Below are 56,360 nucleotides of genomic sequence, written 5' to 3'. Positions count from 1 at the left end.
CACGCGAGGGAGCTCTTTGGCGATCCGTTCCATTTCGTCCGTGTCGGTGTCGGCCGCGATGGATACGCGCTCGGCGATTTTGCCGTTGACCTGCACGACGATCTCGACCTCCTGATCCACCGTCCAGGCTTCTTCATAAGAAGGCCATGCCACATACGTGACGGACTCGGAATGGCCCAGCTTCTCCCACAGCTCCTCGGCGATGTGCGGAGCGAGCGGCGAGAGCAGCTGCACGAAGTTCTCCATGGAACGGCGCGGCAGCGTGTCGGCCTTGTAGGCTTCGTTGACCCAGATCATCAGCTGGCTGATCGCCGTGTTGAAGCGCAGGTTGTCGAAGTCGTCCGTTACCTTCTTGATGGAGCGGTGCCACACCCGATTCATCGCGTCGCTTCCCTCGGCATCCGAAATCTTCGGATTCAGCTCGCCGTTCTCGCCGACGAACAAGCGCCAGACGCGGCTCAGGAAGCGGTGCATGCCCTCGACGCCGCTCGTGTTCCATGGCTTCGTCGCTTCCAGCGGCCCCATGAACATTTCATACAAACGCAGAGTGTCGGCGCCGTATTCGCCCACGATGTCGTCGGGATTGATGACGTTGCCGCGGGATTTGCTCATCTTCTCGTTGTTCGTGCCGAGAATCATGCCTTGGTTGACCAGCTTGTGGAAAGGCTCCTTCGTATCCACGACGCCGAGATCGTAGAGCACCTTATGCCAGAAGCGCGCATACAGCAGATGAAGCACCGCATGCTCCGCGCCGCCGATATACAGGTCGACCGGCAGCCATTCCTTCTGCTTCTCGGCGGAGCACAGCTCCTGATCGTTCTTCGGATCGATGAAGCGCAGGTAGTACCAGCAGCTTCCCGCCCATTGCGGCATCGTGTTCGTTTCGCGGCGCGCCGGCAGTCCCGTCTCCGGATCGGTCGTGTTGACCCAGTCCGCAACGTTGGCGAGCGGAGATTCTCCCGTGCCGGAAGGCTTGATCGCATCGACATCCGGCAGCAGCACCGGAAGCTGGTCCTCCGGAACCGGCTTCATCGAGCCGTCCTCCAGATGGAGAATCGGAATCGGCTCGCCCCAATAGCGCTGGCGGCTGAACAGCCAGTCGCGCAGGCGGTAGGTCGTTTTGCCGCGTCCTTTGCCCGTCTCTTCCAGACGGCTGATCATGGCCGCGATGCCCTCGCTGTTGGACAGGCCGTTCAGGAAGTCCGAGTTCACATGCGGTCCGTCGCCTGTATACGCTTCTTCCTCGACGCTGCCGCCTTGGACGACCTCGATGATCGGCAGGCCGAACTGCTTGGCGAATTCCCAGTCGCGCTGGTCATGGCCCGGCACGGCCATGATCGCTCCCGTGCCGTAGCCGGCCAGGACATAATCCGCGATCCAGACCGGAACCTTGGCTCCGCTGACCGGATTGATCGCATAAGCTCCCGTGAAGACGCCGGATTTGTCCTTGGCCAGATCGGTGCGCTCGAGATCGCTCTTGCGGGAAGCCGCCTCGCGGTAGTCCGCGACAGCCGCCTTCCGATCCTCGGAAGTGATGGAGTCTACCAGCTCATGCTCCGGAGCCAGCACGCAGTAGGTCGCGCCGAACAGCGTATCCGGACGGGTCGTGAACACCTGGATCTCCGCCGCAGAGCCGTCGACCGCAAACGCCACCTCCGCGCCTACGGACTTGCCGATCCAATTGCGCTGCATGTCCTTGATGCTCTCCGACCAGTCCAGCTCCTCGAGATCCTCGAGCAGGCGCTCGGCATACTCGGTGATTCTCAGCACCCACTGGCGCATCGGCTTGCGGATGACGGGATGGTTGCCGCGCTCGCTGAGGCCGTTGATGACTTCCTCGTTCGCCAGCACCGTGCCCAGCGCCGGACACCAGTTGACCGGCACCTCGGCCACATAAGCGAGGCCTTTCTTGTACAGCTGGATGAAAATCCACTGCGTCCATTTGTAGTAGTCGGGATCGGTCGTGCTGATCTCGCGGTCCCAGTCGTACGAGAAGCCGAGCGACTTGATCTGGCGGCGGAAGTTGTTGATGTTCTTCACCGTGATCTCGCGGGGATGCTCGCCGGTATCGAGAGCATGCTGCTCCGCCGGCAGGCCGAAGGCGTCCCAGCCCATCGGGTGCAGCACGTTGAAGCCCTTCATCCGCTTGTAGCGGGAGACGATGTCGGTCGCCGTGTACCCTTCCGGATGGCCTACATGCAGACCGGCTCCGGATGGATAAGGGAACATGTCGAGCGCGTAGAATTTCGGCTTGCCGTAGTCCTCCGTCGTGCGGAACGTCTTATGCTCATCCCAATGCTGCTGCCATTTCGGCTCCAGCTTCTGGGGGTTGTAGCCTTGCCCTTCCATTCTTTCCTGACTCATGGCCTATGCCTCCTGTTCATTGTCGCGGGGGCGCAAACGCAAAAAACCTCCCGTCCCAGCGATTAATCGCTAGGGACGAGAGGTTTGAATTCCCGTGGTACCACCCTAGTTGGCGCCCGGCATGCTTTGCCGCGGACACCCACTCATGAAGTCCTTAACGCGGACCATGCGGCAAGGCTGCTCCGAATCCGGAATTGACCTTGCGGCTCCGAGGCGAGATTCGGCACGCTGCGGGTCCGGCTTGCACCAACTGATGCCGGCTCTCTAAGTCCACGCGATGCGGCTTACTGCTCCTCTTCAACGCCAATATGGCTAATTTAAGTCCGATTATAGTGGATTGCAGACAGGGAGTCAAGAAGCCGTCGACGGCTGTCGAATCCTGCGGCGCATCATGGCGCTCGCTCATGAGTTCTTCATTTGTTCCTCTTCCAGCCTTCCTATATAATATAAAATGCTGTGCAAGTCCATTCTACATCGACAGGAGAGATTCCATTGGAATTGAAAAATAAAACGGCTCTCATCACCGGCGCCGGCAAAGGCATCGGTCGAGCTTCCGCGATCGCTCTGGCTAAGGAAGGCGTCCATCTGGGCCTGATATCGCGCACCGAGTCCGAGCTGGCATCGCTGGCAAAGGAGCTGACCTCCCAGTACGGCATCAGCGTCCACTACGCCGTCGCCGACATCTCCGACGCGGCCGAGGCGGCCGATGCCGCCAAGGGCCTCGCCAAAGAGCTGGGCAGCGTCGACGTCCTGATCAACAACGCCGGAGTCGCCACCTTCGGCACGGTAGCCGAAATGGATCCGGCCGAATGGGAGCGGATCGTCCGCATCAATCTGTTCGGAACCTATTACGTCACCCATGCCGTGCTTCCTTCCATGCTGGAGCGCAAAAGCGGCGCCATTCTCAACATCGCCTCCACGGCGGGCGAGCGCGGCTTCGCGACCGGCTCCGCCTACAACGCCTCCAAGTTCGCCGTCATGGGCTTCACCGAGGCGCTCATGCAGGAGGTCCGCAAGTCGAACATCCGCGTCACGGCGCTGACGCCAAGCACGGTCAATACACCGCTCGCTTCCGCAAACGGCCTGCTCAAGGGCAACGACAGCGATAACAACATCCTGCAGCCGGAGGATGTCGCCGAGCTGATCGTCGCCACGCTCAAGCTTCCGGACCGCGTGTTCATCAAGACCGCAGGCATTTGGACGACCAATCCTTGATTGCTTGATTGCTTTAAGATTAGCCGGCATTCCCTGGGAATGCCGGCTTTTTGGACCTTTCAGAAGCGGCAGGCTTCAGAAATGCAAATGGAGCTTCCGAATCCGGAGTTCTCGATTCTCGTTCGCAAACCATTGCTCCAGTTCTTCATAATCCCCGATATCTGCGGCTGCCGTTTCAATCCAAATGCGGTCCGTCCCGTCCCAACCATAGTCCATGACCGGCCATGCAGGGGACGAAAGGAGCTGCCTCTGATCGCCTTCGTCGCCGTAAGAAAGCATCGTCATCGTTCGATAATCGATGGGAAGGATCAGATGGCGTACGACACGATTTCCCTCGGGATAGGCAAGACGAAGCAGGATGCGTCCTCGATCAACGCGGCTGTCTACGTAGAGCCCTCTCGGCAGCTCGATGCTGGAAGTGCCGGAGTCCCCGCTTCGGACGAGCAGCAGGGAGCAGGATTTATTGCCGCAGCCGTACTTCACCACTCCCAGCCGGTCGGTCTCTCCCGTCTCGATCTCGGAGAAGGCCGTTCGTTCAAGCTCCTCTTCTGCGGCGCCTTCGCCCTCCAGATAAGCCCGCAGCGGCGGCAGCTCATCCAATGGGAGCTCGATCCCGCTTCCCTGATCGGAGCGGATGACCTCCGTCCTGCCCGGCATGCTGTCGGCTTCGCGCCCGAAAACGCTCCAGCTCCAAACAAGCAGAACAGCCAAACCAAGCAAAAGGAGAAGGTTTCTTCTCCTCTTCATCGACATCTTCATCCGCATCTTCATCTGCTTGATCAGCCGCCTTCTTCATTATCGATCGCGTTCTCCTGTATCAATCTATTAGCCGAGAAACAAGTCCACGCAGAACGAAGCTAGCCGCCGATCCAGAATCTCCGGACGACATTCCCGTTCTCCTCGGTATGCGGAGCATCCTCGATTCCGCCGTTGTTCAAAATCGTCCGCGCGGAAGCCTCGTTGGAGCGGTCGCAGACGACCAGCACCTTGGCGATGCCGAGCTCGGCCGTCTTCTCCAGCGCCAGCTCCAGCAGCTTCGTCGCATAGCCCTTGCGACGCGCGGAAGGCCGGATGCCGTAGCCGATATGACCGCCGCTGGAGAGGAGAAACGGCGTCAGGCTATGACGGATATTGACGGCTCCGAGTACGCGTTCCGTCTCATCGACGAGCCAGAAGGTCGAATCCGGCACCCAGCCCTCCGGAAGTCCGATGCCGGCGCTGTTTTTTTCCAGCCATTCCACCATTCCGGCGAAATCCGCCGGTTCCTTTGCGATGACCCAGGGAACCATGTCTTCTCCGCTCTCGACCCATTCCTCGTAGAAGTCCTTATATTCTTTTTCCAGCCGCAAATCCGGAACCGTCAGCCTAACATTCCCCATCGTTCTTCCCCCTCTATTGTCTGCATATCGCCCCAATGCGGACAGCTCCCTTTTAAAAGGAATTTCCCGATCGGCAACGAATCTCTCTAATTCGGGAAAGTATACCATGCCGCGCCTTCAACGAAAATAGAGGGGTCTATCACGCTCATTGGAAAATCAGTCCTGCTGCATCCCGTCGTCGAAATCAGTTTGGGAGCTTCGGTACCGACGGCTCGCCGATCCGCGGGTAAGCGCCACCCTTTCATCAGGGGCTGGGAATGCCGTTTGCTCCGGCCGAGGTCAAGGAACGGACGACGAAGCACGCCATAACAACGGAAAATGCGGCTTTAGCAGGGACGGCATCCCGTGGAATGAGGTTTGCAAAAACGGCAATCGGCTGCTCATGAGCAGTCTCGATCAGAAATTCAACGAAAGGGGTTGAAGATCATGGAGCAGAACCGCAGCCTCTCATAGAGGGCGGATACCCAGGCCGCCTGAGAATAAACCAAAGGTGGTTATGCAAATGAATCCGAAATCCATCGTCATAAAAGAGCGTCAGCCTTCGGTAGAGGAGTTCGTCTCCCTCTGGCAAGCCGTGGGGTGGGGACATGCAGATGCCGAAATGGCCCGGAATTCCATTCCCCAATCTCGTTATGCCGTCGTAGCCGAGCTGGACGGCGAGGCCGTCGGAATGGGCCGGATCGTCGGCGACGGCGTCATGTATTTCTATATCCAGGATGTCGCCGTCCACCCGGAGCATCAAAGCCGCGGAATCGGAAAAAGAATCGTGGAAGAGCTGCTCGGCTACGTTCGACGGAGCAAGCTGGACAGCGGCATTGCTTTTACGGGACTGTTCGCTGCGGAAGGCAAGGAAGCATTCTATGAATCGTTTGGATTCAAGAACCATGCTCCCGGCATGACGGGGATGTTCCATGTATTTGAAGTCAAATAGGTTTTCAAGAGGATGGGTTTTCACCGCTGATCCAAAGAAGAGGTAAGGTTCCCCGAAAAAGAGGGGCTTTACAGCCTTCTCTATCTGAAAATAAATACTACTAACATGTAGATTACATCCTTCTATCTTATTCCATCTACATCTACTATAATGAAAAAAATGGTAAAAGGAGGTGACGAAGTTGAAGAAAATGTTTCTCATGCTTGGTTTGACAGCATTGCTGGCCCTTCCATTCGCTTCTCTAGCTTCTGCTGCTGCAGCTCCTCAATACTGCTATACGTCCCCTATTACATGTTTGGAGAAGTATTATTAAACTTCCAGTTAGGCTGTCAAAAAGGCTGCTCTCTCGACGCATGTCGAGTGAGCAGCCTTTTTGAAATCTATTTCACCGCCGCAAAAAACAGCCGCTCCGAATCCGGCCCCGGCTCTCTCAGCTTGAAGTCTCCATACCGGTCCACCCGGCTGAAGCCGGCGGCCTTCAAAGCCCGGACGATCCAGTCGGGATCGTAGGCTCGCTGCAGATGGGTTTCCTCGAAGCGGATGAAGCGCCCGTCGCGGTCTCCCGCATCCTTGGCGAATATCGTCAGATGATGGCGGATCTCGATGCGGTCTTCCTCCAGCTCGGACGTCCAGATGTAGCCGACATCCCGCTCATCGAGGAAGAAAGGCTGCTCCTCCGCGTATCTCCGAAGCGTAGACGGCGCATGGACGTCGAACAGGAAGACGCCGCCGTCCTTCAGCCCCCGGAAGGTCGCCTTGAAGGCCGCTTCGATATCTTCTTCCTCCGTCAGGTAATTCAGGCAGTCGCAGAAGCTGATCGCGGCGTCCACCGGATCCGGCAGCTCCCAGTCCCGCATATCCTGCTGCAGCCAGCGGACGGAACCGGCATTGGAACGGATCGCCTGCTGGGGCGTCTCGTCCCATTTGCTGCGGGCGATGGACAGCATGTCCGCGGAGAGGTCGATTCCATAGACGCGGAAGCCTGACTTGGCGAGCGGAATCGACAGGCTGCCGGTGCCGCAGCCGAGGTCGGCGATGCTTTCCGGCACGCCGTACCGCTCCCAGCACTCTCTCATGAACCGGATCCAGTCCGGATATGGCATATCTTCCATCAGCCGGTCGTAGACGCCGGCGAATTGGCGGTAAGCCCTCATGGCAAAACCTCCTAAGCAAACACATTTGCAACGGCAGACGCTTCCTTAAGTGCGCATCAGTCGTATCAAGCCTTCAAGCCTTGCAGGCGCAGCCCGGTGAATGGCGGGGCATCGCCTGCCCTCGGCTCATCGACCCGCCGTCGAGCCGGAACGAACCGCATGGCCGCATCGACGAGCCCAGCCTCTTGATCCAACCAGCAAATTTCAACCTGCAGACGAGGCTGCCGTCTCCGAGCGAAACCTATTCGGCTCCGCCGTTTTCCTCTGCCGGAGCTTTGGCTTCCGCCGCGGCGCCGCTCTCGGCTTCCGTGATCAGCTTCGTCCAGTTGCCTTCCTGACGGACGAGCCCTTCGCGCATCAGCTTGCCGACGGCGCGCTTGAACGCCCCCTTGCTGATGCCGAACTTGTTCTTGATGATCTCCGGAGGAGTCTCGTCGGAGTACGGCATCGCCTGCCCCGGACGCTCTTTGATGAACGCAAGGATGCGGTCCGCGTCCTCGAGACGTCCTACCTGCTTGAGCTGGCCCATCGACAGGTTGGCGCGGCCGTCCTCGCGGACGAAGGTTACCCGGGCCCGGACACGCTGTCCAAGGCGCAGCGGCTCCGGACGCTCCGATGCCGGAATCATGCCGTACGCTCCAAATCCGATGACGTCGCCGTCCAGGACGACGAAGGAGCCCATCTGCAGCGTGCGGCTGACCCAGCCTTCCTTCCATTCGTTGCGCCAGGTCGCCGGTACCGGGAATACATGCTTCGCCAGATCATCCTCGCGCGCGAGCTTGCCGAGCAGGCGGCCGCTCTTGTCATGCGACAGCGTCACGTAGACCTCATCGCCCGGCAGCGGACGGAGGTCGACGAGCTCCGGCAGCTCCGAGAGCGGCAGCAGCAGCTGCCGTCCGAGACCGATCTCGAGGAAGCAGCCGAGACGCGGATGAATGTCCGCGACAGCCAGCCGCTTCAGCTCTCCGAGCCGGATCAGCGGCTTTTTCATCGTGGCGGACAGTCGGTCGTCGGTATCGTGGAACAGGAACACTTCCAGCTCCTGCCCTTCCTTCGGCTTATGTCCATTCGTCTCGCTGTAGTGCAGCAGCACTTCCGTATCCTCTTCGTCTCCAAGGCTTAGAAAAAAGCCGAAGGGCGACACTTCGCGCGCCACCCTCAGCTTCAATATTTGTCCGGCGTAGGGAGTCATGCGAACTCCACGACCTTGGCGTCGGACCACAGCCGCTCCAGGCTGTAATAGTCGCGCTCGTCGCGGTGGAAGACATGCACGACGACGTCTCCGAGGTCGATCAGCACCCAGCGCGCGGTATCCATGCCTTCAAGGCCGCGCATCGTCACGCCGCCCTCCTGGGCGCGCTTGCGGATCTCCGTGGCGATCGCTTGCACTTGCGTATCGGAATTGCCGTGGCAGATGACGAAATAATCGGCGACGAGAGAAATATCCTTGAGGTTGAGCGCGACGACGTTGCCCGCTTTTTTATCTTCGGCCGCCTCGACGGCGGCCTGCAGCAGTTGTTCGGAATTCAGGGCCATTCAGTTGCCTCCTAATGTGTAATCGTTATGGGTTGCGAATCAAATCGTTCCGTGCAGCGAGCGTCAGGGGATAGATTACTTTTCCCTTCTCCAGCAAAAATCGTATCGTCGAATCGAAACCGGCTCTGAGCGCGGCGTCGAGGTCGGTCTCGGCAAGCTCCCGGATGCCGTCCACGCCGGGGAAGTCCCGTCCCGGCTCCATGTAATCCGCGAGGCATACCACTTTGTCCAGCAGCGTCATGCCGGCCCTGCCGGACGTATGGTAACGGACGGAGTCGAGCACCTCGATATCCGTGACGCCGTAGTCCCGGCGGGATATATAGGCCCCTGCGGGCGCATGCCACAGCTCCTTGTCGTAAGACAGGATGCCGAGGTCGGCGCCCTCCTCCCGGATCGCTTCTTCCATCCGGTCCACCGGCCAGTATTTGGCCAGATCGTGGAGGATGGCGGCCAGCTCCGCCTTGTCCGGATCCGCTCCGAACCGCTTGGCGAGCACGATGGCCGTCGAGATGACGCCCTGCACATGCTGCCAGCGGCGCTCCGGCATGCCGGAGCGAATCGATTCGATCATCTGCTGCTTATCCATCATGGCGGTACAGTCCCTTCTCCAGAAGGTAATCAAGCGCCGGCTCCGGAACGAGGTACCGGACCGACAAGCCCGCACCGAGCCGAGCCCGGATCGCCGTCGAGGAGATCGCCAGCCGCGGCATCGAAGCCAGCAGCAGACGCTCTCCGAGCTTGTCCGGAAGTCTGCCGGCCGCGGCGGTGGCGGAAGCCGCCGGATCGCCGTCGTCGGACGGCCGGTCGACGCCGATGAAGCGGATCCTCTCCGCAAGCTCGCCGATCCGGTGCCATTTCGGCAAATCTCCGATTCGGTCCGTTCCGATGATGAGATGGAATTCCGTCTCCGGCATCTCTTCCTGCAGCTGCAGGACGGTATCGAACGTGTAGCTGACTCCGCCGCGCTTCAGCTCGATATCCAGCGCCCGGAAGCGTGGATGGGCTTGTACGGCGAGCCGGACCATGCTCCAGCGGTCTTCCGGAGAAGCCCCCGGAGCGCGGTCCTTGAGCGGAGGCCCGGCATTGGGGATGAACAGCATCTCGTCCAGCCCGCAAGCCTCCATCGCCCGCTCCGCGGCAATCATATGCCCGATATGAATGGGATCGAACGTGCCTCCCATGATGCCTGCCTTGCGCATTCGATCCCCTCCTCCCCATGGCCGGCATGCTTCGGTATTGCGGAAGCGTGCAGCCTAGCGGGGAAGCACGATCGTCTTGTAGTCCTTGGATTCCTTGTACAGCACGATCGTCTTACCGATCACCTGCACGAGCTCCGAGCCGGAGCCTTGCGCCAGCTGGGCGCCGACTTCGCGCGCATCCTCGTCGCAGTTGTTGAGGAGATTGACCTTGAGCAGCTCGCGCTTCTCGATCGCTTCCTCGACATGCTTGACCAGCTGCTCGTTGAAGCCGCCTTTGCCGATTTGGAAAATCGGGGTCAGATGATGCGCCATCGCGCGCAGATGGCGTTTTTGTTTGCCTGTCAACATAAAATCACATACCTCTCTATGGTGCGGACTTCTCCTGCATCGCCTGCAGGACGGCTTCCCTCATCGCTCCGGTCGGAGCCGGTATGCCGGTCCAGTATTCAAAGGCGTAAGCGCCTTGGTAGATAAACATGCCGAGTCCTCCATGCGTCCGGAGGCCGAGGCTGCGGGCTTGGGCCAGCCATGCGGTTTCGAGCGGATTGTAGATCAGGTCGCTTGCGACCGCGTCCGGCCGCAGCAGCGATACGTCGACAGGGCATGCGTCTACATTAGGATGCATCCCGATCGAGGTCGTATTCACGACGAGATCCGCTGAGCGGAGAACATCCTCCGCCTCGCCGCCGGACTGCTGGAGCGCCCGCACCTGTCCAAGGGAGGCAAAAGCTCCCGCCAGCTCTCTGGCGCGCTCCTCGGTCCGGTTCAGCACCGCGACCTCCGCCGGCTCTTCCTTCAGCAGCGCGTACAGCACGCCGCGGGCGGCCCCGCCGGCACCGATGACCGCGATGCGCTTGCCTCGCAGATCGGGCATGGCCTCTTCCTTGAGGGAACGGACATATCCGATTCCGTCCGTGTTGTAGCCGGTCAGGACGCCGCCTTCGTTCACGACGGTGTTCACCGCTCCGATCAGGCGGGCTCCCTCATCGACATGGTCCAGATGGCTCATGACGTCCAGCTTGTGCGGAATGGTCACGTTGACGCCGCGGATGCCCATCGCCCTGACTCCGGCCCAAAAATCGCCTAGCCGGTCAGCCGCGACATGGAAGGCGGCATAAGCGCCGTTCACTCCGGCCTCGCGGAAGGCGCGGTTCATCATGACCGGCGATTTGGAATGCCGGATCGGGTCGCCGATGACGCCGTACAGCGTCGTATGGCTGTCGATTTCCACTCCGGCCATTCCATTCGACTTTGCCATCATGCCGTCAGCACTCCCGTCTCTGTCAGATTAAAGCCTCGCGGACGAGAACCTTGACTCCCTTGGGCGCATACACTTCGATCTGCGCGCCGCTGGTGCCGTTAACGCGGATCCAGCCCAGGCCCGAGACGAACACGTCGGACTCGCTCCCTTTTGGAATGCGCAGGGAATGGCGCGTCCAGGCCGGCATCGTCTCGAGCTCTTCCCGCGAAGGCGGGGCAAGCAGCTCGCCCTTGTGCTGGGCATAGAGATCGTCGGCGCGCTCCAACTTCGTCCGGTGCACCTTCATCGCATTGGCCGTGTACAGCGTGAAGCTGAGGTTGGCTCCGGCCGCATAATCGAACCGGATCAGGCTTCCGAAGAACAGCGTCTGCCCGGCATCGAGCTGGTAGACGAGCGGCTTGATCGGCTTGTCCGGCAGCAAGGCTCCCAGAACGCCGCGCGGCACGAGCTCCGTCAGGCGCGAGCGGTACACGATGCCCGGCGTATCGACGATGGCTTTGCCGTCGTCGAGCGGGATGCGGATCTCGTCGAGCGTCGTTCCGGGGAACCGCGATACGGTCAATTCCCGGTCCAGATCGCTGTAGTCGGAAATGAGCCTGTTGATGAGCGTCGACTTGCCGACGTTGGTGGCGCCGACGACGTAGACGTCGCGGCGGCCGCGCAGCTCCTCGACCGCTTCTACGACCCGCTCGAAGCCCATTCCCTTCTTGGCGCTGCACAGGACGATATCGACCGTGCGCAGCCCTTGCGCCTTGGCCTGCCGCTGCACCCAGTTGCGGATGCGGTTGTAGTTCGTCCCCTTCGGAAGCAGGTCGATCTTGTTGACGACGAGCAGCACGGGATTGTTGCCCACGAAGCGCTGCAAGCCGGAGATCAGGCTTCCTTCGAAGTCGAACAGGTCGACGATATGCACGACGAGGCTGTCGGTAGACGCGATGCCGCCGAGCAGCCTCAGGAATTCGTCATGGTCCATGGACACCGATACGGCGTCGTTGTAGTTGCGGATGCGGAAGCACCGCTGGCAGATGACGGCTTCGCCGCCCTTTGCCGATGCCGGGACGTAGCCCGGCTTGTCCTTGCTGTCGGACTGAAGCGCGGCTCCGCAGCCTGCGCATCCTTGCTTGTCCAGTAGTTTTTCACTCACTTGCTTGTTTCCTCCTCCTGCCACAGGCCCTTGCGGCGCAGCCGGGAGAGGGCAATCCGTTCCAGCAGCCGGTTGATCCGGGTGCCGAAGCCTTCATCCGCCGGCGAGATGGGAGCTACGAGTATCGTATACAGCCCCATCCGCTTGCCTCCCAATACATCGGTCATCATCTGGTCGCCGACGACCACCGTCTGTTCCGCCTCCAGGCCAAGCACCGCCAGCGCCTTGCGGAACGCTTGGGTGGACGGCTTGCGGGCCGCATGGATGAACGGAATCGCCAGCGGTTCTGCGAATCGGGATACCCGGGTCTCGTGGTTGTTGGATACGACTACGACTTGGAAGCCGAGTTCCCTGACCCTGTCGAGCCAGGCGATCAGTTCCGGGGTCGCCAGTGCGATCCGGGCGCCGACGAGCGTGTTGTCGAGATCGGTGATAATGCCTCGAACACCCTTCTCCTTCAGCAGATCAAGATCGATTTCATATATAGATTTCACGCGCATGTGCGGCACCAGCCGTTCAAACATCGCTTAGTCTCCCTTGCTTAGAGCCTGCTATCTTACGAAACTATACCATATTACAGGATAACGGCGCAAAAAGGAACCGCCCTGTCAACAGGAGCGGTTCCTTTCCCGAAATTTGCCGGCTGGGCCCGGATCAGCCCGGCTTGCCGAACCTGCCGAGCACGCCTTTGACTTTGCCGGCGAAGGCCTCGGCGTCGCCGTATGAAACGGGCTGTCCGCTGTATTTCACTTTCTCGAAATCAGCCAGGATAGCCTGAAGCTCCTGCTGCAGATACTTGCGCTGCTTGGACCACCGCAGCACCGCCTCCCTCAGCGTCTCGTGATCCTCCTTGACCAGGCCGCCCCGTCTCGCGGAGCGGATCATCCGGCCGGTATCCCACGATATCCGCTCCTCGGCAGACAGCGAGCGGATGCGCAGGCGGCGCCAGGAATCGGCCAGGAAATGCCGGTTCACGAATGTCGCTGCAGCCGCGGCTGCCGCCAGGAAGATGCCCCCGATGACGTAGACGTAGGACGGAACGTCGAAGCCGGATGTCTCGGCAGCCTCCGTGTCCGTAGCCGGAGCCGCGCTTGGCGCCGGCGTCGGGGTGGCTGCCGCTGCCGCATCGTCGGCTGCCGCCGGATACGGATAAGCGAAGCCTGCCGTCGGCTCGAACGGAATCCAGCCGTAGCCCTGGAAGTAGATTTCGACCCAGGAGTGGGCATCGGAGTTCCGCACTGTATAGGTGTCGCTCTCCATCCATTCCTCGGGGCCGCCTCGCATGCCGCCCGGCGTCGGAACGCGGTTCGAGCCGGAGGCATAGCCTTTCACCCAGCGGGCGGGCAGATCGACGGAGCGGGCAAGCACGACCATCGCAGACGAGTAATAGTCGCAGTAGCCTTCCTGGATTTCAAAGAGGAAGGAATCGACGAAATCGGCGCTGACCTTTTTGCTCGTATCCGGTTCGTTGGTGTACGTATAGTTGACCTTCAGGTACGTTTCAATCGCCGCAGCCTTGCCGAAGTCCGTCGTCTCGGCAGCCGTCAGATCGCGCCCAAGCTGAGCGACCCGAGACGGAATATCCGTCGGGAGCTGCGTATACATCTGCTGATCGGCGCTGTTGTCCATGAAGGCCTTTGCATTCTTCACGCCATCGTCCAAGAGCGTCTGCTCGGAGACGATGGAATAGGTTTTGGGGTACGTCTTCTGCCCGTTCTCGTACCGGAGCTCCATGGAGGAGGGCCCCCAGCCCCCAGACCCGGAAATGCTCCCGGAGTCGTTGACTGACTTCAGCGATTTGATGGCGGAGGCTCCGAACAGGACCGGGAACATGTCCTTGCGGGCCATTTTGAACTCTTGACTGATCTCCACCGTATCGGCGGCGGAGCGATCCCACGCCAGCGAAAGCTCGCTGCCCACAGCCAACGGCATGAGCTGCTCGTTCTTCTCGAGCTCGCTGTCTTCCCAGCCCTTGCCCGTATAATACGATTTCGTCTCGCCTCTCCAATAGCTCTTGCGGTCCGACTTGACCGTCATGACCGGGGAATAGTCGTAGTTGAAGCCGCCGCCAAGCTTGCCGTCCTCGCGGCTGTAGCCCGACTTGCTGCTCTGCTTGCTGGAGTTCGCCGGCGCAATGCCCTTGTCCCCTACGAAAGACTGGACTTGCTCGCCCTGGGCTTCCTTCCATACCGTGTACGGATCCTTGATGATCGGCGGAATCTCGGGAACGAACAAGCCCGTCGCCATGACGAGGGAAAGCACCAGCACGATCGGCAGGAGAAGCTGCGCCGGGTAGCTCTTCAGCCTCGTCCAGCTTGCGGGATGGTCCCGCTGGAAGCGGGCGAAGTGCTCGGCGATCAGCCAGACCAGTCCGGCGAAAATGACGACGGCCGTGTTGTCCCATAGATAGATCGGCGTGAAGGAATCCGTCACGGCCAGCACGAGCAGGCACACCGAAGTGAAGCCGACAATGCGGATCCGGATACGCGTCCAGGCCGAGAAGAGGATATAAATCATCCACACGGCGAGCGCGATCTCCAGAAACGGATGAAGGGCGGCAGCATTATCCGCCAGATAGGACAAGCGGTCATCCATGAGAATCGGATCGTATGGCGTCCACTCGATGGGAGCGGCGGCATAGAGGATGACGCCGATGGACGCAAGCTGAAGCAGGATCCGGTATATTCTCCGAAGAGGCAGCAGCTCGGCCAGGGCTGACACGCCCAGGACGAGGTAAGCGACACGGAACGTTTCGGGCCACCAGATCTTCTCCAGCACCGATAGGCTGCTCGCGATCATGACGGCTGTCAGAAGGCCGCTCAGCATGACGAACCAGCGGGCGGAGGGGGCGTTCATTCCCTGGACAAGCCCCAGGTAGCGGCGGGCTTTCCTGCCTTCAGGCATCGTTGGCGACCTCCCTTCCGTCAAGCGCGTCCGGAAGCTCTTCCAGGCTCGAGATCACATAGACGGGGCCGCCGTAATCGTGGAATGAGGGGCTGTCCGTTCCCGAGGAACGGTCCTCGATCTTGATGCAGCAAGGATTCATGCCCCGCCGGGACAGCCTGGACATCGCCCGGCGCACTTCATCCGCACCGGCGTCCGTCACGAGCACGGCCAGCGAGCCGCGTTCAAGCACGGCCTCCGCCTCCGGCAAAGCGGCATCGATTCCTTCCGCTCCATCGTTGTCCGCCGCGGTGAGCAGATCCATCGCCCGATGAAGCTGATCGCCGCCGCTGCCGGAACGGAGAATGCCCGGAATCCGGGATGAAATCCAGAGCCCCATCGACGTATTGCGCCGAAGTCCGTGCTGGAACAGGGACGCCGCCGTCGACACGGCGACCTCGAACCGGGCTTCGGCGCCCGGAGCCTGGCGGCGGCAGGCATCCAGGAGCACGATCGTACGCGGAAGCGCCTCGCGCTCGAATTCCTTGGATTTCCACTGTCCGGTCTTGGCGGTCGCCCCCCAATGGACGCGGGAGAGGCGGTCGCCCGGCAGAAACTCCCGGATGCCGTTGATCTGGGTCGTCTCGCGCGAAGCCCGGGGAGCCGAGGCATGCGAATAATGGCCTTTCGCCCCTCTGCGCACCCGCTCCCAGCCGCGAAGCTCGATCGTCCTCGGCCTCACGGCAAAAGCGTCCGCCGATTCGAAATGGCCGGTGTGCTCGAAAAAGCCGAACAAATCCCGCGTCGAGCATTCGGTCGGCAAAAACCGGTAGACGCCTCTTTCCAGCGGCGGCGTCCTGTAGGAAGCCTGTCCGCTCCGCTTCACATTCGGCACGAAGCTGATCTCGAACGGAATCTCTTCGCTGCCGTTGCGCTGCAGCCGTTCCCGGACAAGCACGTAGGGAACGGGATAATAGCCGGGCATCTTCATGCTCAGGCTTACTTCCTGAGAGCTCCCCGCGCTCAGAACCGCCTGGGCCGCCGGCGACAGGTCTCCGGAAGCCCTGATCAGGCGTTTCCCCGATATGCCGCGGATACCGCTCCAATAACCAAGAGAAATATAGACGATGAGCCCGTTCAGGATGCAAAAGATCATGACGGCGGTTTTGCCGCCTTGAAAAAGCATGTACAACAGGCTGGAGACGTAAATCAACGCCAGCAGCCGCCACCTGAAGGCGGACTGGCGCCTCCTTGCAGGGATCGAGCCCATCGATCAGCGCTCCAGCCGGACCGGCACCTTGGTCCGGCCGATGACGTCCTCGATGACCGTCTCGGCGCGGGTGCCGCCAAGCCTCGCAGCCGGCTTCAGCAGGAGCCGGTGCGACAGCACGTGGACGGCGAGCTGCTTGACGTCGTCCGGAATGACGTATTCCCGCTTCTCGATCAGCGCGCGGGCTTTGGCGGCGCGCATCAATGCTACCGCCGCGCGCGGGCTGGCTCCCAGCTGCACGCCTTCATGCTCGCGGGTGCTGCGGACGAGCCGGACCAGGTATTCTCCGACCGCCTCGTCCACATGGACCTTCTCCGCCAGCTCCTGGAGCTTGACGATGTCGCCGATCTCGGCGACCCGGCCGAGCAGGTCGGAAGGATGGCCGCTTTCCTGCTTGAGCACCATGCGCCTCTCCTCGGCTTCCCCGGGATAGCCGAGCGACAGCCGCATCATGAAGCGGTCCATCTGGGCTTCGGGTAGCAGATACGTTCCCTCGAACTCGATGGGATTCTGGGTTGCGATGAGAATGAACGGGCTCGGCAGCGAATACGTCTCCCCGTCCACCGTGATGCTTCTCTCCTCCATCGCCTCGAGGAGGGCGGACTGGGTCTTCGTCGTCGCCCTGTTGATTTCGTCCGCAAGGACGAGATGGGACATGATCGGACCGGGACGGAAGATGAACTGCTCCTCCCGGGGATGATAGATGGTCAGGCCGGTAATATCGGTAGGCAGCAGATCCGGATTGCACTGGATCCGCCTGAAGTCGCCCCCGATGGAGCGGGCCAGAGCCTTGACGAGCTGGGTCTTGCCTGTGCCGGGAACATCTTCGAGCAGAAGATGGCCTCCTGCCAGCAGGGCGATCAGCACGAGCTCGATTTCGCGCTCCTTGCCGAGGATGCAGGATTCCAAATTGCGTCGAATGTCCGTGCACAGCTGTAGATCGGATGCGTAGACTTCCATGTCCATGACTCCTTCCGAAGACGGCTTCCCCTGCGATAGCGGTATCCTATTAGTTTACAAGAACCGACTAATTCTAACAATAACATCCGTTTCCAAAAAAAATTGGAGAATCCCACAGAGGGATTCTCCAATGCATACGATAGTTAGGGACAAAATGTTTCGCTCATCCCTTCGGACGGACGACGAGAGCCGCCAGGAAAGAGAAGATGATCGCCGCGCTTATGCCTGCGCTGGTGACCTTGAATATTCCGGATATGACCCCGATCCATCCCGTATCGTGCAGCTCGGTCAGCGCGCCGTGGACGAGCGAGTTGCCGAAGCTCGTGATCGGAACCGTGACGCCCGCGCCGGCGAACTTGATCATCGGCTCGTACCAGCCTAAGCCGTCCACGACGGCTCCGATGACGACCAGCGTCGCCATCGTATGCGCCGGCGTCAGCTTGCCGACGTCGAACATCAGCTGCCCGATGACGCAGATCGCCCCGCCGATCAGAAACGCCCATAAATAGATCATGCGTACACCCCGCTTTGTTCAATGGACACCGCATGCGCGATGCATGGAATCGTCTCCCCCTGCTGGAACGACAGCGGCGAAAGGAGCGCTCCAGTCGCCACGACGAGAATCCGCTTCAGTTCCCCCGACTGGACTCGCTTCAGCAGATGGCCGTAGGTGACGACGGCCGAGCATGCGCAGCCGCTGCCCCCGGCCTGAACCTTCTGCTTGTCGACGTCGTAGATCATCAAGCCGCAGTCCTTGAACTGGGTCTGCTCCATCGGGACTCCGTTGCGCTTCAGCAGGTCGGCCGCGATGCCGTGGCCGACCGTCGCCAGATCCCCGGTGACGATCAGGTCGTAATCGCCCGGCGAGCGGCCGGTGTCCGTCAGATGCATCTGGATGGTGTCGACCGCAGCCGGGGCCATGGCCGCGCCCATATTGAAGGGATCGGTGATGCCGAGATCGACGATGCGGCCGATCGTCGCGCATTCCACGACCGGTCCGATGCCTGCGGGCGCGACGACGGCCGCTCCTGCGCCGGTAATCGTGTACTGCGCCGTCGGCGGCTTCTGCGACCCGTATTCGGTCGGGTACCGGAACTGCTTCTCCGCCGTGCAGTTGTGGCTGCAGGTTCCGGCCAGCACGGATTTGCCCGCGCCCGAGTTGACGATCAGCGACGCGATCGCCAGCGACTCCATGGACGTGGAGCAGGCTCCGAAGACGCCCAGGTAGGGCACGCCCAGCGTCCGCGCGGCGAAGGTGTTGCTGATGATCTGGTTCATCAAGTCCCCTCCGACGAAAAACTCCAGCTGCTCCTTCGTCATGGAGGCATTTTTCAGCGCGAGATCCGAAGCCTGCTCCAGCAGCAGCCGCTCCGCCTTCTCCCAGCTCTTCTGCTGCATGTCCAGTTCAGGGTGGATCAGGTCGAAATCAGCGGCAAGCGGCCCTTCTCCCTCGTCAGGGCCGACGACAGTAGCCGTCCCGACAATGACCGGACGGTTTTCGAACCACCAGGTCTGCTTTCCTCTTTGCATCTTAAGGCTGCCCCCCAGTACCCAGGATGAGATGCGCGAGCCCGACGAAGAAAGCCGCTACGGTGCCGAATACGATGACAGAGCCTGCCAGCTTGAACATATTCGCCCCGACGCCGAGAACGAGCCCCTCGCTGCGGTGCTCCAGGGCGGCCGAGCACATGGAGTTGGCGAAGCCGGTGACCGGCACCGCCGTGCCCGCTCCCGCCCACTGGGCGATCTTGTCATAGACGCCCAGGCAGGTCAGAATGACCGAGATCAGAATCAAGACGGCGACCGTCGGATTCGCGGCCTTGTCCACCGGCATTTTGAAGGCATGCATGAAAAATTCCTGGATGCCTTGGCCGATCAGGCAGATGAAGCCGCCGACCAGAAAGGCGCGTACGCAGTTGCTTAAAACAGAGCGGGACGGCTCCCTCGTCTTGGCGAACGCCTGATACTCCTTCGGCGACATCGTCATTTTCTTGAAGCCTTCGCGCCGAGCGCTTTTGCTTGACATCGATGTTCCCCCTTGCTGGCCGCTATCGCAGCGCCGTCCGGCGGCGCAGCATCGCAAGCCATGAATTGGAGGTTATTATTCGCCTTTCCCTCGTCTCTTATCCAGCTTTTCGCTCCGCCATCGATTGCCAGCCGCCAGCTTCCGTCCGCGGGACATCTTAATTAGAAGGCAGAAGGTTTGGCCGGGGCGCTTCACTGGCGAAAGCGGCTGAAGGAAGCATCATTTATATTTACTTTAGTCGTGAAGTAGGATAATATACGTTATTGGTACCCTAAAAAGCTCACACACAATGTCAACCGAGGGGCCTGGAAAGAAGGAACTTATTCATGAGCCACATTCCCAAGCCTGCTTCCGGCCGAAGCAGGCTTCTGACTGCCTCGGCGATCGCAGGAATTCTGCTGATCGCCGCCAATATGCGCGCAGCCATAACTTCCGTCGGGCCCGTGATCGACCAGATCCGCGCCAGCTACGGCCTGAGCAGCGAAATGTCCGGCCTGCTCACCTCGCTCCCCCTGATCGCCTTTGCGGTCATGTCCCTGCTTGCTCCGCGCATCGCGGACCGCTTCGGCGCAGAGCGCTCCCTGCTTTACGGGCTGCTTTTCCTGATTGCGGGCATGCTGCTGCGGACATTGCCCGCCGCAGCCGGACTGTTCGCCGGCACCGCCCTGCTGGGCCTTGCGATCGCGCTCAGCAACGTCCTGCTGCCGAGCATCATCAAACGCGATTTCCCGACGCGGATCGGACTGTTGACCGGATCGTATTCGGTGACGATGAGCGTATTCGCCGCCATCGCCTCCGGCGTATCCGTCCCGCTCGCTTCCGTGCCCGGCTGGGGATGGAAAGGAGCGCTGCTCATATGGGCGCTGCTGGCCGCGGTCGCGCTCGCCGTATGGATTCCATTTACTCGAAAGTCGGCTCCGGCTGCCGCCTCCTATCAAGCGGGGTCGTCTCCGAGCATGTTCCGATCCTCGCTCGCCTGGAGAATCACGTTCTTCATGGGCATCCAGTCCATGACGTTCTATGTGACAATCGCATGGCTGCCGGCGGTATTCCATGAGAACGGGATGAGCGCCTCCGCCGCGGGCTGGATGCTCTCGCTGATGCAGTTCGTCAGCCTGCCGACTTCCTTCTTCATGCCGGTATGGGCGAGCCGCATGCGCTCCCAGGTGCCGCTCGTGCTCGTGTCCGGCGCTCTCTCGCTGAGCGGCTACTCCGGACTCCTGTTCGGCAGCACAGGCATGACCTGGCTCTGGATCACGCTGCTTGGCCTCAGTCAGGGAGCGACCATTTCGCTGGCCCTCACCTTCTTCGGCCTCCGCACTCGGAACGCCGGGGAAGCGGCGAAATTGTCCGGCATGGCGCAGTCGCTCGGCTACCTGCTGGCGGCGCTCGGGCCGATCGTGTTCGGCTCCATCCATGATCTGTCCGGCTCCTGGAAGCCGGTGCTCGCCATCCTGCTCGGCCTCTCCTGCATCGTCATCGTGCTTGGCCTCGGAGCCGCGCGCAATCGTTACGTATCCGCCGCGGAGGAGACTCTTCTCCCGGACCGTTCCGGCCAATTGAGCAACAACTGATCTCATTCGATTCCCGGCCCGCCTAAATGGCGGGTTTTAATTTGGCTTTTTTTGGCATGATTAGGATTTTCTAAGAAAATATCCGCCTTCCATCAAGCGATGCTAGAATAGCCTTACATCGCCAGAAGGAGGAACATCATGAATCTTTTCCTGCATCTTCGCAAAACCGTCGCCGGCGCCGCCGCGCTGTCCCTTATCCTTGCCGCGGGTACTGCGGCAGCGGCCAAGCCCGTCCATGCCGCGCAGGCCAGCAGTACATATGCCGCCGCAGCAGCGTCCGCATCGACCGCTTCAGCTAAGGCCGACCGCATCGTCGCCTTTGCGGAATCCCTGAAAGGAAAGGTGAAGTACAGCTACGGAACGAACAACCCGTCGAAGCTCATCTTCGACTGCTCCTCGTTCACCAAATATGTCTTCGCTTCCCAAGGCGTCTCGCTCAAATGGGGATCGACCGCGCAGAGCAAGCAAGGCACCAAGGTAAGCAAAGCCAATCTCCGCAAGGGCGATCTCATGTTCTTCACCGTCGGCTCCTCCAAATCGATCGGACATGTCGGCATCTACATGGGCAACGGAAAGTTCATCCACAACACGATCGGCTCCAAGGTGAACGGCATCGTCATCAGCAGCTTCGACAGCGGCTACCAGAAACGGTTCGTATCGGCGGCGCGGGTGCTCTGAGCGCCAGCCGTCATAAAAAAAGGCCCTCGCGCAATTGCGCGAGGGCCTTTCAGCTTTGCTTTGGATCAGAACGCCGGAACGATGGCTCCCGCGTATTTGTCTTCAATGAATTTCTTCACGTCGTCGCTGTTCAGAACCTTGATCAGCTTCTGGATGCCTTCGGAATCCTTGTTGTCCGGACGGGCGGCGACGATGTTGGCGTAAGGGGATTCCTTGCCTTCGATGAACAGAGCGTCCTTCGTCGGGTTCAGCTTGGCGTCGAGAGCATAGTTCGTGTTGATGATCGCGAGGTCGACCTGGTTCAGGACGCGCGGCAGCGTGGCCGCTTCAAGCTCCTTGAATTTCAGGTTTTTCGGGTTCGTCGCGATATCCTTCACCGTCGCGCTGATTCCGGCGCCGTCCTTGAGCGTGATCAGGCCGTTGTCTGCCAGCAGCTTGAGGGCGCGGCCGCCGTTGGTGGCGTCGTTCGGAATCGCGATTGTCGCTCCGTCCTTCAGCTCGTCCTTCGACTTGAGGCTGTCGGAGTAAGCTCCGATCGGCTCGACATGCACCGTGCCGACGCTGACGAGGTCATAACCGCGTTCTTTGTTGAACTCGTCCAGGTAAGGGACATGCTGGAAGAAGTTGGCGTCCAGCTTTTTCTCGTACAGCTGCACGTTCGGCTGAACGTAATCCGTGAACTCGACGACTTCAAGGCTGACGCCTTCTTTGGCCAGGGCATCCTTGATATGGTTCAAAATCTCGGCATGGGGAACCGGCGAAGCGCCGACCTTCAGCGTAATCGGTTCGGAAGCGCCTGCGCCGGCATTGGATGCGGCGTTTTCTGCAGCCGCGCCGCCGGCGTTGTTGCCGTTTTTGGCTCCGCAAGCCGCAAGGGCAAGCACAAGCAGCGACAAGGTAAGCACAGTAAGCCATTTTTTCATGAGTATGACCCTCCAATAAATGTAGTGTAATTTCTCTGTCTTATCTCCGGCTGATTCGGCGGACAAGCCGGTCTCCAAGAACCTGGAGCAGCTGAACCAGCACGATGAGGATGACGACCGTCACGATCATGATGTCGGTCTGGAAGCGCATATAGCCGTAACGGATCGCCAGGTCTCCCAGCCCTCCTGCTCCGATGGTGCCCATCATCGCGGTGTACGATACGAGCGTGACCGCCGTGACCGTTATCGCGGCGAGCAGTCCCGGCCGTGATTCCCGCAGCAGCACGCGGCGGACGATGTCCCATTTGGAAGCTCCCATCGCTTGCGCGGCCTCGATGACGCCTTTGTCGACTTCCCGCAAGGCCGTTTCGACCAGTCGGGCAAAAAACGGAGCCGCTCCGATGACGAGAGGCGGAATCGCTCCCTTCACGCCGATGGTCGTATTGACGATTGCTTCCGTGAACGGCATGACCGCAATCATCAGGATGATGAACGGCACCGACCTCAGGATGTTCACGACGAACGACAGGACGGAATACAGAGCCGGCATGTAGAGCAGCTGGCGGCTGGACGTCAAGTACAGCAGAACGCCGAGCGCGAGGCCGAGAATGACGGTGAAGATCATGGAGAACACCATCATCGTCAGCGTATCCTGCGTCGCCTGCCAGATTTCGTCCCAATTGATATTCTCCCAAGTCATTCCGGCAGCACCTCCACATCGAGTCCGCTTGCGCGGAGCGATTCGATGACCGCGTCCGCCTCGCCGGGACCTCCGCCGCTCAGTTCGACAAGAAGCTGTCCGTACGGGGTATGCTTCATGCGGGAGACGGTTCCCTGGAGAATGGCGCACTGCACGGGACTGCCCTTCAGCGCTTCGAAGAGCACCGGCTGGTAGGTTTCTTCCCCGACGAAATGGAGCCGGATGAGCCGCGAATTGTCGCGGGTCCGCAGCGGCGCGCCGTCCGACAGATCCGACATCTCGTCGACGAATTGCCTCGTGACCGGATGGGACGGCTTCAGGAACACGTCGAGCACGTTGCCGAATTCGACGATCGTACCGGCGTCCATGACCGCGACGCGGTCGCAGATGGAGCGGATGACTCCCATCTCATGCGTGATGAGCACGATCGTCAGCCCCAGCTTCTCGTTGATGTCCATCAGCAGCGAGAGAATGCTGTTCGTCGTCTGCGGATCGAGCGCGGAAGTGGCCTCGTCGCAGAGCAGCACCTCGGGATCGGCCGCGAGCGCCCTCGCGATGCCGACACGCTGCTTCTGGCCGCCCGACAGCTGGGACGGGAACTTGTCCCCATGCGCCTGCAGGCCGACCAGCGTCAGCAGCTCGTCCACGCGGCGGGCGATGGCCGGCTTCTTTTGGCCTGCCAGCTTGAGCGGGAACGCGATATTGTCGCGGACCGTCACGCTGGAGAGCAGATTGAAATGCTGAAAGATCATGCCGATCTTGCGGCGCTCCCGCTGCAAGCCACGTTCTCCCAGATCGGTCAGGAGCACTTCCCCGACCTTCACCGTGCCGCGCGTCGGACGCTCCAGCAGATTCATGCAGCGGATCAGCGTGCTTTTGCCGGCCCCGGAATGGCCGATAATGCCGTATATCTCGCCTTTGCGGACATCGAGCGTAATGTCGCGGATCGCGTCTACTTCTCCGCCGCCAGCGCTGCGGTATGTTTTCGTCACATCCTGCAAGTGAATCAGGTTTATCCCTCCCGGAACAACACCGCCTATCAATTCCAATAAAACCAAGTAGTTTAAGTGGTATTATATAGGCGGGCGTCGGATTTGTCTATAGTCGATGAAAGCTCGTTCTGGCATGCGGAAGCGGCGCGGTTTTCATACCCCGTTCCCAAAGTCTTTATTCTATTATTCCGACATAATCATGTCAAATACAGAAGTTTCCTGAGGGAAGCGGAAAAGCTGCATAGCCGGGATGTGTCCGTTCCCGGAAAAGAAGGGATCGTCTGCCGTTCAGCCTGCCTATCCCCGCAGCCGGAGCATGCAGTCTGCTTTTTCAAGCTGACGGCCTCTTGCCAATCGGATTCGTTTTATGATTTATAATAGATGAGTTTCAAAAGCAAGGGGAAACGGCGAGGGCTGCTTCAAGGCGTCCGCTCCGTCATCTCCCCGGAATCAAGCGAGGACAAGCCTTGATCTATTTCGTCAAATTCGCCTACAGCCTGCTCCTTCCTCCCGGCTTGTTCCTGCTGCTGCTCGGGGCCGCCGTCTGGAGAACGTGGATCCGGGACCGCAAATGGACATGGCTCCCGCTGCTGCTCCTTGCCGCGCTGTACGGGATGAGCTCGGGGCTGGCCAGCGACGCTCTCGTGCGGAGCATCGAAAGCCGCTATCCCCAGCCTTCTCCGGCTGAAGCGGGCAGGCAAGCCGACGTCATCGTCGTGCTCGGCGGCGGAGCGACGCCGGATACGCCCGATCTCGGAGGACTCGGCAACCTGTCCGGTTCGGGAGAAGCAAGGCTGCTGGCGGCAGTCCGGCTGCATCTGGGGACGGGGCTGCCGATTCTGTTCAGCGGAGGCCGGGTGTTCCCGGACAGCGGCAATGAAGCGGACATTGCGGGCAGGCAGCTGCGCCAGCTGGGAATTCCGGCCGAGAGCATCTTTCTCGAGAACCGTTCTCTCAATACCGGGCAGAATGCCGCTTACAGCAAGCTGCTGATGGAGGCAGAAGGGTTCAGCCGTCCCGTGCTGGTCACTTCCGCCTTCCATATGAGACGCTCAGTGGAGACGTTCCGGCAAGCCGGGCTCGCTCCCCTTCCCTATCCAGTCGACTACGGAGCTCCCGCCGATGCCGTCTTCTATTGGAGCAAGCTGCTCCCCTCCGGCAGCGCCATGGCGGCCAGCTCCGCTGCTCTCAAGGAATACCTGGGCATGCTGGCCCTTTGGCTGAAGGGCTGGGCTTGAGAACCCCACGCGTAAAACAACGGTAAAATGCAAAAAACGGTCCTCCCGTCGCCGGGAGAGGACCGTTTTTTTGCATGGCCGTATTAGTCGAAATACACCGTCTTGCCCGTACGGGCGGACTCATAGATCGCTTCGAGAATCTCCGTCACGACAAGCGCCTGCTCCGGCTTCACGACCGGTTCCGTATCGTTGAGAACGGAATCGATCCAGGCGGAGCATTCCACGTCGATATCGCGCTGCGACGTGCCGCTGTAGAAGGCGACACCGCCTGCGTTCAGATCGATTTCCTTGACGTACAGGCGGCTGCTGTCCTCGCCGTTGATCCGGAGGCCGCCCTTCATGTCGGCTCCGCCTTCCGTCCCGCTGAGCGAGCATTTCGCTTCGTCGATGTCCAGCGTGTTGAGCGCCCAGCTCGCTTCGAGCACGATCGTCGCGCCGTTCTCCATCTTGATGAAGCCCATTGCGGAGTCTTCCACGGTGAACTTGGCCGGGTCCCATGGTCCCCATGCATTGGCCGCGTTCTCCTTGGAGCCGAGCTTGTGGAAGACCGAGCCCGTCACCGACACCGGCTTGTAGTTGTCCATCATCCACAGCGTCAAGTCCAGCGCATGGGTGCCGATATCGATAAGCGGTCCCCCGCCTTGCTTTTCCTCATCCAAAAAGACGCCCCAGGTCGGAACGGCGCGGCGGCGGATCGCATGCGCCTTGGCGTAATAGATCTCGCCCAGCTCTCCGGCCTCGCACACCTTCTTGAGATGCTGGCTGTCCGGACGGAAGCGGTTGTTGTACCCGATCGTCAGCTTCTTGCCGGAGCGGCGCGCCGCCTCCAGCATCGCTCTGGCTTCCTCCGCGGTCTTGGCCATCGGCTTCTCGCACATGACATGCTTGCCGGCATCCAGCGCGGCGACCGAGATCGGCGAATGCGAATCGTTCGGCGTCAGCACATGCACGATATCCAGGCTGCCGTCCTTCAGCAGCTCCTGATAGTCGGTATATACGGCTGCGCCTTCAATGCCGTACTGATCCGCGGCCTGGCGCGCCTTCTCCTCGACGATATCGCAAAATGCCGCAAGTTCCACGTTTCCGTTCTGGCTCAATGCCGGCAGATGCTTGCCGTTCGCGATGCCGCCGCAGCCGATGATGCCCACACGCAGTTTGCTCATTGTCCAACCTCCGCAACTTGTAATTGAAAGCCCTTACCCATCTTTAATGTAACACAGAGCCTGGATGGAAAAGAGTAGCGAATGAGGACATTCTTTATGCAAAATGGCGACATCGCTTCCGTCCCCTGCCGCTTGAAACAAAAAAGGAAGGAAACGAGCGCTTGCCGCTCGAATCCTTCCCGGTTGAAGCTAGCCTATCTCTTCAAATCAAACGACATCGTAGCCCTGCTCTTCGATGACTTCCTTGATCGCCTGTACGGACAGCTTGGAATCGTCGAATTCCACCGTTACCTTGCCGGATGCAAGGTCGACCTTCGCGGCGCCGCCCGCATTCCGGACCGCTCCTTCGACGGAGCTGACGCAATGCCCGCAGGACATTCCCTTCACTTGAAGAACTTCTGTCGCCATCTATTCCACATCTCCTTCAGGCTCTGCCGGAGCCGGGATTTGAATGCTCTTTCCCTCCCAATATACCCCCAGGGGGTATGTATGTCAAGACGGATTGCTTATTCATGCCCAATTTCCAAGCCAAGCCTCTCCCTTATTAGGGACCTGCGCCTGCAGAACCAGCCGCCCACTCGGCAGTCAGGATCATCCTTGGGCACAGCTCGCCCCGTCCCATTCCTGCATCTCTTCCTCCGACAGCACCCGAATTCCGTGGCGGCGCAGCAAAGCGGCCGTGACGCCGCTGCCGGGAATTTTCATGCCGTTGAAATGGCCGTCATAAATGGCGGAGCTTCCGCAGGACGGACTGTTCTCCTTCAAAATGACGGTATCGGCGCCGACCGCCCTCGCCTGCTCCAGCGTCTTGTACGCTCCCGCCAGATAGAGGGCCGTGACATCGAGTCCGGCTCGGTCTACGACGCGCGCAGCGCCGTCCAGAACATCTTCTCCGCTGCCTCCCTGAATCTCCGCCGGCTCGCGGGGAGTCGAGAAGCCTCCCATAAGCTCCGGACAGACAGCGGCAGCGCGCCCGTCACGGAGCAGCGCCCCGATCTTTTCGCTCAGGCAGTGCGTTCCGTTATACCTGACCTCATGCCCGGCCAGACAGGAGCTGACCAAAATCATTCGCCTCGCCTCATTTCTTCCTGCCCTTCTTTCTTTCATTATAATACGGCGCGATGAACAGCTCCATCCCTTCCTCCTCCGGAAAACGGAATGTGTACGAAGCAGGCGATCTCGATTAAAATGAACGATAGCCATGCGCAAGTCGCGGCGGAGCGGATGGAATGATTCTGAAAACTGCGCAGCGGCTGCAGGCTCGAATTCCGGTTTCAGCCGTTGTCGTTCGGATAATCGATCCAAATCATATCATGACTGGAGTATATGCGATGAGAGATTTCGATGCCATGTGGGATTATCAGCAGCCGGATCAGACGGAGCAGCGGTTCCGTGCCCGATACGGGGAAATCAAGGATTCCGAGAGCTGCGGCTACCGGGCCGAACTGCTGACGCAGATTGCCCGCTCGCTGGGCTTGCAGCAGAAATTCGAGGAAGCCGAGGCTGTCCTGGACGAGGCGCAGGCGCTGCTTGCGGACTCCCCTCCTTCGGCCGTAATCCGCTGCCTGCTGGAGCGGGGACGGGTCTACAACTCCTCCTCCCGCCAGCCGGAATCGCTGCCTTGTTTTGTCGCGGCCTGGGAGCTCGGCCTGGAGTCGGGAGAGGACGATTATGCCGTCGACGCCGCTCATATGCTCGGAATCGCGGAGCCGGCCGCGGACAAGCGGGCCGAATGGAACGACAAGGCGCTCCGGCTGGCCGAGAGCAGTCCGGCTGCGAGCCGCTGGCTTGGATCGCTGTACAACAACGTCGGCTGGGCCAAGGTCGAGACCGGCGAGCTGGAAGAGGCTCTGGAGCTGTTCAGAAAGGCTTTGTCCTTCCGCCTGGAGCAGGGGAGCCCCAAGCCGATTGCGATTGCGAGATGGTGCGAGGCCAAGGTGCTCCGCCTGCTCGGCCGGGCCGACGAAGCTTATCCGATTCAGCTGGATCTGCTGAAGCATAGGGATGCCGCCGATCCGGACGGGTACGTCTACGAGGAGCTTGGCGAATGCCTGCTTGCGCTTGGACGCTCGCATGAAGCCGCCGAATGCTTCGGCGAGGCGCATTCGCTCCTTTCCCGGGACCGCTGGTTTTCCGAGCCCGAGCGGCTCGAGAGGTTAAAGCGGCTCTCCCTCGCCAAGCCATAAAAAAACCAGGAGGCAGGCGCATCCGAAAATGCGTCTGCCTCCTGGTTTTCTTTTTCGTCCGGCAAGCGGCTCAAGCTCATTCTTGTGCCTGGTGCCTGCCGGGACTCCGATGCTGTCCTACTTGGCCAAATCCTCGATCGAGGAAATGTCCATATAAGAAGGAACGACGAGGCCAAGCTTCGTTCCCTTCAAATTCGCCCCGAGATCCTCGTACTTGTCCTTGTACTGCTCCGCATAGTCCTTGTGCGTAATCGGCAGCCAAGCCGCGACGATCGCGTCCGCGTCGCCGTTCGCCACTCCCGCCCACATCGGACCGGCTTCCACCTGCAGCAGCTCCGTCTTGTAGCCGAGGCGGTTCTCCAGCACCCATGCCACCACGTTCGTGCTGGCGATCTCGGAATCCCAGGCTACGTAAGCGAGCTTGAACGGCTTGCCGGACACCTTCTCGATGCCGTCCACCCAGCCGTCGATCAAGCCGGCATTGTCCTTCGCCCAATCGGCGGCGGCGGCAGCGGGATCGGCGCCTTCCTGAATGGCCACCATCACTTTGGCCATGTCGGCATCCGTCCATTCGAAGCGGTCGAGGAATTCATAAGCCGACGGCGCATCCTGCTTCAGTCCGCCGCGGACGATCGTATGGATTTCCTCGTCTTCCCCGAACGATTTTTTGGGATCGTCCAGATATTTCAGATCATACTTCGCGAACATCCAGTGAGGCGTCCAGCCGGTGACGATGATCGGCTCCTTCTTTTTGATCGCCTTGTCGAGCGCTACGGTCATCGCCGCTCCGGAGCCTTCGACCAGCGTCCAGTCCGACAGGCCGTAGTCCTCGACAGCACGGTTGGCGGCAGCCATCAGGCCGGCGCCGGGATCGATGCCGATGATTTTATGGCCGACAGCCTTGCCGACAGACTCCCCGCTTCCCCCGGAAGCCGTTCCATTGTCATTGCTGTTCGAAGAACAGCCTCCAAGCGCGATGGCTCCTGCAAGTCCGAGTACCCCAACCATTTTCCAAGAATTCCGAATCAAAATCTATCCTCTCCTGTCCGCATGTTTTTTTCCTTTGACGAGATGCTGCGTCAGCCGATCCAGGAAGATCGCCAGTATGACGATGGCCAGGCCGGCTTCGAAGCCTTTGCCCGTCTTGATTTGGCTGACGGCGCGGTATACATCCGCTCCGATGCCCTGCGCCCCGATCAGGGAAGCGATGACGACCATGGACAGGGCGAGCATGAGCGTCTGGTTGATGCCTGCCATGATCGATGGCACCGCGAGCGGCAGCTGCACCTTGAACAGCTTCTGGGAAGGGGTGGAGCCGAAGGAATCGGCCGCCTCCACCAGGTCGGCCGGCACCTGGCGTATGCCGAGATTCGTCAGGCGGATCGTCGGCGGCACCGCAAAAATGACCGAGGCGATGACGCCGGGCACAACGCCCAGATTGAAAAACGTCACGGCCGGGATCAGGTAGACGAACGCCGGCATCGTCTGCATGAAATCAAGGATGGGCGTCACGATGCTCTGCGTGCGGTTGTTGCGGGCGCAGGCGATTCCGATCGGCACGCCGAGCACGATGCTGACGATCGCCGATGTCAGCACGAGCGCCAGCGTATCCATCGTATGGTCCCAATAACCGAGATTGTCGATCAGGAACAAGCCGACGAACGTGAACAGCGCCATCGGCCAGCGCATGATCCACCAGGCCAGCGCCGCAAACAGAACGATCAGCACGATCGCAGGCGGAAGATGGAGCAGATAAGAGAAAAAGTCCACGACGCCTTCGATTGCGGCCGAAATCGGATCGAACAGGAAATTCAAGTTCTCCTCGATGGAATCGACCATACGGTCCACCCATTTATCAAGCGGTAGTTTCGGCAGCATCCACGCTCACCTCCCGATTCGCGACATGTCCGGCAAGCGCTCCGAGCACGGCTCCGCGCACGATGACGCCGACGATGCGTCCCGCCTCGTTCACGACGGCGACCGGATACTTGCTGGTGCCGCATATATCGAACAGCTCGTGGAGCAGCATCTCCGGAGCGACGACCGGAGTATCCCGGATGACGATCTCCTCCAGCGGCTGTCCGCGCTTCACCGCCTCCGACGCGTCGTCGGCGGTGAGGACGCCGATCAGCTTGCGGCTGCGGTCCGTCACGAACAGATTGGAGATGCCGCTCTCGCGCATCAGCTGCAGGGCGACCCTGGCGCCGCGGTCGAGACCGATCGTCTCGGGACGCCGCATCACATGGGAGGCGGTCAGCACCTTGGACAAATCCACGTCCTCGACGAACCGCTCCACATATTCATTGGCAGGATTGACCATGATTTCTTCCGGCGTGCCGATCTGCACGATCGCTCCGTCCTTCATGAGCGCGATGCGGTCTCCGATCCGCAGCGCCTCATCCAAATCATGCGTAATGAACACGATCGTTTTTTTCATTTTCTCCTGCAGCTCCAGCAGCTCGTCCTGCATATCCTTGCGGATGAGCGGATCGAGCGCGCTGAACGCTTCGTCCATGAGCAGGATCTCAGGGTCGTTCGCCAGCGCCCTTGCCAGTCCGACCCGCTGCTGCATGCCGCCGCTCAGCTGCTCGGGATAACTGTCCGCCCTTTCTTCCAGTCCGACGAGCCGCAAGGCTTCCCTTGCTTTCGGTTCTCTTTCCTTTTTGGGCACCTTCTGGACCTCAAGCCCGTATTCCACGTTCTCAAGCAGCGTCCGATGCGGGAACAGCGCGAATTTCTGGAAGACCATGCTGATCTTTTTCTGGCGCACCTTCCTCAGCTGCTCCGCATTCAGGCGGGTAATATCCTGTCCCGCGATGCGGATGGCGCCTCCTGTCGGCTCGATAAGCCTATTCAGCAGACGCACGAGAGTCGATTTCCCGCTGCCGGACAATCCCATGATGACAAAGATTTCTCCCGGCTCGACGGCAAACTGAACCCGGTTGACCCCAACCGTATGCCTCGTTTCTTTAAAGATCCTGTCCTTGCTCCACCCTTCCTTCAGAAGCGGCAGAATTCGTTTTGGATCCTCGCCGAATATTTTCGTCACATCCGTGACTTCAATGATCGACAAGCGCTTCACCTCCTCATGGCCTCGCTTGCGGCCAACGCTCACTCGAACTAGTCTATCGAACAATTTATGACACCGTCAACCGTTTTATCCGTATAATAAGTACGTACGGTTTTTTCTGTATATAATTTATATGCCAAATGCTCCCGTATCCTCTCATATACTCGTTCATTAAGCGCTTTACATTGCCGGGATTGTTTCTTACAATTACTTTGTCAGCCGAGAAGGCGATGAAGGAGCGGACATGATGACCAATGATTTCGCCGGCTTGGAGGCCGCGCAGGAGCAGGCAATCCAGAAGGCGCGCAAGCGCGTGATCGAGTCCATCGGCAAGAACATGGACCTGTACGGCATTACGCAATCTACAGGACTGCTGTATGGGCTGATGTTTTTCCAGGACAAGCCGATGAATCTCGACGAGATGGGCCAAGCGATGGAAATGAGCAAAACGAGCATGAGCACCGGCATCCGCACGCTGGTTGATTTGAATATGGTGAACAAGGTATGGGAAAAGGGTTCGCGGAAGGACTTGTATGAAGTCGAGCGGGACTGGCACCAGACGTTCGCCGATTTTTTTGTCCTGAAGTGGAGAAAGGCCGTGGAGCTCAACCTGATGGCGCTTCGCCGCTCCAAGGCGGAGCTGGACAAGCTGGCCGAGAGCGGCGGCTCGGAAGCCCTGCACGCCCTGATCGGCGGCGATCTGGAGAAGATCCGCCAGGCGATCGACTATTATTTGTGGCTGGACCGGGTCATCGATCTCATGGAATCCGGCGAGATCTTCAAGCATGTGCCGAAGGAAGAGCCTTCAAGCTGAAACCCAAAAAGAAGCCTTCCCCGGCGGGAAGGCTTCTTTTTGGTTGTGCTGCTGAACTGCAGCCGACTGGACAAAAAAAGAGAGACAGGCGGCTCATGCCGCCTGTCTCTCTTCATCCTTCTGGAGCCGTCCGTCATTCCCCGGCGTCGTCGGCCGTTTCTTCCTCTTCGCTCACCATCTTGCTGTAATCCTCGCCCGTTGCGACGCGGCGCGCCGTAACGTAGCGCTTGGCATAATAGGCATCGTCCAGATCCGTATACCGGACGCCCTTGCTCGAGGAGTGGGCGAACTTGCCGTCTCCGACATAGATGCCGGCATGCGAGATGCCGCGGCCGCTGGTGTTGAAGAAGACGAGATCCCCCGGACGAAGATCATCCTTGTCCACCTTCGTGCCGGCCTTGGCCTGGGACTGGGAGGAGCGTGGCAGCTTCACGTCGAACTGGCCGAAAATATAGCGGACGAATCCCGAGCAGTCGAATCCTGCCGTAGTCGTGCCCCCATACTTGTAGGGAGTGCCGAGAACCTTGCCGATGGATGACTTCAATTCGGTGCTCGCGAATACGCTGGATGATACGAACACGGCAATAAGAATGAAAGCGGTAATGGACATGATGACTTTCTTCACTGATGGTTCTCCCTCCGGTGCCTACGAAGTTAGCTGATGGGTTCGGTAGAAGGTTCCCTAGAATTCTCTCTTGCAGAATTCATTCACCCCGAGTGGTTCCCCCGTTTTTCTTAGCGAAAATTCGGCATTTATTTGTTTCAAGCCTGTTTGCTATTGGTTAATATTCGTAGTTTTTTGTCGAACTCCTCCCTTTGGATTATTAGAAGTCTTTCATAATTCGACTCTTCCCGATCCGGAGGGCCATTCGACCTTGTTTTTATCGAGATAGAGATGTAATCCGACCCTATCCCGCCATGTAAATTCCTCTCTCCTTATCCTCTTAAGGTACTCTATTCCTATTCGCTAGAAATTTCTCCCTGTTTTCATCCAATTTTCCCCTTTTATCGATAAACACTTTCATTGATAATGAAAGTGCTTTCAATAGATTCGAAAAAAGGAGGCCGGATATCCCCTCTCATTCTTGCTTCGCCCCTATCATCCTATCCTTCAGGAGGTATCGTTCATGTTCAAATCGAACCGCCGCATCGCCGCTTCCGCGCTGAGAGTCTTGATGCTTGCCGTGCTGCTCGCCTTTTCGCTCCTTCCGCAAGGCGCCGCCGTCCAGAAAGCCAGCGCTGCGGATGCATGCAGCGGAGTCGCTGCCTGGAGCTCGTCATCCGTCTATACCGTCGGGCAGAAGGCGGTCTACTCCGGCACGCTCTATGAAGCCAAATGGTGGACGCAAGGCGAGCGTCCGGATCTCGCCGGAGAATGGGGAGCCTGGAAAGCGCTCTCCGTCTGCTCGGCATCCCCTACGCCGACTCCGACGGTAACCCCTGCTCCTTCGGCTACGCCTAAGCCTAGCGCCACTCCGACACCGACGCCGGCGCCGACCAAAACGCCGACGCCGACGGCCACTCCTGTCCCTGCCGGAAAAATCATCGGCGCGTATGTAGCCGACTGGCATTTCCCCGTCATCAGCACCGTGCCGGCCGAAAAGCTGACGCATGTGTTCTACGCCTTCGCCGACGCGACCTCTACCGGTGTCAGCGGAGGGGATACCGGCAAGCTGGCGCAGCTCGTCTCGCTGAAATCCAAAAATCCGAATCTCAAGGTTCTCGTCTCCGTCGGAGGCTGGGGCCGCTCCGCGAGCTTCCCGGCAGCAGCGGCTACGGAAGCTAGCCGCACGGCGTTCGCCAACAGCGCCGTATCCTATATCCGGGCCAATAAGCTGGACGGCATCGATATCGATTGGGAATATCCGGGCTCCGGCGACCGCGCGAACTATACTTTGTTCATCCAGAAGCTCCGTTCGGTTCTGGATTCGGCCAGCTCCGCCGATGGGCGCTCCGCCAACAAATACCAGCTCACAGCCGCCGTCGGCGCTTCCGATTACGGTCTCGGCAACATCGATATCGCCGCGGTCATCCCTTCCTTCGATTTCCTCAACGTCATGACATACGACCTGCAGAACGGCGCGAATACCCATCATACCGCTCTCTACAACTCCCCGATGGCCAGCTACAGCGTCGATTCCGCCATCAAGCTGCTGAAGGGCAAGGGCGCTCCGGCAGCGAAGCTCGTCGCCGGAGGCGCCTTCTACTCCCATGGCTCCGGCGATTACACCTATGATGAGCTCAAGGCGAGCTATATCAACAAGAACGGCTGGACCCGCCAGTGGGATTCCACCGCAAGAGCCCCGTACTTGACGAATTCCAGCGGCGGCTTCCTCAGCTACGACGATGCGGAATCGCTGACGGGAAAAGTAAATTACGTGAAATCCGGCGGTCTCGGCGGCATCATGTTCTGGGAGTACGGCCAGAACATGAACGGAGAGCTGCTGGAGGCCATCTATCAAGCGATGAAATGATCGGCGGAATGCAGAACGAAAGAGAGCCCATGATGCCTGGCCGGCATCATGGGCTCTTTTTCGGCTTGAAAGCGGCTCGTTAAAGAAGAGATTGAAACGATTGCCGGATGACGTCGCCGCGGCTGATGATGCCCGCAAGGACGCCGCCCCGGTGGACCGGCAGCTTTTTGATCTGCTTCTTGCCAAGGATGGCGGCGATCTGCTCGATGTCGTCCTCCACGGAAGCGGTAACCACTTTTTTCTTGGCGATCGCCATGACGTTCAAAGGAAGCAGCCGCTTCAGCCTCTCCTCATATTCATCGTTGTCGCCATTCACGACGGCCGTGAAATAAAAGGCATCGACAATGATGTCTTCATGCTTGCCGATATATCGCATGATGTCGCCGTCGCTGACATATCCGACGATCTCGTTGCGCTCGTTGACGACAGGCAGGCCGCTGATGCGGTATGCAAGAAATCTCTCGATGACATCCCTCACCGTATCGGTTTCCTTGACTTTATAAACCTTGGAGATCATAAAATCCTTGGCTTTCATCCTCATAACCCCTCGATACCGATTTGCGGATGCCTCAAACAAGTTGTATGATGAAAGTATATACTTGTATTATACAACTACTGGACATCCTGTCAATGGTTATCCCTGCCGCCGACTGCTCATCCAGCTGTTGGATGCGCTGCCCCACCCATGCCGAATGATAATGAGGAATTGCCATGAACGAACTTCCTTTCGAGCATATCGAGCTCGAGCTCTCCATCCTCGCCAGGCTTGTCGCCTCCGCCACGACCTACAAGGAGGAAGGAATGCTGGATCGCTCCGCTTATTTGCTTCTTCAGCAAATTTCATCGAGGAGGTCGGCCGGCGTCAAGGCGCTCGCAGATGATTTTCGTCTGGATATATCCACCGTAAGCCGTCAATCCGCCGCCCTGGAGCAGAAGGGCTTGGTGTGCCGGATTCCCAATCCCCAGGACGGCCGTTCCTACTCCCTGGAGCTGACGGAGACCGGCGCGCTCGCACTGGAGGCGAACCGGAAGGTAAGAGCCGGTTATATCGCCGAGCTGCTGACGGAATGGTCCGATGAGGAGCGGGAACAATTCGGCGCGCTCCTGGAGAAGTTCAACCGGGCCGTCCTGCACGAGACTCAAGCAGCGAAACGACCTTGATCCTCCACGGGATCAAGGCTGCTTTCATTTCCGGGGGGGGGTTAATGCCTGCCTGCAGAATAAAAATGGACACATTTCCGGCATGAATATCCTCTTCTTTCCTCTTGCCTTTTGTATCGTTATATTCTAATATTGCGATATTAAGACGGGATGGGAGAATCAGCATGATGGACATGAACACGAACGTAAAAGCCTACGAGCAGGCGGCCGAGCTGCTCAAGGCGCTCGCCCACCCGATCCGCCTCTGCATCGTCAGAGGACTGATCGGCAAGGGCTCCTGCAATGTGTCGTATATGCAGGAATGCCTCGGGCTGCCGCAATCGACCGTTTCCCAGCATCTGCAGAAGCTTCGCGCCGCCGGCATCGTCGTGACGAGCCGCAGCGGCCTCGAGGTCCATTATTCGGTGCCGGATGCCAAAGTCCAGGCGCTTGTCCATATGATTACCGGGGAGGAAGAAGCTTGATGGCTAGAAAAATACTGATTGTCGGCGGAGTCGCAGGAGGCGCTTCGGCAGCCGCGCGGCTGCGCAGGCTCGACGAGGACGCCCACATCGTCATGTTTGAACGGGATGCCTACATTTCATTCGCCAACTGCGGCCTCCCTTATTATATCGGGAATTCCATCAAGGACCGCTCCAAGCTGCTCGTCCAGACGCCGGAAGCGATGACCCGGCGCTTCGGGCTCGATATCCGCACCGAGAGCGAAGTGATCGGCCTCAATGCGGACGCCAAGACCGTCACCGTAAGATCGGCTTCGAACGGGCTCTATGAGGAAAGCTTCGACGCTCTGATTCTGTCGCCCGGCGCGAAGCCTCTTAAGCCGGATATTCCCGGCATCGGCAATCCGAAGGTGCACACCCTGCGCAATATTCCCGACATGGACCGCATCAAGGAACAGGTCGGCCGGGACGGCGTACGCGCGGCCCTTGTAGTCGGAGGAGGATACATCGGCGTGGAGATGGCGGAGAATCTGCGCGAGCTCGGCCTCGATGTCACGCTCATCCAGTCGGGAAGCCAGATTCTATCTCCGTTCGATCCGGAGATGGCTTCCGCACTGGCCAAGGAAATGGAGCAGAGCGGCGTCAAGCTGATCATGAACGATTCGGTTCGAGCTTTTGCGGATGCCGGAGAGCGGATCGAAGCCAGCCTTGCAGGCGGATGGAAGGTTGCCGCCGACATCGTCATTTGGGCCGCGGGCGTCGTTCCCGACACGAATTTCCTGAAGGACAGCGGTCTTGAGCTTGGAGAACGGGGCCATATCCGGGTGAACGAACGCCTCGAAACAAATCTGCAGGATGTGTTCGCGGTTGGAGATGCGGTCGAGGTCGTGGATTACGTCAGCGGACGGTCAGCCGCCATCCCGCTGGCCGGCCCTGCCAACAAGCAGGGAAGGATCGCCGCCGACAATGCCTGCGGACTCCGCAGCTCCTACAAGGGCACGCAAGGCACCTCGATCATCAAAGTGTTCGGCCTGACCGGGGCAGCTACCGGACTGAACGAGAAGATGCTGAAGCGGTTCGGCATTCCCTACCGGGTCACCGTGGTCCATCCGAGCTCCCATGCCGGCTATTATCCGGGCGCCTCGCCCATGACGCTCAAGCTTATCTTCAATGATGAAGGCCGCGTGCTGGGAGCCCAGGCCGTGGGAGCCGACGGCGTCGACAAGCGGATCGACTCCATCGCCGCTGTCATCCGGCTTCGCGGAAGCGTCGCGGATCTGACCGAGCTGGAGCTCGCCTACGCGCCCCCCTTCTCCTCCGCCAAGGATCCCGTCAACATGGCCGGATATACAGCCGAAAACATCCTGACCGGCAAAACGAATGTGTTCACGGCCGATGAGCTCGGTTCCCGCAGCGCCAGCGGAACGATGCTGATCGATGTCCGCACGGTATTGGAGCATGAAAACGGCCATATTCCGGGCTCGCTCCATATCCCTGTGGACGAGCTGCGCGAGCGCCTTGGTGAACTGGACCCGGCAAAGGAAATCTGGGTGTACTGCCAGGTTGGGCTGCGCGGTTATACCGCTTCGCGCATCCTGCTCCAGAAAGGCTTCTCCGTACGCAACCTGACAGGAGGGTATAAAAGCTATCAAATGGCACAATATAAACCGAATCCGCCCCGGCAGCCGCTCGTCATGATCCCGCCTGCCGGAGCCGAATCCGCTGCCGCTGCCGAAGCGGTTGCCGGACAGGCTCCGCTGCCGAAGGAAGTCGTCGCTCAAGTCCACGCCGAGCTCGATGCGTGCGGCCTCAGCTGCCCCGGCCCGCTTATCGAGGTCAAGCAGAAGATCGATGCCATGCAGGAAGGACAGGTGCTTCGCGTCACGGCGACCGACCCGGGTTTTTACGAGGATATAAGCGCTTGGGCTGCCATGTCCCGAAACGAGCTGCTGCGGCTTGAAAAGAAACCTCGCGGCGTCATCGAGGCTTATGTGCGCAAGCCTGCCGCCGCCGAAGCAGCGGCAGCCTCTCCCCGTTCGGGCGATAGGCCCGAAGGCAGCTCCCTCATCGTCTTCAGCGGCGATCTGGACAAAGCGATCGCTTCGTTCATCATCGCCAACGGCGCGGCGGCAAGCGGCAAAAAAGTGACGATGTTCTTTACGTTCTGGGGCCTCAACGTCATCCGCCGTTCCGAGAAGGTGGCGGTCGAGAAGAGCTTCATCGGCAAGATGTTCGGCCTGATGATGCCGCGCGGCAGCCGCAAGCTGGGCATGTCCAGGATGAATATGGGCGGCATGGGCGCCAAGATGATCCGCGGCGTCATGAAGGGCAGCAACATCTCCTCCCTCGAAGAGCTGATCCAGACCGCGATCGGGCAAGGCGTCGAGGTCGTCGCCTGCACGATGTCGATGGACGTCATGGGCATCAAGCGCGAGGAGCTGATCGACGGCGTCAAGCTCGGCGGCGTCGGCTATTACCTCGGCAAGGCCGATCAGTCCGGCATCAACCTGTTCATTTAAGCTTATCCCCGTACCGGTTTGGACCGGACGGGGATTTTTTTGTCTATCTAATTAAAAAAGACATTCCGGACCAGCGGGAGAAGCTCCGCGATTCGAAATGCCTTCATGCAGCCGGTTAGATGATCGATACGCCCGCGCTGGCAAAGCCCGTGACGGCTTGAACGAGGTCAAGTCCGGTGGCGGTGATCGTGTAAGCCAAGAGCAGGCGGGTGCCCGCAGCGACAGGTACCGCCAAACCCGTTGCGGAGCCGGTGCTTACCGAGCCTACAGCGACGATTCCCGTGAGCGCGGGAGCGAGATTGACAGCCGTTCCAGCCAGAGGAGAAAATACCGTGCTGCCTACCGGCGAGCTGTACAGCTGCGCGGTTACCGTGACGGTCGTGCCGACGAGAGTCAAGGCCAAGACGTTGCTGAAGGAGGCATAGATCGCGTTGATCGTACCTGCCCGCGGAACGACGAAGGCTTCGTCGAGCGTCGTTCCGAGAGCTCCGCCCGTCAGATCGATCGTTCCGCCGACAACGGCAACAGATGGAACTCCGGTACCGAATGCGACAAGTCCAGCAGTCCCGACCAGGCCGCCGACAACAGAACTCATGACAATCGGTATTCCCGAAGCGTACGGAATGATCGCTCCGCCGGCAGCCGCGCCCGTTGCGCCGGTTGAGCCCGTTGCTCCCGTTGCGCCCGTTGCTCCCGTTGCTCCAGTCGTTCCGGCTGCTCCTGTCGCTCCGACTGCGCCGGCAGCGCCGGCCGCTCCTGCTGCGCCGGTTGCGCCTGCTGCGCCGGTCGAGCCCGTTGCTCCCGTTGCGCCCCTTGCGCCGGCTGCTCCCGCGGGGCCGATCGGACCGATCGGTCCCGGAATGCCTTGAGGACCTTGCGGTCCTTGCGGTCCTGGTGGCCCTGGCGGCCCTGGAAGTCTACCCATGAAAAATTACCCCCTCCTCTAAGCTATATCCATACAGTTGATTCAGACAAAGGAAATATTTACCATCCCGCAATCATCTTATTCCGCTTTGGTCTAGGGAGTTACGGCTGACAGGCGCACATTTTTCCCGACGGCGCATCGCTGTCCAAGCACAACCGGCAGACAAGGCATACTCTAACAGGGACAGCCCATGACAACCCGAAGGAGGCTGCTGAAGAACGCCGATGAGCACGAAAAAACTGCTCGGCATCCTCGTGCCGAATGCAAAAACGGGAAGAGCGCTTCTCGCCCTCTACCGGCGCCATAATCCGACCGGATTGAAGCTGATCTGCTTCACCCTCTCCGATATCGACTGGAAGCGCAGGCGGGTGACCGCCCTCCATCGCCGGAGGCGAAGATGGGCGCATTCGAAGTTCCCCCTCCCCCGCGTCATCTACAACCGCTGCTACAAGCCGGACCCTCTGCTGCTCAAACGGCTTGAGGCCGAGATCGGCGCCGGATTCCTCTTCAACGGCATCAACCGCCTCGACAAGATGGACGTCCACCGCATCCTGAGCCCCGCGCTTGCTCCCCACCTCCCGGACAGCGAGCCTCATGACGAAGCTTCGGCCGACAGACTTCTCGATCTTCACCGCATCCTCTACTTCAAGCCCATCCACGGAAGCAGGGGCATCGGCGTCTTCCGCGCCGAGCTGAAGGCTTCGGGCGAGATTCACCTCGGCAACCACTATCTCCTTCCCAGCCACATCTTCGAAGACCATTCCCGGTTCCATCATCAGCTCCGAGAGCTCCTCGGCTCCGCCCCTCATATGGTTCAATCCGGAATTCCCGCCCTCACCTTGTTCGGCCAGTATTTCGACATTCGCGTGCTTGTTCAGAAAAACGGCAACGGCGAATGGACTGCGACCAGCGCCGTCAGCCGAATCGCCGCCAAAGGCTGCTTCAATACCAGCATCGCCGAACGCATCATCCTGACAGCCGACGTGCTGAAGATCGTGTTTCTGCCGGAACGCGCCAAGCCGCTCCTGGAAGAAATCAAAGCAATCGGCATCGCCGCCGCGGAACGGCTGGACGAGGCCCAGGAGAGAAGCCTCGGCGAATTGAGCGTCGATCTGGCGCTGGACCGCGCCGGACATCCCTGGATCATCGAAGTGAACGGAATGCCGCAAAAGAGCCTTTATTCCTCCTTCAAGCAGTCCAAGCGAGCCGCGTACGAATACCCGCTTCTGTATGCCTCCCATCTTTTGACCCGTTCATCCTCTCCGGTATCCGAATCCGCCTTGACCTGACCCTAGCATGGAATCACCGAAGCCATTCCGCTCCCCATCGCTCCCAATTGCAGCACGTTCCGATCGCCTTGTCTTGAAACGGCAAAAAGCCGGCAGGCGCACCGATCATCGGCGCCGGCCGGCTTGAGCTGTGAAGCGGGAAAGAACCGTTTGCGACTAGAGCAGCTGAACGGAGACGGACAGGATGGACAAGCTCCCCTTGCCGCCGTCCAGCCTGATTTCATTGCGGCTGCCCGGCTCCAGCGGCACCGTAATGCCGGTACGGCCGGCAAAGCTGCCGCCGGCGCCCGTGGACAGCGCATTCAGCAGCGAATAGTCGCTGCCGTTGACGGTCAGATTCACCTTGGCCAGGCGCTCGTCCGTCGCATAGCGGAGCTCGACGTAGGCTCTGCCGCCGGCGCCTCCGTCCACGCCGCCGAAGACGGCGAACGCCTCCGGAAGATGCATGCCGACGAGCGCCTGTTCCCCGCTGCCGATCGGCTCCAGACCGGCTCCGCCGCCGGGAGCGCAGCCGCCGGCCGGGTAGACGGAGGCCGTGCCGGTCCGGCCTGCCCCGCCGCCTGCGGCACGCACGCCTTCCTTCGTCTGGACGACGGTCCGGATGGAGCCGTCCTCCTCGAAGCGGAGCTCGTCGATGCACATGCTCCGAAGATTTCCTTCTCCGGAGATGGCCTGATTATGGTAGAACAAATACCATTGTCCCTTGAACTCCGCGACCGAGCCGTGGGTAGTGGAGCATCCGGTCGGCTCCAGGAAGATTCCCCCGTAGGTCCATGGTCCGAGCGGATGGCGGCTCGTCGCATAATGCATCCGGTTGTTGTCATGCAGGTTGTCGGCATAGGTGAGGTAGTAGATTCCTTCCCGCTTGAACACCCACGCGGCTTCATGGAAATCCTCGAGCCCTTCCATATCCGCCATGGCGCCCTGGATGGACATCATGTCCTCTCCCAACTGGCCGCCCTGGCACTTGCCGCCGCCGCCATAATACATATAGGAACGGCCGTCGCCGTCGGTGAATACGCACGGATCGATCATGGCGAAGCCGCCGAGTCCCTCGATATATCCCCGGTCAACGAATCCCCGCGCCGGCTCGCTGCTCGTCGCCACTCCGATCCTCCACGTATCGTTCCACTGGGAACCGCTTGGATGGGGATAATAGAAGTAATAGATTCCATCCTTGCATGCGGCGTCCGGCGCCCACATGAATCCGCCCTCCGGCCGTCCCCAGGAGACGTCCTCGGAGCGCAGGATCTCGCCCTCGTCGATCCAGTTCACCATATCGTCCGATGAGAAGACATGGTAGCGGTCCATGAGATCGCAGCCTCGGGCCGGGTCCATGTCATGGGAGGCATACACGTAGATTCTTCCGTCTCCCCACGCATGGGCCGACGGATCCGCCGTGTAGATGGATGTGATGACGGGATTTCCCGCCGTTTTTTTCGCAGATGCTTCTATGGGATGGCTCATGCCGAATCCTCCTCGAATAGCTGTTGTCCTATCATGCCGCGGCGCATGCCATTATCTTACCGCGGTGCCGGACATGCTCGAAATGAGGCATCCTTAAACTTTGCAGGGGTTCCTTGGCCGCTGCCGGACTTTCAGGCTAAAAGCGGCGCTTACCCCCGCCTCTCCAATCCATCGCCATCCTCATCCCCCGGTTCCCCGGCCGGCAGAATAGGGTGGCGGATCGTAATCTTCGTCCCTTTTCCTTCACCGGTATCGATCTGGAGCTTGTAGTCGTTCCCGAAATACAGCTTCAGCCGTTCGTTGACGTTGCGCAGCCCGACGCCCGGCCGCTTGCCTTCCCCGCCGCCCGCTCCGTCCTCGCCATCGTCCAGCTGCCGCAGGACGGAGTCGGGAATGCCCTTGCCGTTGTCGGAGATCGCGATGACCATATCTCCCTCCTCGACATGCCCGGAGAGCAGCACCTTTCCCTTCTCGAAGTTGCCGCGGATGCTGTGCTGGATGGCATTCTCGACCAGCGGCTGCAGCAGCAGCCTCATGAACGGCAGGGCAAGCATCTCCTCGTCGAAGAAATAGACGACCCGCAGCGGCTGGCCGATCCGCGCCTGCTCGATCTGCACGAACGCCTTCACCTGCTCGATTTCGCGGCCGACCGTCGTGATGTCCTTGCCCTGGTTGAGGCTCAGCCTCAGCAGATTGCCGAGCGCCGACACCATCTCCCCGATGTCGCTGCGGCCGTGGTTCTCCGCCTTCCACCGGATGGACTCCAGCGTATTGTAGAGAAAATGCGGGTTGATCTGATGGCTGAGCACCTGGAACTCCAGCTCCTTCTTGTTGCGCTCGGCCCGGGTCGACTGCTCGATCAGCCCTTCGATTTTGCGCAGGATGCTGCTGAAGCCCCGGTACAGCCAGCCGATCTCATCCTGGCGCTTCTGATGCGGTATGGCGAGCTTGAAGTCGCCCTCCTCCAGCCTCCGCATGAGCCGCACGAGCTGGAAGACCGGCTGGGTGAAGGTCAGGGTGATGTAGGCGACGACGCCGACGGAGCAGACCAGGTATGCGATGAGGAAAAAGACCAGCAGCCTGTTCAAGTCCTCCACCGGCTTGGTCAGGGCGCTCATCGGCGTCAGGCTGACGATCGTCCACGGCAGGCTCTCCATATTGACGAACGTAGCCAGATGCTCCTTGCCGTGCAGCGACAGCCTGAGCTCGCCTTCCGTATGGATGCTGCGCTGCTCCGCGAGCTTCGCCGAACCGAACGTCTGCCCGGTCGTCTCGTTGCGGGAGGAGTCGAAGAGCACCTCGCCGCCCTGGCCGATGACGAGGAACTTCTGCCCTTCCAGCTGCTTGGTCGGCGAGAAGAAGCGGCTCAGATGGCTGTCGGCCAGATCCGTGACGACCAGCCCGCGCGGCACTCGGTCATGCAGCCCGGTGAACGTCTTCACGTAGACGAGCAGCGGGCTGCCGCCCGGCCCCTCATGCAGGGACAGATGCCAGGTCGGCACCGAGCTTTCCCTCGCCCCAGCGAACCAGGCCTTCCCGCCGATGCCCGGCGATTCTCCCAGCGTCCTCATATAGGTCGGATACGCCTGCAGCGGCAGCGGATAGACGCGGAGCTGAAGGGCGTCGATCTGCTTTTTCTTCTGATAGACGAGATTCAGCATGTTGACCGCGAAGGCTTCCTCATCCTGCGCGCTGGCCGGCGGCCGCTCCAGCAGCGTCTGCAGCGTCTTGTCCCCGATCAGGTCGTTGATCTGGTCGTTCAGCTGGCTCAGGTAAGCCTCCACATTTTTCTGGGCCTGCTCCAGATATCCCATCGAGAACGTCTCGTTCGCCTTCTGGATGCCTTCGACCGACTTGGTATATGCGTAGGAAGCGAAGAGGATGAACGGCACGATCGTGATGGCGAAGAAGATCAGGATCATCCTGTTGCGGAACGAGGAGGCGAGCTTCAGCGAAGCCTTAATCATCCAGAATTCCCCGCTGTCTCCGGTATTCCTTCGGCGTGATGCCCGTCTGCTTCTTGAACAGCTTGGTGAAATGCACCGGGTCCTTGTAGCCGACCTGATAGGAGATCTGGTAGATTTTGAACTTCACGTCTCCAAGCATTTCCTTGGCCCTCGCCATCCGGGTTTCCGTGAGCGCCTCCAGGAACGTCTTGCCCTTCTCCTTCTTGAACAGCTTGCTCAGCCAGACGGGCGTGACATGGACTTCCTCCGCCACCGCCTGCAGCGACAGATTGTCCCCGAACCTCGAGGCGATGATCTTCTCCGCTTCGTGGACGATCTGGCTCGTCGGCTCCGTCATCCGCCGAAAGTCGGCCGCCATCGAGAGCAGGACGGTCTCCGCATGCTCCTGCAGCGACAAGAGATTGTCGTAGAGCTCCAGCTGCTCCCACAGCGCGATGGGATCCTTCTCCCAGGTGCGGTCCGCCCAGCCCGCCGCGGAGGCGGCCCGGCAGATGCCCATCAGCCACTTGAACAGCTGCTGCTGGATATCCTTGAGGGTCGCCAGCTCCCAGCCCTTCACCATGTCGACGAAGCCGGCCATCGCTGCCGTGATGTCCTGATCGGAGCCGTAGCGGACGAGATCGAGCGCGTCCGCGGGCTCGCGGATGGACAGCGGGCCTTCGTGCCGGCTCTCCTCGTCCATCGTCTCCGTGAACAGCCGGTTGCCGCCGTAAAGCGCCTTCTGCTCCAGCCACTCGCCGCATTCGACGTACTGGGCATGCAGATGGCTCCAGTCCTTCGGCACGCTCGTCAGGGCGATGCTCGCCTTCACCTTGACGAACTGGTTGATCCGCTGCAGGCAGACGCCCGCTACGGCGAGGCTCTGCTCCGGATGCCGCCCGTCCCGGCTGCCGAGGACGGCGATCCAGCGGTCGCCGGAATCGGTGAACAGCGTGAACTCGCCCGGGTATTCCTCCTGCAGCGTCTGGCTCATCACGTTGCCGATGCCGAACAGGATCAGCTCCTTCTCGGACGGAAAGCTTCGCTGGGAAGCGACGGCCTTGAGATCGTCGGGCTCCGCCATCAGGAGCATGAGCGGCGTCTTCTCGAGCCATCCCAGCTGAAGCGCCTTAAGCCGGTGCAGCACGCGCGTCTCCCGGTAAGGATCATAGTCGCTCTCCACGATTTCCCGCAGCAGCTCCTCGCGCAGCTTCGGCATCGCCAGCCGCATCTGATCGTTCATCAGCTCGCGGCTCTGCTTGTCCATCCGCTTGCCGACGATGAGGTCGACCGCCCTGCGCACGATCCGCTCCAGCTCCTCCCTGTTGATCGGCTTCAGGATATAGTCCATCGCCGACAGCTGCATGCCCTGCTTGACGAGCTCGAAATCGTCGTAACCGCTGATCAGAACGGCCTGCCAGTCGTAGTCCGGCACTTCCCTGAGCGCGTCCAGAAGCTCCAGTCCCGACATCCGGTTCATCTTGATGTCCGTAATGATGAGATCCGGCCTCGCTTCGGCGGCCATCGTCAGCGCCTCGTCCCCGTCGTCCGCCACCAGCACGGTGCCGATGCCGAATTCCGACCAGGGAATCCTTCGGCGGAGGCCTTCGCGAATCTCGTATTCGTCATCCACGATCAATGCGCTGAGCATCCTATCATCCTCCAGACTTCGCACGCTGATTTGTTTTCGCGCCCAGATAGTCGTCGATCTGCCTCTGCACGTCGGCAATGACCGTGTCCAGGCCGTTCCTTTTCTGAAGCGCGATATAGGCTTCCACGGATGGGCCGACATCCTGGACCATGCCGTATTCGATCGCCTTCCCCTTATCCTCGTAGCTCTGATCGCGCGCGGCCAGCTTGGCGCCGATGCCCGCATCGCTGATGAACAGCCCTTCCACGGGCGACTTCACGTTCATCGGCTGCTCGGCGAAGCGCGTCTCCTCTTCCCAGAAGCCTGCCGGATACGTAGCGGTCGGGCGCATGAACGCCGGCTTCCAGAACGCCCATTGGCCGCCCCAGTCCATATAATTGCTCGTGGCGAACCCCATGTTGCCGGGATAGACCGCCGTGTCTCCCTCCAGCTCGTACGTCTTGCCCTCGATGCCGTAAATGACGAGATCATAGAGCGTCCGGTCCGTCTCCATCATGTCCAGGAAGCGGAGCACCCGGTCGGGATGCTCGGAGTTGCGGTTGATGGCGGCCACGTTCGCGATCGGAGAACGGTTGATATACCGCTTGCCGGGATACATCAGCGACATCTGCTGGCGGTACGAGCCGTCCGAGAAGCCCGGATCGGCGGCGTAGGCCCATTCGTGGGAAGTGATGGTGAACAGCATCTTCCCGTTCCTCCACTGGTCGGCGGCGCTCTCTTTGTCGATCGTCGCGTCGCGGTTGAGGATGTTGTCGTTGTACCATTTCCGGCTCATCTCCGCAGACTCCCGGTAAAATGGCTGCTCCTCGATCGCCCGCACCTTCACCTGCGGATCGCCGTAATAGAAGCCGAGGCCGTGGAAGCCGAGGTCGACCCACTCCTCCCGCATCATATAGAGAGGCAGCGGAGACGTCCGCGTGAACTTGGCGTCGGGATAGGCCGCCTTCAGCTCATGCAGGAGCACATCGACGTCCTCGACCGTCCGGACGGAGCCCGGGCTGCGGCGGATGCCGGCCTTCTCGGCGAGATCGGAGCGCCAGCCGGCGTAGAAGCGCTGGTTCATCTTGATCGTCCAGGGCAGGGCGATCACCTCGCCCTTCACCGTCGTGGCGGACAGCGTGTCCAGATCCTTGTATTTTTCGTACAGGCGGGGAGCGTACTTCGGCAGCAGCTCGTTCAGGGGCAGGTAGGAACCGCGCGCCGCCATCTGCTGATAGGAGTTGTCCGAATCGAAGTTCAGATCCCAGCGGTCGCCGGCGGCTGCCATCACGAGCAGCTTGCCCGGCATTTCCGGCCAGGGGATGAAGTTGACGTTGAACTTCACGTTCAAGCCCTTGGACTTGACGTAGTCGCTAACCGCCGTCCACACTTCGTCGGTCGCGGCTTTTTTGTCGCCGCCGAAGTAGAACTTGAGCGTGACCTCCGGCTCGGATGCCGGAAGCTGCGGTTCCCGGGCAGCGTGGCCGTCCGTGCCGCGGGCCATATAGACGGACAGGCCGGCCACGATGAGGAGAACGCAGGCAGCCGCTGCGAGTTTGCCTAGCTTGGTCGCGAACATGCGCGCGGGCCCTCCCTTCGGAATGGAATATGAAAACAGGCGCCGGACGGCGCCTTATCGAGTATGCGCTTTCATTTCAGATCGCTTCCCGTTAATGATAGCTCCGCTTCGTCGTTCCGACAATGAGGCGATTGCAAACAATCCCGTCTGATCTTGGCGGATTCTCCAGATAAAGTTCAATAGACGAATTCGATCCCTTCCGCTCTTCATCAGGCAAGCGGGCTTTCCCGCTCCAATCTGTTCGCTGCCGCCGCGCAGAAAGGACTGTTCCCTGGAGCCCCGAGGCTCTGCGGAACAGTCCTTTTCTTTTTCTTCCCTTCAGCCCGAAGAGTCCATTCCCATCCTCGCCGCTACTTCAGCGCCGCCGCCAGCTCGGTTGTCTTCTTGTTCCAGGCCTCGGTCTCCGGAATAAGGTCGTTGATGTCGCGATCGCCGAACACGATGTCGTTGACGATGTTGTTGTAATTGTACTCGTTCCAGCCGGGGACGGTCAGGCCGGGCTGGATGTAGGCGTTCTTCTGCGCGATCTTGACCGCCTCGATGTTTTTGCCCTGCCAGATCGGAGCCTGGTCGTAATAAGCCGTCAGCTCGGGATCGACGACCGAAGCGTTCGCGCCCTGGTCGATCTTCCACTTCTGGGCTTCCTTGGTGAACTGGAAGCTGAGCCAGAGGAACGCCTCCTCCTTATGCTTGGAGCCGGACAGCAGCGCGAGCGGGCCGTAGATGGAGTAGCCCGGCTGGCTCACCTTGCCTTTAGGGAACGGCAGCACATCCCAGCTGAACGCCGCCTTCTCCTTGAGCGTCGGCAGCACCCAGTCGCCGCCGATCGCGAAGCCGGTCTTGCCGTTGATGAACTCCTTGGTCACGCCGCCGCTGGCCGCGGCCGCCGCCTCGCTCTGCATCGAGCCGTCCTTCGTCACGAACTCGCGCAGCCATTTGGCGTCGTTGATGACATCCGGGGTGCTGAGCAGGCTTTGCGTCAAATCCTTGTTCATGTACTGCAGATTGTCGGCATGGCCGTCCGCGATCGCCTTCGTGCTGAGCAGCCGCATCTGGATCTCGGGCTGGGTCGTTACGCCGTATTCGCCCGCATCCGGATCGGTGATCCGCTTGGCGACGTCGCGGAAGTCGTCGTACGTCCAGTCGTTGCCCGGCATGTCGACGCCGTGCTTGGCGAGCAGGTCCTTGTTCACGAGCACCCACATCGGCACGTCGACCATCGGGACGGCGAGCTTCTGGCCCTTGAACGTCATCGTGTCGAAAAATCCTTCCGGGAACTTGGCGTTTTTGAAAATGTCGCTCTTGTCGATGTACGGCGTCAGATCCTCGATCAGGCCGTTCTGCTGGAACGTGATGAGGTCGGAGTCGATCTCCGTGACATCCGCCGGCGTGCCCGCCGCTTCCTGAGCCGCGATGATCTCCATGATCGGCTGGGAGTTGACGGGAATCTGCTGGATCGTGATCCAGGGGTATTTCCGGTGGAACAGCTCGTAGAGCTCGTTGTAGGAATCCTTCCACGAAATGAACCTCAGCGTGACGGGATCATGCTTCTCTTCCGCGCCGCCTCCGCCGCCTGCCGCGTCCGTATCGGCCGCCGTGCTCGGAGCCGGGCTTCCGGAGGCAGGAGCGTTGTTCGCGCTGTTGCCGCTGCAGCCGGCCAGAACGAATGATAAGGCGAGCACCGTGCCGAGCACGGAATGAATCGTTTTTTTGCTGGTCATCTTGGATATCCTCCCCTGATAGGAACCGTAATTGAACGGATGGCTTGAACGCCGAGCAAGGCGAGCCGCTCCGAATTCGGGCGGCCCCTGGGGCCGCTGTCGAACCCGGATTTCTTGAGTTCCCCTTGAAGAAAGGAGAAATCCGCGCGTCTGCGGCGGGCGCTCGGCGTTTTTTCGGAAAACCGGCTTCGCGAGCAGGCGGGCAGTCTCGGGCTTGAGCTTGCCCGCAGCTCCGGCTTCATCAGCCATGCTCGGCCGCATAGAACGGAAACAGCACGTCCGCGCCGGACGAAAGCGCATCCCTCCCTTCAAGGCGCCTGCCCCGATTCATTCCACGATTCCCGTCCGCTCGATGCCGGCGACAAACCAGCGCTGGAGCACCATGAAGAGGATCAGCGGCGGCAGGATGATGAGGAAGGCGGCAGCCATCTTGGTGCCTTCCGTCACGGGATTCGTAATGAAATGCGTGTTGCCGAGCAAGGACGGGTTGAGCACGTCCTCCAGATTGTCGAGGCGGATCGACAGCGGCGTGAAGCCGTTCGCGAGAAACATGGACGGCTCGTAGTACATGTTCCAGTACCAGATGAACGAGAACAGGAACACGACGAGGCAGGCGGACTGGGCGAGCGGCAGCATGATGCGGAAGAACAGCCGGAACGAGGACGCCCCGTCGAGCTTCGCCGCCTCCTCCAGGCTGGCCGGCTGCGCGCGGAAGAACTGGCGGAAGATGAGGATGAACAGCGCCCCCTTGAGCCCCTGGCCGAACAGCGCCGGCACGAGGAACACGAACAGCGTGTTGAGCAGGCCGAGCTTGCTGAAGATGACATACAGCGGAATGATGATCACCTGCGGCGGGATGAGGAAGGTCAGGATGACGAGCGCCGTGATCAGCCCCTTGAACGGCAAGGCGAGCCTCGCCAGCGCGTACCCCGTCATGGCGCAGACGAGCACCTGGGCGAGCGAGCAGCTCAGGGCGATCAGCGCCGTATTCCGCAGCGCTACGGGGTATTGAAGCCCTTTGAACGCCTTGGACAGGTTCTCCCAGGTGACGGCTCGCGGTATCCATTTGACAGTCGGATCGAGCAGGTCGCTCATATCCTTGAGCATCGTGCTGACCATGTACAGCAGCGGCTGCAAATACAGGTACGCCACGATGGAGAGCAGCGCGTAGATGGCCAGCTTGGCCAGCAGGCCGTCCGACAGGGTGCGCCCGAGCACGATCATCTTGGCTTTCTGGACGCGCCGCCCCCAAAGCAGCCCTTTTGCCTGCTTGCCCGCCTTTTGCAGCCATATGCTGGCGCTCATGCCCTTCCCCTCCTCTTGCTCATGCTGCGGCTGAACAGTCCCGTCACGATGGCGATCAGCGCGAATATAAAGGCGAAATAAATCCAGGCCAGCGCGCTCGCGTAGCCGTATCCCGTGTCCACCTTGAACATGTTGTCCCGGATATGCTTCAGCACCGGGTTCAGCGGAAATGTGAACAGGTCGATGATCGTATACAGCATGTTGAGGCTGACGAACGGCATGCTGGCCGGCAGCGTGATCTTCCAGAAGCTGTCCCACGGAGAGGCGCCGTCGATGCGGACCGCCTCGTAGATGGACGGGGAGACCGTCTGGAAGCCGGCGATGAAGATGAGGATCTGGACGCCCGAGTACCACAGGATGAGCACGATGCGCCCGAGCACCTCCATGACCGTCTTGGCCAGCTCCCCGCCGACATACTGGCGCACCAGCGGCTCCAGATTGTACTGGTCGAGGAACGGGATGTCCCCCGCCCCTTGGGAGAACAGCTCCGAGAGCACCTGGCCCGTCGCGAAGATGACCGGCAGGAAGAACAGCGCCCGATAGACGAACCGGCCGGGGAACTTCTGGTTGAGCAGCAGCGAGATGAGCAGCGCGAAGATGACGATGACGGGAACCATCAGCAGCATCTGCTGGAAGTACGTGATGAGCTCGATCGGAAATACATTGTCCTTCAGGAACGCGTCCCGATAGTTCTGCAGGCCGATCCAGTCGTACTTGAAGCCGCCCGGCACGACGGCGACTTTGTGCAGCGACATGAACATCGACCAGCCGACCGGCACCGCGACGAAGGCGGAGAAACCGATCATCCAGGGAAGCATGAACAGCATGCCGATCCCGTACCGCTTGGCGTGATGCTCCATCGCTTTTCGTCTGTATGGCGCAGAGCGGCTCATGCTCCGCCTCCTTTCTCGACCGAGAAGCTTCCTGCCGCGTAATCGACGATCACCCGGGTCCCGTCCTCGTAAGTCGTCGCGTACCGGTCGGCCGACAGCTTCTCATGGGCCGTTATCCTCCGGGCGAACAAGCCCGCGAGCGAATCGAACTGTCCGTATTCCTCGACGATGCGGCCTTCCCACTTGTCGAAGCGGCTGCTGTACAGGAAATTGGAGGCCGACTCCTTGAGCTTGCGCGAGTCGTCATGGGTCACCATGAAGGACGGCATAGCGCCGTATTCGATCGCCCGCAGGAATTCCTTCCGCTCGTCGTCGCGCAGATTGCCTTCCCCGAACGTATAGGGCACATACCCGTGCAGCACCATCGGATAGAACGGTACGGTCTCGTCGATCAGGAAATCGTAGCTCGATTCCGAAGGCAGCGAGCTGATGTAGTCCGCCTGGCTCAGCGTATAGGCGTTGCCGCGGAATACGCCCGCCGAGCCGAGTTCCTTGCGGGTGTACGACAGCAAGCCGGCGTACACCCTGCTCGTATATCCCCGGGACAAAATGCCGGAGGGCTCATAGTCGTTGAACGTCGTATCGCCGAGTCCGCTGTACAGAATGCCGGATACGCCCAGCTTCTTGAGCCGGTCCACGGCCGCCGCCGCGCTCGCGGCGGTGAAGGACGGCTTCGCCATGAACCAGCCCTCGTCGATGAAGGCCGTCCCGTCGATCGCGCGCACGGCGCCGCTCTTGCCGGATGCCGAGGAATGGCCGTCTACCCAGAGGAAGTCCTCGTAGAAGCTGACGTCCGTTCCGGCTGCCTTCATCTCGCCGATGAACGCCTTGGCGGCGGATTCTCCTCCCAGCGAGGATTCGATCGGGAACCGTTTCTCCATGTCGTAGTCGCCCATGTTCTGCCAGCCGTAAAAGGCCACCTTGGAAGCGGCGACGCCTTTGCTCCGGAGGCTCCGCATCATCTCTCCCGCCTGGGCGAACGTCGTGGCGGCAACGTAGCGCACCCTTCCGAACGCTTTCTCGTAGTTGCCTCCCATGATTTTGAGATACAGAGGCACATGCTCGGCGGGCTGCAGCGGCTTGCCCAGCGATCCCGCTGCGATCAGATAGTCGCGGTACGATTCCGCCATGCCGGAATAATCCGCCTTCTGCCCGCTCAGGAAGCGGTACTCCACCTCCCGGTCGAAGTCGAGCCGCTGCTTCTGGACGGCCTTCGTCGGCGCGGCCAGCCGGCTCATCCGGTACAGATATTCCTCCCGGTACATCTGGCTGGAGTAGACGTTGTAGAGAGAGGACTTGATGCCCGGCGGCATCGCCGCGATCTGCGCCGCTCCCTCGCCTTTGGCCAGCACCGCCACGAAGGCCTGATCTCCCTTCTTGAGCCCGAACACGGGGTAGGCGATGTCCTCCCTCATCCCGGCGTCGCGCGTCCAATTGGCGGAGTTGGTCAATTCGGCTCCGTACACTTCATGCAGATAACCTTTGGAGATGCCGGCACGCGGAGCATTGAAGCGGATCAGCCCGCCGGGACCGTCCGGCACGAACAGATACCCGTCGTCCGAAGCGGCGGCGGCGCCGAAATACGGCAGCAGATCAAGCGAGAAGGCGGCATAATCGCCGTCTTCGACGATGCCCGCCGCGGGAACGGAGACCTTCAGCCCCGCCTCCGTCAGGGAGTAGCGGATCGTCACGCCGAGCTTTTTGTCCGGAAAGGAATAGCTGGCCTGGATTCCATCCCCGTCCTTCACGATAGTGGTCCTGACGCCGGGACTGAGGCTGTTGACCGATTCCCGGATCGTCTGGTCCGCCCCCTTGCTTCGGACGTAGGTCAGCACGAACGCCGACTGCAGGTTGGAGAGCAGCAGGCCCTTGACCTTCTCCTTGGCGAGCTCCTCCCTGGTCGGGCTGCTCGTCCAGCGGTAGCCCGATCTGCGGTCAAGCACGGCGATGCCGCCGTTGTCCGGACGGACATACAGCCCGTAGGCGTCCGTCTGGGCAGCAAGCGCGTAGCCGTCCGCTTCCGGGACCGGCTGCCAAAGCTCGCCCTGCGCCACGGCGGCAGATGCCGGCGGCGCCGCGTCGATGCCGAGGCGGGCGAGCGTCTCGGCCGCTGTCGCGCCTTCCCGTCCCAGCAGCACCGCCGCGATGGCGACGGCGGCGAGGAAGACGGCAGCGGCGAGCAGCTTCGTTCGAAGAGAGATTCGATTCTGAAAGTTACGGATGGAAGTTCACCTCTTTATACAGCTCTTGGAAGAAGTCCAGCAGGTTGTAGGACAAGCCGAAGATGATGAAGCCGAACAGCCAGATCGTGCCGATCGCGAACACCGTCACCGCCGAATTCTTGATCGTCTCCACGAAGTCGAAGTTGTGGATGACCTGGGTCATGACGATGAACAGGACGCCCAGCCAGATCGCCGTCACCGTCGTCAGGGAAGCGACCAGCACCTTCTCGTCCAGCGTCACGATATTGGAGAGGATGAGAATCGGGATGGACAGGAACAGATAAGGCGCCAGCGCGTACGTGCTGCCCTGGACCACTTCCCGGAACCGGCCCTCCCCGTCCCTCACGCTGCAGACGAGGTAATTGGCGATGATCCAGGTGGCCCACGGAAGGATGAACAAGCCAAGCTCGCTCGGCAGATTGACGTCGGCCAGATCGACCGGATGGAACAGGAAGCCGGTCCAGTAGATCCGGGCCAGCTTCACCGCGAGGACGGCGGCCAGCAGCGTCAGCGTGATCCACGCCGGAATCCGGGTTTCCTTGAGCCGGTAGAAGCCTTCGTACGGATGGATCATGACAGAGCCGAAATGGCGCAGATGTCCGAGCGGACGGCTCCACTTCTCCGGCAGCGGATGCCGCCGCAGCAGGCGCTTGATCCCCTTTCTCCCGTAGCGGAGCAGGAGAAGGAGGGCGGCGATGCCGGCGAAGAGCAGGACAAAGCGGTTCTGCAGCCAGTCGAGCCGGATCTGCCAGAACGCCTTGGAATACCCGTCCGTGTCGAACGCCGTCCGCATGAACGAGAGCGCGCGCCTGTTGTCCCCTTCATGCAGGTACACCTTGCCGAGACCCTGGAAGGTCGCGTTGAACATATCGTTGCGGGCGTAGACCGCGTCCCAGTAGGGCTTGCTCTCCTCGTACCTGCCGTCGGCGTAGAGCGCCATCGCCTTCAGCGCCTCCCGGCCGAACTCGGTGCGGACGAACTTATGCACCGTCTTGGTCGCGCTGTCCGCCACCCAGACCGCATGCTCCGAATCGACGCCGATGGCGGTCGGGTAGCCGACAATGCCGTACTGCTGCGTTTCCTTGTCCACGGCTCCGAAGGCGAACAGCGCTTCCGCGCTGCGGTCGTACAAGGTGATGAAGCCGGAATCCGTATCGACGTCGTAGAGAAAGCCTTCGTCGTCGAGAGCCGCATCCACGATGCCGTTTCCGTTCACGAGCGTTTTGTTCTTGAAGGCGTCCACCCCGCCCGCGTTGAGCTTGCGGACCGCCCCCTTGCCCTCTCCCCCCGCCGTCGCGGTATAGATGAAGCCGTCCCCGTCGATCGCGACGTTGGCGATCGGCTTGGGCAGCGCCGCCTTCTCCTTGGACAGCTGCTCCTTGTTCAGGATCAGCTTCTTGAGCCAATTCAGCATCGACGTATCGGCTTTGTTCGCTCCGAAATACCCCATGAACTCGCCGTCCGGACTCAGCCGGACGAGGCCCTGATAGGAGGAGTTCAGCGCGATGTACATGACGCCGCGCCGGTCGACGGCAAGCTTCACCGGAACGAAATGCTCCGTCCCGAGCAGCGGCGAGTCCGGCTTCTTGTATTCCCTGCGGAACTTGCCGTCCGTACCGAATACGGCGATCCGCTGGTTGCCGGAATCCGCGACGTAGACGCTGCCGTCCGGCGCCGCGAACACCCCCTCCGGCGAGCTGAGGCTGCCGGGTCCCTCCTCCTCGCCGATCCGGCGGTCGAGGGAGCCGTCCTTGCGCAGCACGACGATCCGGTCCAGCTTCTTGTCGGCCACGTAAATGCTGCCGTCCGGCCCCGCCTGCAGATCCGCGGGCTCCTGGAAGTCCGCGTTGTATGCGCCCGCCGGCGTATAGATCGGCTGGATGCGGAACCAGTCCGACTGGTTGCTGTCGTAATAGAACGTTCGATACGGAAGCCCGGCGGAAGCGGGCTCCGGCGCGGCGATCCAGGCCAGCGCCGCGACGAGCAGTAGAGCGATCCATTTCTTCATTGTCCGACTTCCTTTGCTGATGGAATCACTTGATCCCGGAATGGACCATGCTTTCGAGCACCTTGCGCTGGAACAGCAGGAATATGATCAGGTTCGGGATGAAGATGAGCAGTCCGGCCGC

General features: G+C 60.4%; 52 protein-coding genes, 1 riboswitch and 1 other annotated feature (2 of these 54 running past the window's edge). Of the genes, 12 read left to right on the top strand and 40 right to left on the bottom strand.

The window, feature by feature from the left end; genetic code table 11:
• Positions 1 to 2,364, bottom strand: the 5' portion of a protein-coding gene (gene leuS, locus PHU01S_RS04860; protein ID WP_048748933.1) for a leucine--tRNA ligase. The gene continues 78 nt to the left of window position 1, outside the view; the window shows 2,364 of its 2,442 coding nt (coding positions 1–2,364); the start codon lies at positions 2,362 to 2,364; its stop codon lies off the left edge, out of view.
• Between the two features lie 68 nt (positions 2,365 to 2,432).
• Positions 2,433 to 2,674: a binding site (T-box leader), on the bottom strand.
• A 182-nt stretch (positions 2,675 to 2,856) separates the two neighbouring features.
• Between leuS and PHU01S_RS04855 the strand changes: the two genes are divergently transcribed.
• On the top strand, positions 2,857 to 3,579 hold the full coding sequence (locus PHU01S_RS04855; protein ID WP_048748932.1) for a 3-ketoacyl-ACP reductase: 723 nt from the start codon (positions 2,857 to 2,859) through the stop codon (positions 3,577 to 3,579).
• 75 nt (positions 3,580 to 3,654) lie between these two features.
• Here PHU01S_RS04855 and PHU01S_RS04850 read toward each other — a convergent pair whose 3' ends face one another.
• Together PHU01S_RS04850 and PHU01S_RS04845 are read right to left on the bottom strand one after the other, a co-directional pair.
• Positions 3,655 to 4,290: a hypothetical protein gene (locus PHU01S_RS04850; RefSeq protein WP_127506457.1), complete on the bottom strand. Its 636-nt coding sequence runs from the start codon at positions 4,288 to 4,290 to the stop codon at positions 3,655 to 3,657.
• Between the two features lie 146 nt (positions 4,291 to 4,436).
• Entirely contained in the window at positions 4,437 to 4,958 is a 522-nt protein-coding gene (locus PHU01S_RS04845) for a GNAT family N-acetyltransferase (RefSeq protein WP_127506455.1), read from the bottom strand.
• Positions 4,959 to 5,460: 502 nt separating this feature from the next.
• Between PHU01S_RS04845 and PHU01S_RS04840 the strand changes: the two genes are divergently transcribed.
• Positions 5,461 to 5,889: a GNAT family N-acetyltransferase gene (locus PHU01S_RS04840; RefSeq protein WP_127506453.1), complete on the top strand. Its 429-nt coding sequence runs from the start codon at positions 5,461 to 5,463 to the stop codon at positions 5,887 to 5,889.
• A 380-nt stretch (positions 5,890 to 6,269) separates the two neighbouring features.
• On the opposite strand, the gene PHU01S_RS04835 is transcribed toward PHU01S_RS04840, so the two are convergent.
• From PHU01S_RS04835 to spoVAC, 15 genes are all read right to left on the bottom strand, one after another.
• Positions 6,270 to 7,043: a class I SAM-dependent DNA methyltransferase gene (locus PHU01S_RS04835; protein ID WP_021879571.1), complete on the bottom strand. Its 774-nt coding sequence runs from the start codon at positions 7,041 to 7,043 to the stop codon at positions 6,270 to 6,272.
• Positions 7,044 to 7,284: 241 nt separating this feature from the next.
• A complete protein-coding gene (locus PHU01S_RS04830) occupies positions 7,285 to 8,235 on the bottom strand; it encodes a CvfB family protein (protein ID WP_127506451.1) in 951 nt (316 codons plus the stop codon).
• A complete protein-coding gene (gene rsfS, locus PHU01S_RS04825; protein WP_021879573.1) occupies positions 8,232 to 8,579 on the bottom strand; it encodes a ribosome silencing factor in 348 nt (115 codons plus the stop codon). Before rsfS ends, PHU01S_RS04830 begins: the two co-directional genes overlap by 4 nt.
• 25 nt (positions 8,580 to 8,604) lie before the next feature.
• Entirely contained in the window at positions 8,605 to 9,165 is a 561-nt protein-coding gene (gene yqeK, locus PHU01S_RS04820; RefSeq protein WP_127506477.1) for a bis(5'-nucleosyl)-tetraphosphatase (symmetrical) YqeK, read from the bottom strand.
• Positions 9,158 to 9,778, bottom strand: a complete 621-nt coding sequence (gene nadD, locus PHU01S_RS04815; protein ID WP_048748924.1) for a nicotinate-nucleotide adenylyltransferase — start codon at positions 9,776 to 9,778, stop codon at positions 9,158 to 9,160. Before nadD ends, yqeK begins: the two co-directional genes overlap by 8 nt.
• Positions 9,779 to 9,832: 54 nt before the next feature.
• The gene (yhbY, locus tag PHU01S_RS04810) at positions 9,833 to 10,126 is read right to left on the bottom strand and encodes a ribosome assembly RNA-binding protein YhbY (protein WP_021879575.1); all 294 of its coding nucleotides are present in this window, start codon (positions 10,124 to 10,126) and stop codon (positions 9,833 to 9,835) included.
• A gap of 16 nt (positions 10,127 to 10,142) precedes the next feature.
• Entirely contained in the window at positions 10,143 to 11,039 is an 897-nt protein-coding gene (gene aroE, locus PHU01S_RS04805; protein WP_021879576.1) for a shikimate dehydrogenase, read from the bottom strand.
• Between the two features lie 22 nt (positions 11,040 to 11,061).
• Positions 11,062 to 12,183 (bottom strand): ribosome biogenesis GTPase YqeH, encoded by a 1,122-nt coding sequence (gene yqeH, locus PHU01S_RS04800; RefSeq protein WP_048748922.1) that lies wholly within the window; start codon positions 12,181 to 12,183, stop codon positions 11,062 to 11,064.
• Positions 12,180 to 12,707 carry a YqeG family HAD IIIA-type phosphatase gene (locus tag PHU01S_RS04795; protein WP_021879578.1) on the bottom strand — a complete coding sequence of 176 codons (528 nt, stop codon included), beginning with the start codon at positions 12,705 to 12,707 and terminating at the stop codon, positions 12,180 to 12,182. The genes yqeH and PHU01S_RS04795 overlap by 4 nt, the downstream gene beginning before the upstream one ends.
• 130 nt (positions 12,708 to 12,837) lie before the next feature.
• Complete coding sequence (locus tag PHU01S_RS04790; RefSeq protein ID WP_127506449.1) at positions 12,838 to 15,087, bottom strand: DUF4129 domain-containing transglutaminase family protein; 2,250 nt, start codon at positions 15,085 to 15,087, stop codon at positions 12,838 to 12,840.
• The gene (locus PHU01S_RS04785; protein WP_127506446.1) at positions 15,080 to 16,336 is read right to left on the bottom strand and encodes a DUF58 domain-containing protein; all 1,257 of its coding nucleotides are present in this window, start codon (positions 16,334 to 16,336) and stop codon (positions 15,080 to 15,082) included. The genes PHU01S_RS04790 and PHU01S_RS04785 overlap by 8 nt, the downstream gene beginning before the upstream one ends.
• Positions 16,337 to 16,339: 3 nt before the next feature.
• The gene (locus PHU01S_RS04780) at positions 16,340 to 17,296 is read right to left on the bottom strand and encodes an AAA family ATPase (RefSeq protein WP_048748918.1); all 957 of its coding nucleotides are present in this window, start codon (positions 17,294 to 17,296) and stop codon (positions 16,340 to 16,342) included.
• Positions 17,297 to 17,459: 163 nt separating this feature from the next.
• The gene (gene spoVAE / locus PHU01S_RS04775; RefSeq protein ID WP_048748916.1) at positions 17,460 to 17,810 is read right to left on the bottom strand and encodes a stage V sporulation protein AE; all 351 of its coding nucleotides are present in this window, start codon (positions 17,808 to 17,810) and stop codon (positions 17,460 to 17,462) included.
• Entirely contained in the window at positions 17,807 to 18,826 is a 1,020-nt protein-coding gene (gene spoVAD / locus PHU01S_RS04770) for a stage V sporulation protein AD (protein ID WP_048748914.1), read from the bottom strand. The genes spoVAE and spoVAD overlap by 4 nt, the downstream gene beginning before the upstream one ends.
• 1 nt (position 18,827) lies before the next feature.
• Positions 18,828 to 19,322, bottom strand: coding sequence for a stage V sporulation protein AC (spoVAC, locus tag PHU01S_RS04765; protein WP_048748912.1), 495 nt, complete (start codon positions 19,320 to 19,322; stop codon positions 18,828 to 18,830).
• Positions 19,323 to 19,648: 326 nt separating this feature from the next.
• On the opposite strand from spoVAC, the gene PHU01S_RS04760 reads away from it, so the two are divergent.
• Positions 19,649 to 20,896, top strand: a complete 1,248-nt coding sequence (locus tag PHU01S_RS04760) for a CynX/NimT family MFS transporter (protein ID WP_048748911.1) — start codon at positions 19,649 to 19,651, stop codon at positions 20,894 to 20,896.
• Positions 20,897 to 21,034: 138 nt separating this feature from the next.
• Positions 21,035 to 21,574, top strand: a complete 540-nt coding sequence (locus tag PHU01S_RS04755; protein WP_127506444.1) for a C40 family peptidase — start codon at positions 21,035 to 21,037, stop codon at positions 21,572 to 21,574.
• Between the two features lie 65 nt (positions 21,575 to 21,639).
• Here PHU01S_RS04755 and PHU01S_RS04750 read toward each other — a convergent pair whose 3' ends face one another.
• The 3 genes from PHU01S_RS04750 to PHU01S_RS04740 are packed head-to-tail and all read right to left on the bottom strand — an operon-like array spanning position 21,640 to position 24,207.
• Positions 21,640 to 22,497, bottom strand: coding sequence for a MetQ/NlpA family ABC transporter substrate-binding protein (locus PHU01S_RS04750; protein WP_048748910.1), 858 nt, complete (start codon positions 22,495 to 22,497; stop codon positions 21,640 to 21,642).
• Between the two features lie 40 nt (positions 22,498 to 22,537).
• Entirely contained in the window at positions 22,538 to 23,197 is a 660-nt protein-coding gene (locus PHU01S_RS04745) for a methionine ABC transporter permease (RefSeq protein WP_127506442.1), read from the bottom strand.
• Positions 23,194 to 24,207: a methionine ABC transporter ATP-binding protein gene (locus tag PHU01S_RS04740; protein ID WP_127506474.1), complete on the bottom strand. Its 1,014-nt coding sequence runs from the start codon at positions 24,205 to 24,207 to the stop codon at positions 23,194 to 23,196. The genes PHU01S_RS04745 and PHU01S_RS04740 overlap by 4 nt, the downstream gene beginning before the upstream one ends.
• A gap of 449 nt (positions 24,208 to 24,656) precedes the next feature.
• Between PHU01S_RS04740 and PHU01S_RS04735 the strand changes: the two genes are divergently transcribed.
• Positions 24,657 to 25,427 carry a YdcF family protein gene (locus PHU01S_RS04735; protein ID WP_127506440.1) on the top strand — a complete coding sequence of 257 codons (771 nt, stop codon included), beginning with the start codon at positions 24,657 to 24,659 and terminating at the stop codon, positions 25,425 to 25,427.
• Positions 25,428 to 25,510: 83 nt separating this feature from the next.
• Here the strand turns inward: PHU01S_RS04735 and PHU01S_RS04730 are convergent, their stop codons facing one another.
• The 3 genes from PHU01S_RS04730 to PHU01S_RS04720 form a co-directional block, all read right to left on the bottom strand.
• Positions 25,511 to 26,590, bottom strand: coding sequence for a Gfo/Idh/MocA family protein (locus PHU01S_RS04730; RefSeq protein ID WP_048748908.1), 1,080 nt, complete (start codon positions 26,588 to 26,590; stop codon positions 25,511 to 25,513).
• Positions 26,591 to 26,797: 207 nt separating this feature from the next.
• Complete coding sequence (locus tag PHU01S_RS04725) at positions 26,798 to 26,998, bottom strand: copper ion binding protein (RefSeq protein ID WP_127506438.1); 201 nt, start codon at positions 26,996 to 26,998, stop codon at positions 26,798 to 26,800.
• A 183-nt stretch (positions 26,999 to 27,181) separates the two neighbouring features.
• Positions 27,182 to 27,658 (bottom strand): 2-thiouracil desulfurase family protein, encoded by a 477-nt coding sequence (locus PHU01S_RS04720; RefSeq protein ID WP_048748907.1) that lies wholly within the window; start codon positions 27,656 to 27,658, stop codon positions 27,182 to 27,184.
• A 245-nt stretch (positions 27,659 to 27,903) separates the two neighbouring features.
• Here PHU01S_RS04720 and PHU01S_RS04715 point away from each other — a divergent pair, with 245 nt between their 5' ends.
• On the top strand, positions 27,904 to 28,776 hold the full coding sequence (locus PHU01S_RS04715) for a tetratricopeptide repeat protein (RefSeq protein ID WP_218032413.1): 873 nt from the start codon (positions 27,904 to 27,906) through the stop codon (positions 28,774 to 28,776).
• Positions 28,777 to 28,893: 117 nt separating this feature from the next.
• Here the strand turns inward: PHU01S_RS04715 and PHU01S_RS04710 are convergent, their stop codons facing one another.
• Genes PHU01S_RS04710 through PHU01S_RS04700 form a run of 3 tightly spaced genes read right to left on the bottom strand, consistent with a single transcriptional unit; the run spans position 28,894 to position 31,849 of the window.
• Positions 28,894 to 29,784 (bottom strand): glycine betaine ABC transporter substrate-binding protein, encoded by an 891-nt coding sequence (locus PHU01S_RS04710; RefSeq protein ID WP_127506434.1) that lies wholly within the window; start codon positions 29,782 to 29,784, stop codon positions 28,894 to 28,896.
• Positions 29,785 to 29,808: 24 nt separating this feature from the next.
• Positions 29,809 to 30,654, bottom strand: coding sequence for an ABC transporter permease (locus PHU01S_RS04705; protein WP_021881613.1), 846 nt, complete (start codon positions 30,652 to 30,654; stop codon positions 29,809 to 29,811).
• Complete coding sequence (locus tag PHU01S_RS04700) at positions 30,632 to 31,849, bottom strand: quaternary amine ABC transporter ATP-binding protein (protein WP_048748276.1); 1,218 nt, start codon at positions 31,847 to 31,849, stop codon at positions 30,632 to 30,634. Before PHU01S_RS04700 ends, PHU01S_RS04705 begins: the two co-directional genes overlap by 23 nt.
• Positions 31,850 to 32,090: 241 nt before the next feature.
• On the opposite strand from PHU01S_RS04700, the gene PHU01S_RS04695 reads away from it, so the two are divergent.
• Positions 32,091 to 32,660, top strand: coding sequence for a GbsR/MarR family transcriptional regulator (locus PHU01S_RS04695; RefSeq protein ID WP_048748275.1), 570 nt, complete (start codon positions 32,091 to 32,093; stop codon positions 32,658 to 32,660).
• Positions 32,661 to 32,793: 133 nt separating this feature from the next.
• Here PHU01S_RS04695 and PHU01S_RS04690 read toward each other — a convergent pair whose 3' ends face one another.
• Positions 32,794 to 33,285: a C40 family peptidase gene (locus PHU01S_RS04690; protein ID WP_246029149.1), complete on the bottom strand. Its 492-nt coding sequence runs from the start codon at positions 33,283 to 33,285 to the stop codon at positions 32,794 to 32,796.
• Between the two features lie 3 nt (positions 33,286 to 33,288).
• Positions 33,289 to 33,422, bottom strand: a riboswitch (cyclic di-AMP (ydaO/yuaA leader).
• 365 nt (positions 33,423 to 33,787) lie between these two features.
• On the opposite strand from PHU01S_RS04690, the gene PHU01S_RS04685 reads away from it, so the two are divergent.
• The gene (locus PHU01S_RS04685) at positions 33,788 to 35,134 is read left to right on the top strand and encodes a glycosyl hydrolase family 18 protein (protein ID WP_048748274.1); all 1,347 of its coding nucleotides are present in this window, start codon (positions 33,788 to 33,790) and stop codon (positions 35,132 to 35,134) included.
• A 79-nt stretch (positions 35,135 to 35,213) separates the two neighbouring features.
• Here the strand turns inward: PHU01S_RS04685 and PHU01S_RS04680 are convergent, their stop codons facing one another.
• Entirely contained in the window at positions 35,214 to 35,669 is a 456-nt protein-coding gene (locus PHU01S_RS04680; protein WP_049867737.1) for a CBS domain-containing protein, read from the bottom strand.
• Between the two features lie 176 nt (positions 35,670 to 35,845).
• On the opposite strand from PHU01S_RS04680, the gene PHU01S_RS04675 reads away from it, so the two are divergent.
• The 3 genes from PHU01S_RS04675 (at position 35,846) to PHU01S_RS04665 (ending at position 39,254) form a co-directional block, all read left to right on the top strand.
• Positions 35,846 to 36,295: a MarR family winged helix-turn-helix transcriptional regulator gene (locus PHU01S_RS04675; protein ID WP_048748434.1), complete on the top strand. Its 450-nt coding sequence runs from the start codon at positions 35,846 to 35,848 to the stop codon at positions 36,293 to 36,295.
• A 173-nt stretch (positions 36,296 to 36,468) separates the two neighbouring features.
• Positions 36,469 to 36,759 (top strand): ArsR/SmtB family transcription factor, encoded by a 291-nt coding sequence (locus PHU01S_RS04670; RefSeq protein ID WP_048748436.1) that lies wholly within the window; start codon positions 36,469 to 36,471, stop codon positions 36,757 to 36,759.
• Positions 36,759 to 39,254 carry a DsrE/DsrF/DrsH-like family protein gene (locus PHU01S_RS04665; RefSeq protein WP_127506432.1) on the top strand — a complete coding sequence of 832 codons (2,496 nt, stop codon included), beginning with the start codon at positions 36,759 to 36,761 and terminating at the stop codon, positions 39,252 to 39,254. The genes PHU01S_RS04670 and PHU01S_RS04665 overlap by 1 nt, the downstream gene beginning before the upstream one ends.
• A 115-nt stretch (positions 39,255 to 39,369) precedes the next feature.
• Here PHU01S_RS04665 and PHU01S_RS04660 read toward each other — a convergent pair whose 3' ends face one another.
• Positions 39,370 to 40,179: an exosporium glycoprotein BclB-related protein gene (locus PHU01S_RS04660; RefSeq protein ID WP_127506430.1), complete on the bottom strand. Its 810-nt coding sequence runs from the start codon at positions 40,177 to 40,179 to the stop codon at positions 39,370 to 39,372.
• A 224-nt stretch (positions 40,180 to 40,403) separates the two neighbouring features.
• Between PHU01S_RS04660 and PHU01S_RS04655 the strand changes: the two genes are divergently transcribed.
• Positions 40,404 to 41,468: a YheC/YheD family endospore coat-associated protein gene (locus PHU01S_RS04655; RefSeq protein WP_127506428.1), complete on the top strand. Its 1,065-nt coding sequence runs from the start codon at positions 40,404 to 40,406 to the stop codon at positions 41,466 to 41,468.
• A gap of 156 nt (positions 41,469 to 41,624) precedes the next feature.
• Here PHU01S_RS04655 and PHU01S_RS04650 read toward each other — a convergent pair whose 3' ends face one another.
• The 10 genes from PHU01S_RS04650 to PHU01S_RS04605 all read right to left on the bottom strand — a co-directional run.
• Positions 41,625 to 42,935, bottom strand: a complete 1,311-nt coding sequence (locus PHU01S_RS04650) for a family 43 glycosylhydrolase (RefSeq protein ID WP_127506426.1) — start codon at positions 42,933 to 42,935, stop codon at positions 41,625 to 41,627.
• 149 nt (positions 42,936 to 43,084) lie between these two features.
• On the bottom strand, positions 43,085 to 44,902 hold the full coding sequence (locus tag PHU01S_RS04645) for a cache domain-containing sensor histidine kinase (protein WP_127506424.1): 1,818 nt from the start codon (positions 44,900 to 44,902) through the stop codon (positions 43,085 to 43,087).
• Positions 44,895 to 46,532 carry a response regulator transcription factor gene (locus PHU01S_RS04640; RefSeq protein WP_127506422.1) on the bottom strand — a complete coding sequence of 546 codons (1,638 nt, stop codon included), beginning with the start codon at positions 46,530 to 46,532 and terminating at the stop codon, positions 44,895 to 44,897. The genes PHU01S_RS04645 and PHU01S_RS04640 overlap by 8 nt, the downstream gene beginning before the upstream one ends.
• Positions 46,533 to 46,536: 4 nt before the next feature.
• Positions 46,537 to 48,090, bottom strand: coding sequence for an extracellular solute-binding protein (locus PHU01S_RS04635; protein ID WP_127506420.1), 1,554 nt, complete (start codon positions 48,088 to 48,090; stop codon positions 46,537 to 46,539).
• A gap of 350 nt (positions 48,091 to 48,440) precedes the next feature.
• Entirely contained in the window at positions 48,441 to 49,811 is a 1,371-nt protein-coding gene (locus tag PHU01S_RS04630; RefSeq protein WP_164762980.1) for an ABC transporter substrate-binding protein, read from the bottom strand.
• A 327-nt stretch (positions 49,812 to 50,138) separates the two neighbouring features.
• Entirely contained in the window at positions 50,139 to 51,116 is a 978-nt protein-coding gene (locus PHU01S_RS04625; RefSeq protein ID WP_049867745.1) for a carbohydrate ABC transporter permease, read from the bottom strand.
• Positions 51,113 to 52,009, bottom strand: coding sequence for a carbohydrate ABC transporter permease (locus PHU01S_RS04620; protein WP_246029148.1), 897 nt, complete (start codon positions 52,007 to 52,009; stop codon positions 51,113 to 51,115). The genes PHU01S_RS04625 and PHU01S_RS04620 overlap by 4 nt, the downstream gene beginning before the upstream one ends.
• The gene (locus tag PHU01S_RS04615) at positions 52,006 to 54,147 is read right to left on the bottom strand and encodes a DUF5696 domain-containing protein (RefSeq protein WP_127506415.1); all 2,142 of its coding nucleotides are present in this window, start codon (positions 54,145 to 54,147) and stop codon (positions 52,006 to 52,008) included. Before PHU01S_RS04615 ends, PHU01S_RS04620 begins: the two co-directional genes overlap by 4 nt.
• A 76-nt stretch (positions 54,148 to 54,223) precedes the next feature.
• Positions 54,224 to 56,239 carry a YIP1 family protein gene (locus PHU01S_RS04610; protein ID WP_127506414.1) on the bottom strand — a complete coding sequence of 672 codons (2,016 nt, stop codon included), beginning with the start codon at positions 56,237 to 56,239 and terminating at the stop codon, positions 54,224 to 54,226.
• Between the two features lie 25 nt (positions 56,240 to 56,264).
• Positions 56,265 to 56,360, bottom strand: partial view of a carbohydrate ABC transporter permease gene (locus tag PHU01S_RS04605; RefSeq protein WP_127506412.1) — the end only. Its footprint extends 771 nt past the window's final position; only the last 96 of its 867 coding nucleotides appear in the window; its start codon lies off the right edge, out of view — the gene reads right to left on this strand; its stop codon occupies positions 56,265 to 56,267.

The sequence above is a fragment of the Paenibacillus humicus NBRC 102415 genome, from assembly GCF_004000905.1.
Taxonomy (GTDB): Bacteria; Bacillota; Bacilli; order Paenibacillales; family Paenibacillaceae; genus Paenibacillus_O; species Paenibacillus_O humicus.
Note: the sequence above shows the minus strand (reverse complement) of the source record. Positions and strands in the feature narration are given on the sequence as shown.

Excerpts from the sequence above, each read along its gene's own strand:
- PHU01S_RS04845 (WP_127506455.1), bottom strand. The coding sequence starts at position 4,958 with ATGGGGAATGTTAGGCTGACGGTTCCGGATTTGCGGCTGGAAAAAGAA.
- PHU01S_RS04840 (WP_127506453.1), top strand. The coding sequence starts at position 5,461 with ATGAATCCGAAATCCATCGTCATAAAAGAGCGTCAGCCTTCGGTAGAG.
- PHU01S_RS04835 (WP_021879571.1), bottom strand. The coding sequence starts at position 7,043 with ATGAGGGCTTACCGCCAATTCGCCGGCGTCTACGACCGGCTGATGGAA.
- PHU01S_RS04830 (WP_127506451.1), bottom strand. The coding sequence starts at position 8,235 with ATGACTCCCTACGCCGGACAAATATTGAAGCTGAGGGTGGCGCGCGAA.
- rsfS (WP_021879573.1), bottom strand. The coding sequence starts at position 8,579 with ATGGCCCTGAATTCCGAACAACTGCTGCAGGCCGCCGTCGAGGCGGCC.
- yqeK (WP_127506477.1), bottom strand. The coding sequence starts at position 9,165 with ATGGATAAGCAGCAGATGATCGAATCGATTCGCTCCGGCATGCCGGAG.
- nadD (WP_048748924.1), bottom strand. The coding sequence starts at position 9,778 with ATGCGCAAGGCAGGCATCATGGGAGGCACGTTCGATCCCATTCATATC.
- yhbY (WP_021879575.1), bottom strand. The coding sequence starts at position 10,126 with ATGTTGACAGGCAAACAAAAACGCCATCTGCGCGCGATGGCGCATCAT.
- aroE (WP_021879576.1), bottom strand. The coding sequence starts at position 11,039 with ATGATGGCAAAGTCGAATGGAATGGCCGGAGTGGAAATCGACAGCCAT.
- PHU01S_RS04795 (WP_021879578.1), bottom strand. The coding sequence starts at position 12,707 with ATGTTTGAACGGCTGGTGCCGCACATGCGCGTGAAATCTATATATGAA.
- PHU01S_RS04790 (WP_127506449.1), bottom strand. The coding sequence starts at position 15,087 with ATGCCTGAAGGCAGGAAAGCCCGCCGCTACCTGGGGCTTGTCCAGGGA.
- PHU01S_RS04785 (WP_127506446.1), bottom strand. The coding sequence starts at position 16,336 with ATGGGCTCGATCCCTGCAAGGAGGCGCCAGTCCGCCTTCAGGTGGCGG.
- PHU01S_RS04780 (WP_048748918.1), bottom strand. The coding sequence starts at position 17,296 with ATGGAAGTCTACGCATCCGATCTACAGCTGTGCACGGACATTCGACGC.
- spoVAE (WP_048748916.1), bottom strand. The coding sequence starts at position 17,810 with ATGATCTATTTATGGGCGTTTCTGATCGGCGGGGCGATCTGCGTCATC.
- spoVAD (WP_048748914.1), bottom strand. The coding sequence starts at position 18,826 with ATGCAAAGAGGAAAGCAGACCTGGTGGTTCGAAAACCGTCCGGTCATT.
- spoVAC (WP_048748912.1), bottom strand. The coding sequence starts at position 19,322 with ATGTCAAGCAAAAGCGCTCGGCGCGAAGGCTTCAAGAAAATGACGATG.
- PHU01S_RS04760 (WP_048748911.1), top strand. The coding sequence starts at position 19,649 with ATGAGCCACATTCCCAAGCCTGCTTCCGGCCGAAGCAGGCTTCTGACT.
- PHU01S_RS04755 (WP_127506444.1), top strand. The coding sequence starts at position 21,035 with ATGAATCTTTTCCTGCATCTTCGCAAAACCGTCGCCGGCGCCGCCGCG.
- PHU01S_RS04750 (WP_048748910.1), bottom strand. The coding sequence starts at position 22,497 with ATGAAAAAATGGCTTACTGTGCTTACCTTGTCGCTGCTTGTGCTTGCC.
- PHU01S_RS04745 (WP_127506442.1), bottom strand. The coding sequence starts at position 23,197 with ATGACTTGGGAGAATATCAATTGGGACGAAATCTGGCAGGCGACGCAG.
- PHU01S_RS04730 (WP_048748908.1), bottom strand. The coding sequence starts at position 26,590 with ATGAGCAAACTGCGTGTGGGCATCATCGGCTGCGGCGGCATCGCGAAC.
- PHU01S_RS04725 (WP_127506438.1), bottom strand. The coding sequence starts at position 26,998 with ATGGCGACAGAAGTTCTTCAAGTGAAGGGAATGTCCTGCGGGCATTGC.
- PHU01S_RS04720 (WP_048748907.1), bottom strand. The coding sequence starts at position 27,658 with ATGATTTTGGTCAGCTCCTGTCTGGCCGGGCATGAGGTCAGGTATAAC.
- PHU01S_RS04715 (WP_218032413.1), top strand. The coding sequence starts at position 27,904 with ATGACTGGAGTATATGCGATGAGAGATTTCGATGCCATGTGGGATTAT.
- PHU01S_RS04710 (WP_127506434.1), bottom strand. The coding sequence starts at position 29,784 with ATGGTTGGGGTACTCGGACTTGCAGGAGCCATCGCGCTTGGAGGCTGT.
- PHU01S_RS04705 (WP_021881613.1), bottom strand. The coding sequence starts at position 30,654 with ATGCTGCCGAAACTACCGCTTGATAAATGGGTGGACCGTATGGTCGAT.
- PHU01S_RS04695 (WP_048748275.1), top strand. The coding sequence starts at position 32,091 with ATGATGACCAATGATTTCGCCGGCTTGGAGGCCGCGCAGGAGCAGGCA.
- PHU01S_RS04685 (WP_048748274.1), top strand. The coding sequence starts at position 33,788 with ATGTTCAAATCGAACCGCCGCATCGCCGCTTCCGCGCTGAGAGTCTTG.
- PHU01S_RS04680 (WP_049867737.1), bottom strand. The coding sequence starts at position 35,669 with ATGAAAGCCAAGGATTTTATGATCTCCAAGGTTTATAAAGTCAAGGAA.
- PHU01S_RS04675 (WP_048748434.1), top strand. The coding sequence starts at position 35,846 with ATGAACGAACTTCCTTTCGAGCATATCGAGCTCGAGCTCTCCATCCTC.
- PHU01S_RS04670 (WP_048748436.1), top strand. The coding sequence starts at position 36,469 with ATGAACACGAACGTAAAAGCCTACGAGCAGGCGGCCGAGCTGCTCAAG.
- PHU01S_RS04665 (WP_127506432.1), top strand. The coding sequence starts at position 36,759 with ATGGCTAGAAAAATACTGATTGTCGGCGGAGTCGCAGGAGGCGCTTCG.
- PHU01S_RS04660 (WP_127506430.1), bottom strand. The coding sequence starts at position 40,179 with ATGGGTAGACTTCCAGGGCCGCCAGGGCCACCAGGACCGCAAGGACCG.
- PHU01S_RS04655 (WP_127506428.1), top strand. The coding sequence starts at position 40,404 with ATGAGCACGAAAAAACTGCTCGGCATCCTCGTGCCGAATGCAAAAACG.
- PHU01S_RS04650 (WP_127506426.1), bottom strand. The coding sequence starts at position 42,935 with ATGAGCCATCCCATAGAAGCATCTGCGAAAAAAACGGCGGGAAATCCC.
- PHU01S_RS04645 (WP_127506424.1), bottom strand. The coding sequence starts at position 44,902 with ATGATTAAGGCTTCGCTGAAGCTCGCCTCCTCGTTCCGCAACAGGATG.
- PHU01S_RS04640 (WP_127506422.1), bottom strand. The coding sequence starts at position 46,532 with ATGCTCAGCGCATTGATCGTGGATGACGAATACGAGATTCGCGAAGGC.
- PHU01S_RS04635 (WP_127506420.1), bottom strand. The coding sequence starts at position 48,090 with ATGTTCGCGACCAAGCTAGGCAAACTCGCAGCGGCTGCCTGCGTTCTC.
- PHU01S_RS04630 (WP_164762980.1), bottom strand. The coding sequence starts at position 49,811 with ATGACCAGCAAAAAAACGATTCATTCCGTGCTCGGCACGGTGCTCGCC.
- PHU01S_RS04625 (WP_049867745.1), bottom strand. The coding sequence starts at position 51,116 with ATGAGCGCCAGCATATGGCTGCAAAAGGCGGGCAAGCAGGCAAAAGGG.
- PHU01S_RS04620 (WP_246029148.1), bottom strand. The coding sequence starts at position 52,009 with ATGAGCCGCTCTGCGCCATACAGACGAAAAGCGATGGAGCATCACGCC.
- PHU01S_RS04610 (WP_127506414.1), bottom strand. The coding sequence starts at position 56,239 with ATGAAGAAATGGATCGCTCTACTGCTCGTCGCGGCGCTGGCCTGGATC.